Origin of the sequence: Nitrobacter vulgaris (assembly GCF_002028545.1) — a bacterium.
GTDB classification, from domain to species: Bacteria; Pseudomonadota; Alphaproteobacteria; order Rhizobiales; family Xanthobacteraceae; genus Nitrobacter; species Nitrobacter vulgaris.
The window spans coordinates 1-57,024 of record NZ_MWPQ01000006.1 but is presented as its reverse complement, the minus strand read 5'-3'; the positions used below and the strand labels follow the sequence as shown (position 1 = coordinate 57,024).

Genomic DNA, 57,024 nt, shown 5'->3' with positions numbered 1-57,024 from the left:
GTTCATCCATTTTTCCACCGCGTCCCAGCTCGAAGGCACGGCCCGCAAGCACTTCATTGGCCAAACCGATCTGCTCCTGATCGCGATCGATGCCGATGCGCTGGGCGCTGCGCTGCGCTGGGAAATCTCGCGCGGCGGCGAACCGTTTCCGCATCTCTATGGCGAGCTCGATCTGCGCCATGTCACAACAGTGTTGGACATGCCCGCGCGACCGGACGGATATCACGATATTCCGGAGCTCGCGCCGTGATACGCGCCTTCGACAACTTCTCGCTGCCGCTGTTGCGCTGGTTCGATCCCGAAGACGCGCATCGCATGGCGATACAGGGATTGCGGCTCCTGCCGCCGATCCGCCAGCGCGCCGACGACCCGAAGCTCGCGGTTCGCGCCTTCGGCCTGAATTTTCCTAACCCGATCGGCCTGGCCGCCGGCTTTGACAAGAGCGCCGAGGTTCCGGACGCACTGCTGAAACTCGGATTCGGCTTCGTGGAGATCGGTTCGGTGACGCCGAGAGCACAGCCCGGTAATCCGCGCCCCCGCGTCTTCCGGCTTGAACGCGACGAGGGCGTCATCAACCGCATGGGATTCAACAACGACGGCGCCCACATCGTGCTTCGCCGGCTCGCGGCCCGCGCGCATTCCGGCGGCATCGTTGGAGTCAACATCGGCGCCAACAAGGACTCGGCCAACCGCATCGCCGACTATGTCAGGCTGATCGAAATCTTTGCCCCGGTGGCAAGCTACTTCACCGTGAACGTGTCGTCGCCCAACACCCCCGGCCTGCGCAACTTGCAACAGGCGGCGGCGCTCGACGAGTTGCTGGCGAAGGTGATCGACGCCCGCGAGCGTGTCCGACAAAATGCCGGCGACACGCCGGTGCTGCTCAAGATCGCGCCCGACCTGACGCTGGCGGAGCTCGACGACGTCGTTCACATCGCACGCTCACGCCGTGCCGACGGTATGATCGTCGGCAACACCACCTTGGCGCGGCCCTCGACCCTGCGCGATCAATCGCGCGCGAAAGAACAGGGCGGGTTGTCGGGGCGGCCGCTGTTCCGGCTGTCGACCCGAATGGTGGCGGAAACCTATGTGCGGGCGGAAGGCGCATTTCCGCTTGTCGGCGTCGGCGGCATTGACTCAGGCGGCGCCGCACTGACCAAGATTCGCGCCGGCGCCACCTTGATCCAGCTTTATTCATCCCTGGTCTACAAGGGTCTCGGACTGATCGACGATATCAAGAACGATCTGACCTCGACGTTGCTGCGGACCGGGCGCGACTCGCTATCGGACGTCATCGGCACTGACGCCGCGGACATTACGGCGGAAGACTGGCCGACCTAGACTAACCGGCCGTTTGATCGAGACGATCTGAGCCGGAAACTTTTGGGATCATGCTCTAACGCCCGCGCGGCGTGCCGAACACGCGCGACAGCAGCCAGACCGGAATCACGATGACAGCACCCAGCAGGAAGTAGCGCCACAATCCATTGATCGCATCAAAGCCGAGGTCCCAGACGCGTTCAACCAGCAGGCGAATGCTTTGCACGATATTCCAGGGATCGAAGCCGATCGCCGCGAGCATGACGCCGACCAGCGTCGATAGCAAAATCAGACGAAACGCAACCGCCAGCGGCGAGCCGCCCAGGAAACGCGACAGGCTGTCGGGGCTGGCCCGCAAGTTCCGGGTGTCGTCGTTCGGCATTGAGGCTCTCCCGCGGGGACAAGGACCCGCGCAACATAATCAGTGTGAGGCAGATGGGGAACCACCGCTTTGCCGTCAATGGCCGTTAGAGTCTGGTTCAACGGCGTTGAATCAGACTCTAACCTTAACTTTTTGATCGAGCATGATCTTATCCGAAAACCGGTTTTCCACTTTTCGGGATCATGCTCTAGCGCCGGTTGATGCGGCGGCCTCGGAAACCAGCATCCGCTCCAGCGTCTCCAACCGATCCGCCTCGCGCGGCGGCTTGTCCCAGCGCAGTCGGTTAATCCGCGGAAAGCGCATCGCCACTCCTGATTTGTGCCGGGCCGAACGCTGCAAGCCCTCAAAGGCGATTTCCAGCACCAGTCCCTGATCGGGCTCATGCAAGACATGGCGCACCGGGCCGAAACTCTCGGTGGTGTTGCGGCGGACGAAACGGTCGATCTGAAGCAATTCCTCATCGGTGAAGCCGAAATAGGCCTTGCCGACGGGTACCAGCTGCTCGCCCTCCTCCCCCTCGGTCCAGACCCCAAAGGTGTAATCGGAGTAATAGGACGATCGCTTGCCGTGGCCGCGCTGCGCATACATCAGGACGGCATCGATGATATGCGGATCGCGCTTCCACTTCCACCAAAGGCCCTTGGGACGCCCCGGCAGATATGGCGCGTCACGACGTTTCAGCATGATACCTTCGATGGCGTCGGCATCCGCGCCGGCGCCGGCGGGGTCGGCGCGGGCTGCCGCCAATTCGCCCCAGATCGTAAAGGGGACCCGCGGCGACAGGTCGATGCGCGGGTCGCCGAGGGCAGCGATGAAATCAACAAGCCGCCGCCGCCGATCTTCGAACGGCAACTCACGCAGATCGTTGTCGCCGTCGTCGAGCAGGTCGTAAGCTCGCAGATGGACCGGAAATTCCTTCATCAGCCTGGGCGTCACCGCTTTGCGGTTCAGCCTCTGTTGCAGAACGTTGAACGATTGCACCCGTCCATCGCGCACCACCAGTAACTCGCCGTCGATGGCGAACGCTTGATGCCGAAAAGTGCGAAGCGGTTCTCGGGAATCGTCAAGCGTCACTCCAGAAGAATCCACCAGCCGCAGCGACGGCAGCAAATCGGGAAAACTGTGGGTGATGTCCTCGCCCGTGCGCGAATAGAGCCGCGCCGCGACATTGCCATGCTCGTCGCAACCGCTCACCGCCTGCACCCGGATGCCGTCCCATTTCCACTCGGCAATGAAATCGGCCGCATCCAGACGCACAAAATCGGCATCCTCGATCGCGTGCGCCAGCATTACCGGTCGAAACGGCGCGGGGTCGCGATTGACCGGTTTGTCGCCGCAACCCTCGAGCCATGCGAATAGATCGAGGTAAGGCGGCGCGAGACCGGGCCAGATCAATTCGACATCGTGAACGTCTTTGCTGCCAAGCGCAGCCGCTGCGGTCTTGGCGAGCCTGGCGGAGATACCGATACGCATGGCGCCGGTGACAAGTTTCAAGAGCGCCCAGCGCCCGGTTTCGTCCAGTTCGTCGAGCCAGCGTGCAAGTTGCGCTGGCAGTTCGGCCTTGCCGAGCGTGCGCAGCGTGGTGACGACCTCGGTGAGTGTCGGGGAAGGTGATTTACGAATGTGACCTTCGCCACTCGCCGGCTCGTTCCATCTCCCGCCAGCAGAAGAGAGAGCGGACTGAGCATCGAGAGCTTGTTGTTGTGGCCACATGAGCGCCACGGTCTCGGAAAGATCACCGACGTAATCATAGGACAGCGCGAACAGCACCGGATCGGCGCGCGCGGCAATCAGGTCGCGGACCAGACCCGCCTTGGCGTGCTTGAACGACAATGCGCCGGTGAGTGCGGCCAGCGCGTAGCCGCGATCAGGGTCCGACGTTTCGCGAAAATACGCGGTGATCAGCCGCAGCTTGTTGTTGCGGCCGGGCTCGTAGGCGAGGCGGTCGAGAAGTTCGGCGAAGCGATTCATAAGCCGTATTCTCCGCCGGAGAAGCTCACCACCACCTCCTCCTCGAGGTCCTCGTCACCATAGCCGACCAGCGCGAGCGGACGCGCAACGAGTCCCTGCGTCGTGCACCAATGCACGAGCGCATCTTCCTGGCCATGCGTCACCCAGATCTCACCCGCACCTGTCGCGGCGATGGTGCGGGTCAATCCCGTCCAGTCGGCATGATCCGAAATGACCAGCGGCAATTCGGCACCACGTTGCCGCGCCCGCGCACGAACTCGCATCCAGCCTGACGCAAACGCCGTCACCGGATCTGGAAATCGCCGGGTCCAGAGATCGGCCGTAGCCGAGGGCGGCGCCAGCGTGATAGTGCCGGCAAGATCGGCTTTCTTCATCCCCTTGACCGGCCTCAGATCACCAAGCCCGATGCCGCGACTTTGATAGTAGTGCGTAACTTTGTTCATCGCGCCGTGCAGATAGATCGGTGCGCCGTAACCAGCATCGCGGACCAGCGCGATCACGCGCTGCGCCTTGCCAAGTGAATAGGCGCCAACCAGATGCGCACGCTCCGGAAACAGCGCGACCGAAGCCAGCAGCTTGCCTACTTCCGAAGCAGGATCGCCATGACGAAACACCGGCAGCCCGAACGTGGCCTCGGTGATAAAGACATCACACTGAACTACCTCGAACGGCGTGCAGGTCGGGTCATGCACATCCTTGTAGTCGCCGGAGGCGACGATCCGGACGCCACCATGCGTGACCGCGATCTGCGCCGAGCCCAGCACGTGCCCCGCGGGATGAAACGTGATCGAGACATCGCCCAGCCTGATCTCTTGCCCATAGGAAATCGCCTGCGTAGAGCCCGCGAAATCATCGCCGTAACGCAGCCGCATGATGTCGAGCGTTTCCTGCGTCGCCAGCACCGCCCTGTGGCCCGGACGGGCATGATCGGAATGACCGTGAGTGATGACCGCGCGATCCACCGGCCGTACCGGATCGATATGGAAGCCGCCAGGTTTGCAATACAATCCGGCGGCATCAAGCATCAGGATGTCCTGCGGGCGCATGAGGGGCATATAAGCGGACGCGGATATCGTTCGAGTCCAACGCCTGAAGATATCTTAAAGCACAAAGAAAAAGCCCCGGCCTTGGCCGGGGCTTCGCGTATCAGATTATCGGGGCCGTTCAATTTTGGCATGATCTGATCCGAAAACCGGAAGACCACTTTTCGGGATCATGACCGTGAGGCATGATCTGATCCAAAATCGAACGACCGCTTTTCGGAATCATGCCTACTCGCGCTGTCCGAGCAACTGCAAGAGCAGCGTGAACAGGTTGATGAAGTTCAGATAGAGCGACAGCGCGCCGGTTATCGCCGCGCGTTCCGCGATTTCTCCGCCCTGCGACGCATAGCCGTAGATGTAGTCATTCTTCAGCCGCTGGGTATCGTAAGCGGTCAGACCCGCGAACACCAGCACGCCGACGACAGACACCACAAACTGCAACGCCGAGCTTGCGATGAAGAGATTCACCAGACTGGCGATGATGATGCCGAACAGGCCCATGAGCAGGAATGAGCCCATGCCGCTCATGTCACGCTTGGTGGTATAGCCGAACAAGCTCAGCGCGCCGAACGAGGCCGCAGTGATGAAGAACACCCGCACGATCGAGGTGTGAGTATACACCAGAAAAATCGAGGACAGCGACAGGCCCATCAACGCCGAGAACGCCCAGAACAACAGCTGCGCGGTCGCAGGCTTAAGCCGGTTGATGCCAAAGGAGATGACGAAAACCATCGCCAGCGGCGCGAGGATGAAAACCCACTTCAACGGGCTCACAAACATCGCGTAGCCGAACGGCGTCAGGTAAGCGTTTCCGATCTGAGCAGCTGCGCCCGATGGATCGTTGGTGACGGCCGCCATGTAGACGCCAAGCGCGGCCAGGCCAGTGATGGCGAGGCCGATCGACATGTAGTTGTAGATCTTGAGCATATAGGACCGCAGACCGGCATCGACGGCCGCGGTATCAACGCGCCCGGCGGTCCGGCCAAACGGAGTGGCATGGTTGCGGTCTAAGTCCGACATGGTCGAATTCCCGTGGTTAGCTGGCATCGCAAGATACCAGTACAAATCTGTCTCGGATACATGGCCTGCTGATATTGGTTTTTGGTCATCAGGACCAGCGTCCTACCGAACCCATATGTGGGAAACTAACACATTCGCCGCAAGCTTCCATGCGCGGCTGAATGTCGCCCTCCGATAATAGAGGCTCGGGGCCTCACCCAGGGGAGCGATACGCAAAAAACTCGCAAGGACCCCAACCACCTGCTCCCGGTAGGAGATCGCCATGAAAATCGCTACATCTTGTTACAAATTCCTCAATACCGAGGCCGGCTTCTGATTGAGTGCCATCAGCGTGCCGGCCAGTCCTAACGCGACTGTGACAATCAGTGCGGCACCTACCACGATAGCCGCACTGCCGGCCTGCCATTCGAAACCGAGCGTCATCAACCGCGTCACGATCAGCCACGCGGCAAGCGAACCAGCCGCCATGCCGAACACCGCGGTGGCGGCACCGATCATGAGGTATTCGAGCGTGTAGGCGCCAAGCAGCCGCGACCTCGTGGCGCCGAGGGTTTTCAGAATCACGGCGTCATAGACGCGGTGGCGATGGCCGGCCGCCAGCGCACCGCCAAGGACGAGGATCGCCGAGACCAGGGTGACGGCGCTGGCGCCACGGATCGCCATGACCAGGTTGGTAACGACCGCCCCGATGGTTTCGAGGGCCTCGCGAACCCGCACGCTCGTCACCATCGGGAACGCGTCGGCCACAGCCTTGATGATCGCGGCATCTTCCGCGGCGCCGTGATGCATCTCGGTCAGGGTCGCGATATGGGTATGCGGCGCGCCGCGAAAGGCATTGGGCGAGAACACCAACACGAAATTGATGCCAAGGCTCTGCCAGTCAACGCTGCGCATGTTGCTGATGGTGGCCGTGATGTCGCGACCGAGCACATTCACGACGACGGTGTCGCCGATCTTGAGCCCGAGCCCGTCGGCGAGCTTCTTCTCAAACGACACCAGCGGCGGCCCATCATAGTCCGGCCCCCACCACTCGCCCTCTACGACCTTCGATCCCTTTGGCACGTCGCCAGTGTAGGTCAGGCCGCGATCACTATGCAGCACCCATTGAGCATCGCGGGAGGGTTTCAGGTCTTCCGCTTTGACGCCGCGCGCCGCGACGATGCGCCCGCGCAGCATCGGCACGTCCTCCACGATCGCCTGCGGAGTCAGCCGCTTGAGAAAATCGTCGAACCGATCCGATACCGACGACGGGATATCGATGAAGTACAATGAAGGGGCACGCTCTGGCAACGACGCCAAGAACTGCCGCCGCAGATTGCCGTCGATCTGGGTGATCGTGACCAGAACGGCGAGACCAAGGCCGAGCGAAAGCACCACGGACGGCGTCAACGTTCCCGGACGATGGATGTTTGAAACCGCAAGCCGCAGCATGGTGATCCGGGATCGCGGCAGCCGCCGCGCCAGCGCCATCAACCCGGAGGCGATGCCGCGCAACAACACAAACACGATCGCCGACGCCGCCACGAACACCAGAGCCACCCGCTTGTCGTAGGCTAGACCAATAGCGATCCCGGCCAACGTTGCGATCAGAAGCATCATCAAGACAAGGTAGCGGGTCTTCGGCCGAAGGACTTCGTGAGCAATGGTATCGCGAAACAAGGCCGCAACCGGAATGTCATGAACCCGTGCTAGCGGCCACATGCCGAACGCCAACGCCGTCAACAGGCCATATACCGCCGACAACGCCAATTCATCGGGGTGCAACGCCGGAACGACCGGCAGCGGGAGCAGATCGCCGAACGCGCCGACAATGATAAAAGGCAGCGTCGCACCGATTACAAGACCGGCAAGTGAGCCGAGAGCGGCCAGCACCATGATTTGAGTTAGATAGATCGCAAACACGTCGCGTCCGGTCGCACCCACTGCCTTGAACGTCGCAATGATGTCGCGCCGCCGGTCGATGTGGCTCTTGACGGCATTGCCGACGCCGACGCCTCCCACCAGCAAGGCGGCAAGCCCGACCAGGGTCAGATACTGCGTAAACCGCAAGATGCTCCGCTCAAGTTGCGGCGAGGCGTTGTTGCGGCTGCGGATGTCCCAGCCTGCCTCCGGCAGCGCCGCCCGCGCGGCATCGGCCAGTGCCGTCGCCGCCCTGTCATCCGCACTATTGCCCGCAAGCCGGACCCGGTAAATCCAGCGCACCAAACTGCCGGGCTGAAGCAATGCCGCGGCGCGCAAACCATCAATGCTGACCAGGAAGCGCGGTCCGAGCCCAAGACCGCCAGCTAGTTTGTCGGGCTCGGCGTCAACCGCGCTGCGGATCTCGAAGGTGGCGCTGCCGACCGTGAGACGATCGCCAATCTTAAGATCCAGTCGCGCCAGGAGAGCCTGGTCGACGGCCGCGCCGAATACCCCCTCACGTTCGGCGAACAGATCGGACATCGGGATGTCCGGCTCCAGCGCCAGCGCGCCGAGCATGGGATAGGCCCGATCGACCGCCTTCAGTTCGATCAGCGCCAGCCTGCCGTCCGTCGCGCGCGCCATCGCGCGCAGCGTCGCCGCCACCGAGACCGTTCCTCGCGCACGCAGGAAGGCGATCTCGTCCGGCTTCGCCTCGCGCTGGATCAACGAAAACGAAACATCGCCGCCAAGCAGCGTGCGGCCCTCGCGCGCCAACCCATCCGACAGACTGGATGCCACGGAACCGACGCCGGCAATCGTCATGACGCCGAGCGCGATGCAGGCGATGAAGACATAGAAGCCACGCAGCCCGCTGCGCAGTTCGCGCAACGCCAAACGCAGTGGAAGAAGCAGCCCGCGGGTCCTGTTTGTCGTCATGCGCGAAGCGCCATTGTGCATTCACGAGTGCGAAAGAAGCGCGCGGTTCTGGAGTCCATGAACACGGACCGGGCGCACCGATGACGTGTTTTTAACCTACCGCAGATCCCCAATGATGGCTGATGAGTCATCGACCTGCCTCGTCGATACGTCCCGAGCGTAGCTTCACCACGCGGTCGCAGCGTTGCGCGAGTGCGCTATCATGAGTCACCAGCACCAGCGTCATACCGCGCTCGGCATGCTTGGCGAACAGGAGATCGACGATCTGCTGGCCGGTCACCTCATCCAGATTGCCGGTCGGCTCGTCGGCGACGAGAATTGCCGGATCAGGCGCGAACGCCCGTGCCAGCGCCACGCGTTGCTGCTCGCCACCCGAGAGCTGCGTCGGATAATGATGCAGCCGCGCGCCGAGACCGACCGCATCCAGCTCGCTCGCTGCGCGCGCCGATGCGTTCGGCGCGCCAGCGAGTTCGAGCGGCACGGCGACATTCTCCAGCGCCGTCATGGTCGGGATCAGATGAAAGGACTGAAACACGATGCCGACGTGACGTCCGCGAAATCGCGCCAGACCGTCTTCGTCGAGAGCATTGAAATGAGTGCCATCGACAACCACTTCTCCGCGGTCGGGACGTTCCAGCCCCGCCATGACCATGAGCAGGGTGGATTTCCCCGACCCGGACGGCCCAATCAAACCGATCGCTTCGGCACGGCCAATGCGGAGACTGATGTCTTTCAGAATATGGACACGCGCGGCGCCGCTGCCGAGTGTGAGATTGACATTGGAAATGGCGATGGCGTCCGGCTTGAGATTTTGGGAATGACTGGCCGGTAACGAGGGTTCAATGAGACTGTCCATGCCTAGTGTCCTGAATCCCAAGTTCGCCTGCCCCGCCGGACCGTTCCGAGCGAACTTCGGATTCAGAAGGACACTAGAAACTTATTATTCCAAAGTGGTTTGGTTCAGAAGGTCTCTAGAGGACTCGCAGCAAAATGGGAGAGACCGTCTGAACCACCATGCTGGCTCATATGGCATTTCTTTTACGGCGGTCGAGAGGGTGATGCGCACCTTTGCGTGGATTCTACTTGGCGCTGGCATCGCCATGGCAGTGCCTGCCCAGGCGGCCGATGAAACGGCCAATGGCCCCGCCAAGATCGTGGTGCTCGGCGACTCCTTAAGCTCCGGCCTCGGACTCCCGGCTGCCGCCGCATTTCCAGCACAATTGGAAAAATCGTTGAAAGACAAGGGCCTGAACGTCACGATCGGCAATGCCGGCGTCTCCGGCGATACCGCGTCCGGCGGTCTCGACAGGCTCGACTGGTCAGTGCCTACCGGCACGCAGGGCGTGATCCTTGAACTCGGCGCAAACGATGCCCTGCGCGGCATTGATCCCAAAGTGACGCGCGCCGCACTGGAGGACATCCTGAAGCGCCTCAAGGCGCGCCATGTCGCGGTCCTGCTATGCGGCATGGTCGCGCCGCCGAATTACGGCGCCGAGTACGCCGCGCAATTCAATGCAATATTTCCCGATCTCGCCAAGAAATACGACGTGCCGCTTTATCCGTTCTTCCTCGACAAAGTCGCGGCGAACACAAGGCTCAATCAGGCCGACGGCATGCACCCGACCGCCGCGGGCGTGGCAATTATCGTCGAACATATCCTGCCCACGGTTGAGGCCTTTGTCCGCGCTATCCGTGAGCAGAAAGGCTGACAACCAAGTGAGCGCCCGCTCTCGCAAGGAATTACCCGCCATGCGGCCGCGCGCTTCGCACGGTCACAGAACTACGGTAAAAATAGCTACTGGTGATTCGTCGCCAGATTGATTTCGAGACTTGCATCGAGGGTTTTGCGATGCCGCGTTTGTTCACCGGGCTGGAAATACCGTCCGATATCAGCCGCACGCTGTCCGATTTGCGCGGCGGTCTGCCGGGCGCCCGCTGGATCGACCCCGAAAACTACCATCTCACGCTCCGCTTCATCGGCGATATCGACGGCGCCTCCGCCAACGAGATCGCGTCGGTGCTGCCCCGGATCAACCGCAAACCGTTCGACGTGACGCTGCGGGGATTGTCGAGTTTCGGCGGCAAGAAACCACGTGCCGTCGTCGCCTCGGTGGAGCCGAGCGCGCCGCTGGTCGAATTGCAAGCCGAACTTGAACGGCTGATGCGGCGCTGCGGGCTGGATCCCGAGGGCCGCAAGTTCACGCCCCACGTCACGCTGGCCCGCTTGCGCGACGCATCCAACCACGACGTCGCGAACTATCTGTCGGTGCGCGGCTATTTCCCGTCCAAGGTATTCACCGCCGAGCGCTTCGTGCTGTTCTCCTCGCGTGCCTCGGTCGGCGGCGGCCCTTACGTTGTCGAGGACTCCTACGCGCTCAGCGCGTGACCGCCGATTCACAAGATCTTCACCACGACTTGTATTTCCGTCCCTCAGGAGTCGAAAACCGACCGATGCTTTCGGTGTCACCCACATCGTTCCGGAATCACTATCAGGCCCTCGTCACGTCAGGCGCGATCGAGGCGGACTCCGCGCAGGCGCGGGCGGTGGAAGCACTTGCCGCGCTGGACGAGCGGCTCATGACCTACAAGCCCGCGGGCAAATCGGGCTTCCTCGACAAATTGTTCCATTCCGACGACGAACCTCCGCCGAAGGGACTTTATATCCATGGTGACGTCGGACGCGGCAAAACCATGCTGATGGACCTGTTTTTCCAGGAGAGCCGGGTCGCCCACAAACGCCGGGTCCATTTTCATGAGTTCATGACAGACGTGCATGAGCGCATCTTTGCTTTTCGCCAAAGCATCGCGCGAGGTGAGATGGCCGACGCCGACGCCGTTCAGCTCACCGCGACATCTATCTTCGAGCAGGCATGGCTTTTGTGCTTCGACGAATTTCATGTCACCGATATCGCCGACGCCATGATCCTGGCCCGTCTGTTCGCGCGGCTGTTCGAACTCGGTACCGTCGTGGTGGCGACATCAAACGTCCCTCCTGAGAACCTCTACGAAGGGGGTCTCAATCGCGTGCTGTTCCTGCCGTTCATTGCGCAGATCGAGGAGCGTATGGACGTTCTGCGTCTCGACGCCCGCACTGATTTCCGCATGGAGAAACTCGCCAGCGTCAAGATGTGGCTGACACCCGCCAACGCCGAGGCTGAGGCGGCGCTCGACAGAGCCTGGACGCTCATGACCGGCGGCGCGCCCTGCGAGCCGCGTGACATCGCGATCAAGGGCCGCCTTCTGCACGTGCCATGCTCGGCCCACGGCGTGGCCCGGTTTTCGTTTGCCGATCTCTGCGAGCAGCCACTTGCGGCGCCCGACTATCTACGGCTCGCGCGCGACTATCACACTCTTATGATCGACCACATCCCGGTGATGGACTATGACGACCGCGACGCCGCCAAGCGGTTCATCGCCCTGATCGACACGCTGTATGACAACGGCGTGAAACTGATGGCGTCGAGCGATAGCGATCAGCTTTCGCTCTATCGCGCCAACGACGGCTTCGAGGCGAATGAATTCAAACGCACCTCCTCGCGTCTGATCGAGATGAACTCGGACTCCTATCTGGCGAGGGCCCATGGTCGCAGCGATTCCCTCGCCAGCGGAACAGCCACCGGCCTGGTGGAGACTTGACGTTGCACGTTGCGACGCTTGAACAGGTCCCACGAAAGGTCTAACCACGATCCTGTCGATATTCTCCCTTCCCTGCTCTTTGTCATCAAAGGACAAAATTTCCATGGCGCGCGACAAGATTGGCTTGATCGGCTCTGGTCAGATCGGAGGGACGCTCGCTCATCTCATCGGACTGAAAGAACTTGGCGACGTCGTGATGTTCGATATCGCGGAGGGCGTTCCGCAGGGCAAATCGCTCGATATCGCCCAGTCCTCTCCGGTGGATGGCTTCGACGCCAGGCTGACCGGCACCAATTCCTATGAAGCGCTCGAAGGCGCCAGCGTCTGCATCGTCACCGCCGGTGTCCCGCGCAAGCCGGGCATGAGCCGCGACGATCTGCTCGGTATCAATCTTAAAGTGATGGAGCAGGTCGGCGCCGGCATCAAGAAATACGCGCCCGACGCCTTCGTCATCTGCATCACCAATCCGCTCGACGCCATGGTGTGGGCACTTCAGAAGGCATCTAACCTGCCCGCGAAGAAGGTAGTCGGCATGGCCGGCGTGCTGGACTCCTCACGCTTCCGCTATTTTCTCGCAGACGAATTCGACGTCTCGGTCGAAGACGTCACAGCCTTCGTGCTTGGCGGTCACGGCGACAGCATGGTGCCGTTGGTGAAGTACTCGACAGTGGCGGGCATTCCGCTGCCGGACCTCGTCAAAATGGGTTGGACCTCACAGGCCCGCATCGATGAGATCGTGGATCGCACCCGCAACGGCGGCGCCGAGATCGTCAATCTGCTCAAGACCGGCTCGGCGTTCTATGCCCCAGCCGCCTCCGCAATCGCGATGGCGGAAAGTTTCCTGCGGGACAAGAAACGTGTGCTGCCTTGCGCCGCCTATCTCAACGGCGAATTCGGCGTGGATGACATGTATGTCGGAGTACCCGTGGTGATCGGCGCCAAGGGTGTCGAGCGCATTGTCGAGATTGAACTGGCGGGCAAGGACCGGGAAGCCTTCGACAAATCGGTCGCTGCGGTTCGGGGACTCGTCGATGCCTGCAAAAAGATCGCGCCCGATCTGCTTGACGGCTGATCGGGCACTGCCATTCGGTATCGTTCGGAACGGATACGCGTGCGGCCAGTATTGCGAAATTCAGATGCGGCAACCCACTGCTGGCAAGGACATCTCGAGGTGACTGCCCACCTCGACCCTCCGGCGGGCATATCTTGGCCGGCGGAAATGGTCGAAATTGTTCCTGCCAAAATTGTCCTTCCCGCGGGTCGGAGACCATCCAGATGAACATCCACGAATATCAGGCCAAGGCGTTGCTGCGGGAGTTTGGCGTGCCGGTCTCGCGAGGGGTTGCGGTGCTGAAGGCATCGGAAGCGGAGGCGGCGGCTAAAACGCTCGATGGTCCGGTTTGGGTGGTCAAAAGCCAGATTCACGCGGGTGGCCGCGGCAAGGGCAGGTTCAAGGAAGCCTCCGCCGGCGACAAAGGTGGCGTCCGTCTCGCCAGATCGATCGACGAGGTGAAGCAGTTTGCCGGCCAGATGCTCGGCGCGACGCTGGTGACTGTGCAGACCGGTCCTGTCGGCAAGCAGGTCAACCGTCTTTACATCGAGGAAGGCTTCGACATCGACAAGGAGTTCTATCTCTCGGCACTGGTCGACCGCGAAACGTCCAGAGTTTCGTTCGTGGTCTCCACCGAAGGCGGGGTGAACATCGAGGACGTCGCACACAAAACCCCGGAAAAAATCGTGACCCTCTCGGTCGATCCCGTCACAGGGGTGATGGGCCATCACGGCCGTACCGTCGCCAAGGCGCTGGGACTGCGCGGCGATCTCGGCAAGCAGGCGGAGAAGCTGGTGGCGCAGCTTTATAATGCCTTCATCGCCAAAGACATGGCGATGCTGGAGATCAATCCGCTCGTCGTCACGAGGCAAGGCGAACTGCGCGTGCTCGATGCCAAGGTATCGTTCGACAGCAACGCGCTATACCGCCATTCCGATGTGGTGGCGCTGCGCGACGAGAGCGAGGAAGACGCCAAGGAGATCGAGGCGTCGAGGTTTGATCTGAGCTACGTCGCGCTCGACGGCCAGATCGGCTGCATGGTCAATGGCGCGGGCCTTGCGATGGCGACCATGGACATCATCAAACTCTACGGCATGTCGCCCGCAAACTTTCTCGACGTTGGCGGCGGCGCCTCCAAGGACAAGGTCGCAGCCGCGTTCAAGATCATCACCGCAGATCCGAATGTGAAAGGCATCCTGGTCAATATCTTCGGCGGCATCATGAAATGCGACGTCATCGCCGATGGCGTTGTCGCCGCGGTAAAGCAGGTCGGCCTCAATGTCCCGCTGGTGGTTCGCCTCGAAGGCACCAACGTCGACGCCGGCAAGACCATCATCCGCGAGTCCGGCCTCAACGTTCTGCCCGCCGACGATCTCGACGACGCCGCGCAGAAGATCGTCAAGGCCGTGAAAGGGGTCGCGTAAATGTCCGTTCTGATCGACAAGAACACCCGCGTCATTACGCAGGGCTTCACCGGCAAGAACGGCACGTTTCACTCCGAGGCCGCGATCGCCTACGGCACGAAAATGGTCGGCGGCACCTCGCCGGGCAAAGGCGGACAGACCCATCTCGGCCTGCCGGTGTTCGACACCGTCCGCGAAGCGCGCGAGGCGACCGGCGCCGACGCCAGCGTGATCTACGTGCCGCCGGCCGGCGCAGCAGACGCGATCTGCGAGGCGATCGACAGCGAAATCCCGCTGATCGTCTGCATCACCGAGGGCATTCCGGTGCTGGATATGGTGCGGGTCAGGCGTTCGCTATCGGGATCGAAGTCCCGGCTCATAGGGCCGAATTGCCCGGGCGTTGTGACGGCGGGCGAATGCAAGATCGGCATCATGCCCGCGAACATTTTCAAGCCGGGCCATGTCGGCATCGTCTCCCGCTCCGGCACGCTGACCTACGAAGCGGTATTCCAGACCAGCCAGGAAGGCCTCGGCCAAACCACCGCGGTTGGTATCGGCGGCGACCCGGTCAAGGGCACCGAGTTCATCGACGTGCTGGAAATGTTCCTGGCCGATCCCAAGACCACTTCGATCGTGATGATCGGCGAGATCGGCGGTTCGGCCGAGGAAGACGCCGCCCAGTTCCTGATCGATGAGGCCAAACGCGGCCGCAAGAAGCCTGTGGTCGGCTTTATCGCCGGCGTCACCGCGCCTCCCGGCCGCCGCATGGGCCATGCCGGCGCGATCATTTCCGGCGGCAAGGGCGACGCCGCATCCAAGACCGCAGCCATGGAGGCGGCCGGCATCTTCGTCTCCCCGTCTCCGGCGCGACTGGGAAAAACTCTTGTCGAAAAGTTGAAGTCTTGATTCAGGTCTTGGTCTTTTCGGCGGGAAGTTCCCTCATAAATAGGATAACGTTCAAATTCGCGCTGATCTTGCCGGAGAAAGGCTGTTCTCACTGGCAAAAACGCGTGCGCCGTCTGTTACGCCCATGACCGAAATCGTCAGGACGCGATATGTCTCGCCAGGATGCGAATGCCGCATTTGCCCTTTCCTCGTTCTTGCAGGGCGCGAATGCCAGCTACATCGACGGACTCTACGCCCGCTATGAAAAAGACCCCGGTTCGGTCGATCCCGAGTGGCAGGAATTCTTCAAAAGTCTGAAGGATCCTCCGCAGGACGTCGAAAAGAACGCGGAAGGCCCATCCTGGGCGAGGGCCAACTGGCCGCCAGCTCCCCAGGACGACCTCACCTCAGCGCTCGACGGCAACTGGGCTCGGCTCGAAAAGACCGTGGACGCCAGGGTGCAGGAGAGGACGACAGCGAAACCTTCGGCGCTCGCCGGCGCCGACGTCACTCAGGCTACGCGCGATTCGGTGCGCGCGCTGATGCTGATCCGCGCTTACCGCATGCGAGGGCACTTTCATGCCAGGCTCGACCCGCTAGGTCTCGAACCTGCGCGCGATCACGAAGAACTCGATCCACGTGCCTACGGCTTCACCGAAGCCGACATGGATCGCAAGATCTTCCTCGACCACGTTCTTGGGCTCGAATACGGCACCCTGCGCGAGATCGTGGCGATCTGCCGGCGCACTTACTGCCAGACGCTGGGCGTCGAGTTCATGCACATTTCGAACGCCGAGCAGAAAGGCTGGATTCAAGAGCGCATCGAGGGGCCGGACAAGGAGATCAGCTTCACGCCGGAAGGCCGGCGCGCCATCCTGACCAAGCTCATCGAGGCCGAGGGTTTTGAGAAGTTCTGCGATGTCAAGTTCACGGGAACCAAGCGCTTCGGTCTCGACGGCGGCGAATCGCTGATCCCAGCGCTTGAGCAGATCATCAAGCGCGGCGGCAATCTCGGCGTGAAGGAAATCGTGATCGGCATGCCGCACCGCGGACGGCTGAACGTGCTGACGCAGGTGATGGGCAAACCTCATCGCGCCCTGTTCCATGAGTTTAAAGGCGGCTCGGTGAATCCGGAGGCGGTCGAAGGCTCCGGCGACGTCAAGTATCACCTCGGCGCCTCGAGCGACCGCGAGTTCGACAGCAACCGGATACACCTGTCGCTGACCGCCAATCCCTCGCACCTGGAAATCGTGGACCCGGTGGTGCTCGGCAAGGTGCGCGCCAAGCAGGACCAGCACGGCGATCCTCCCGAACAGCGCAACTCCGTGCTGCCGCTATTGATGCACGGCGACGCCGCATTCGCGGGACAGGGCGTGGTGGCGGAATGCTTCGCCCTGTCGGACCTCAAGGGCTACCGCACCGGGGGCTCGATCCACTTCATTGTCAACAACCAGATCGGCTTCACCACCTATCCGCGCTACTCGCGCTCATCCCCTTATCCGTCCGACGTCGCGAAGATGATCGACGCGCCGATCTTCCACGTCAATGGCGACGATCCGGAAGCCGTGGTGTTCGCTGCGAAGGTCGCGGTCGAATTCCGGCAGAAATTCCACAAGCCGGTCGTAATCGACATGTTCTGCTATCGCCGCCACGGTCACAACGAAGGCGACGAGCCCTCGTTTACCAATCCGACGATGTACAAGAAGATCGCAGCGCACTCCTCGACGCTCGAACTTTACGCCAAGCGGCTGACCACTGAAGGCGTCATAACCGATGGCGAGATCGAAAAGCTGAAAGCCGACTGGCGCGCACGGCTGGACGCTGAATTCGAGGCCGGCACCGGCTACAAGCCGAACAAGGCCGACTGGCTCGACGGCAAGTGGGCCGGCTTCAAGCTCGCCGATCAGAACGAGGAGCCGCGCCGTGGCGTCACCGGCGCGGCCATCGAGACGCTGAAGGAGATCGGCCGCGACATCACGCAGGTGCCGGACGGTTTCCGGGTGCATCGCACGGTGCAGCGCTTTCTCGATAATCGCGCCAAGGCGATCGAGAGCGGCGTCGACCTCGACTGGGCGACGGCCGAGGCGCTGGCCTTATGCACGCTGATGCTGGAGGGCCACAACGTCCGCCTGTCCGGCCAGGACAGCGAGCGTGGCACCTTCTCGCAGCGGCATTCGGTGCTGTTCGATCAGGAAGACGAGAGTCGCTACACGCCGTTCAATCATCTCGGCAAGAACCAGGGCAGCTACGAGGTCATCAACTCGCTGCTGTCGGAAGAAGCTGTGCTCGGTTTCGAGTATGGCTATTCGCTCGCGGAGCCGAACACGCTTACGATGTGGGAAGCACAGTTCGGCGACTTCGCCAACGGAGCGCAGGTGGTGTTCGACCAGTTCATCTCCTCTGGTGAACGCAAGTGGCTGCGCATGTCAGGTCTCGTTTGCATGCTGCCCCACGGCTATGAGGGCCAGGGACCGGAGCATTCGTCGGCGCGGCTGGAGCGGTTCCTGCAGATGTGCGCGGAAGACAACATGCAGGTCGTCAATATCACTACGCCGGCCAACCATTTTCATGCGCTGCGCCGCCAATTGAAACGCCAGATCCGCAAGCCTCTGATCATGATGACGCCGAAGTCGCTGCTGCGTCACAAGCGGGCGGTATCGCGTCTCGACGAACTCGGCGCCGACACCGGATTCCATCGTATCCTTTACGACGACGCGGCAATGCCGCCGGAGCAAAGGATCAGGCTGGTGAACGACGACAAAATTCGTCGCGTGGTGCTGTGCTCCGGCAAGGTCTACTACGATCTCTACGAGGAACGCGAGAAGCGCAACATCAACGATGTGTACCTGATGCGGATCGAACAATTGTATCCCGTTCCGCTGAAGGCGCTGGTGCACGTCCTCGGCAGTTTCAAGAACGCAGAGATCGTCTGGTGCCAGGAAGAACCGCGCAATATGGGCGCATGGCACTTCATCCAGCCTTACCTCGAATGGGTTCTCAACCAGATCGGCGCATCCAACAAACGCCTGCGTTATGCCGGCCGCGCCGCAGCTGCAGCCACCGCGACCGGATTGATGTCGAAGCACCTTGCGCAACTCAAGGCGTTCATCGACGAGGCGCTGAACTGACACGAACAGTCATGTCGGACTGAAACGCGAAGCCCACTTGTTGCGGATGTTTTCTGGCATCCATACTGCTGTCTTTTCGGGACACGTCGGCTATGACGAAAGGAAGAGAACCATGACCGAGATACGCGTTCCGACGCTCGGCGAATCGGTGACCGAGGCAACCATCGGAAAATGGTTCAAGAAGCCCGGCGACGCCGTATCCGTCGACGAGCCGCTCGTCGAGCTCGAGACCGACAAGGTGACTATCGAAGTGCCCGCGCCCTCCGCCGGCACGCTCGCCGAGCTCGTCGCCAAGGAGGGCGAGACGGTTGCCGTCGGCGCGCTGCTTGGACAGATAACCGATGGCAGCGCGTCGGCAAAACCAGCGGCGGCCAAGGCGCAAGGCATCGCCGCCGAAAGAACAACCGGGCGGCCGGACCTTAAGTCCGACACCACGAAACCGATCAACGCAGGCCCGGAGGAGCCGCAACCCAGGCCGGGCACCGCAGCGCCGGCTGATGCCCCGCTCGCCCCCTCGGTGCGTAAACTCTCCGCCGAGAGCGGCATCGACGCCTCGACCGTTCCGGGCTCCGGCAAGGACGGCCGCATCACCAAAAGCGATATGCTGGCGGCGATCGAAAAGGCGGCCTCCGCCCCGACCTCGGTCCACCAGCCGGCTGCCACCATGCAGGCGCGCGCGCCCTCTCCTCCGAATGACGCCTCGCGCGAGGAACGCGTGAAGATGACGCGGCTACGCCAGACCATCGCGCGCCGCCTCAAGGAGGTGCAGAACACCGCCGCGATACTGACGACCTTCAACGAGGTCGACATGACCGGCGTCATGGCGCTGCGTACGCACTACAAGGACGCGTTCGAGAAAAAGCACGGCGCGAAGCTCGGCTTCATGGGCTTCTTTACCAAAGCCATCGTCCAGGCGTTGAAGGACATTCCGGCCGTCAACGCCGAAATCGACGGTAGCGACCTGATCTACAAGAGCTACTATCACATTGGAGTCGCCGTCGGCACCGACAAGGGCCTGGTGGTGCCTGTCGTGCGCGACTGCGATCACAAATCGATCGCCGACATCGAGAAAAGCATCGCTGACTACGGTCGCCGCGCCCGCGACGGCCAGCTCAAAATCGAGGAGATGCAGGGCGGCACCTTCACCATCACCAACGGCGGCATCTACGGCTCGCTGATGTCGACGCCGATCCTGAACGCGCCGCAGGCCGGCATCCTTGGCATGCACAAAATTCAGGAGCGGCCGGTGGCGATCGACGGCAAGGTGGACATCCGCCCGATGATGTATCTGGCGCTCTCCTACGACCACCGCGTCATCGACGGCAAGGAGGCCGTGACCTTCCTCGTGCGCGTCAAGGAATCGCTGGAAGACCCGGCGCGATTGGTGCTGGATCTGTAGTTCAAGCTAAGGGAACCACATGACGCAAGTCTTGCTGAAGTCCAATACCAAAACCACCGAGTTTGGTCATTTGACCTCAATCGATCTGGAGTTGAATGCAGTCATTCTAGAGTTGTTTTATCTGGCTTGTTTGAGTTTTGAGCACGGGCCATCCGCCGCACATATGTACGTCTCCGAATACAGCGGGGAAGTTAAAAGCATCGCCCATGAAAATCTCTTCGATGTCCTCGGATCTTTCGAAAACATCTCGAAAAAATCCGCAGACTGGGTCTTGTCGCGAGCGTTGTTCTACCATGACAATCAGAGACGACGAGCGATGGCCGATCAGGAAAAAACAAAAGCTGAAGACAAGCAACAATCGGTAATTGAGAAAAAGCTTGGCAACCTCGACAAAGCCCACGCCTTGAGACGAAAGCTGATCAAGGACGGAGCGGATCCTGACGAGGTCAACCGGCTCATCGGGGGAATGCTCTTCGACCAGCGTGCAAAATTGCTCCCCGGGCCGGACAACGGCTGAGACGCACTCTTGAAGCCAGGTAGTTTCGAACTTCGTATTGGCGGACGAAATCGCCAGCGCCATCGTCTGGCACAAGGATTGAAACGACAGGATCTGAGACCATGGCGACTTACGACCTCATCGTTATCGGCACCGGTCCCGGCGGCTATGTCTGCGCCATTCGCGCGGCGCAGCTCGGCATGAAGGTCGCCGTGGTCGAGAAGAACCCGACGCTTGGCGGCACCTGCCTCAATGTCGGCTGCATGCCGTCGAAAGCCTTGTTGCACGCCTCTGAAATGTTCGAGGAAGCCGGACATTCGTTCGCAAAAATGGGCATCGGCGTATCTGCTCCCAAACTCGATTTGCCCGCGATGATGAATTTCAAACAGCAGGGCATCGACGGCAACGTCAAGGGCGTCGAGTACCTGATGAAGAAGAACAAAATCGACGTCATCAGCGGCACCGGCAGAATTCTCGGTGCCGGCAGGGTCGAAGTGACGGTCGCCGACGGCAAGACCCAAACTGTTGAGACGAAAAACATCGTGATCGCCACCGGCTCCGATGTCGCGAAGCTCAAGGGCCTTGAGATCGACGAAAAGCGCATCGTGTCGTCCACCGGCGCTCTATCGCTCGACAAGGTGCCGGGCAAGCTTCTGATCGTCGGCGCCGGCGTGATCGGCCTCGAACTCGGCTCGGCGTGGCGCCGCCTCGGCGCTCAGGTCACGGTGGTGGAATTTCTCGATCGCATCCTGCCCGGTATGGACGGCGAAATCGCAAAGCAGTTTCAGCGCCTTCTCGAAAAGCAAGGCTTTGCATTCAAGCTCGGCACCAAGGTCACGGGCGTCGATACATCTGGCAAGACGCTGATGGCGCAGGTCGAACCCGCCGCAGGCGGTGCGGCAGAGACAATCGAAGCCGACGTGGTTCTGGTCGCGATCGGCCGCACGCCCTACACCGACGGCCTCGGCCTGAAGGAGGCAGGCGTCGCGCTCGACGAGCGCGGCCGCGTGGAGATCGACGCGCATTTTGCGACCAGCGTGAAAGGCATCTGCGCCATCGGCGACGTCGTCAAGGGACCGATGCTGGCGCACAAGGCCGAGGACGAAGGCGTGGCGTGCGCGGAAATCCTCGCAGGCCAGGCCGGCCATGTGAACTACGACGTGATCCCCAGCGTGATCTACACAACGCCCGAGGTTTCATCGGTCGGCAAGACCGAGGAGGAGCTGAAGCAGGCCGGCATAGCCTATGCCGTTGGCAAGTTTCCGTTCACGGCAAATGGCCGCTCCAAGGTCAACCAGACCACCGACGGCTTTGTGAAGATCCTCGCGGACGCGAAAACCGATCGCGTGCTCGGCGTTCACATCATCGGCCGAGAGGCTGGCGAACTGATCCACGAGGCTTGCGTGCTGATGGAGTTCGGCGGATCGGCGGAAGACCTCGCGCGCACCTGCCACGCGCACCCGACGCGATCGGAAGCGATCAAGGAAGCCGCCCTCGCAGTCGGCAAACGAGCCATTCATATGTGAGGATGGCGAGCTGCCTGCACCGCGATCGTCGGTCAGGCGCGGGGATGCGCCGTCCTGTAGACTTCCAGCAGCCGCTCGCTGTCGATGCCGGTGTAGATCTGCGTGGTCGAGAGCGACGCGTGGCCAAGCAGTTCCTGAATCGCGCGCAAATCGCCGCCGCGGCTTAAGAGATGCGTCGCGAATGAATGGCGCAGCGCATGGGGCGTTGCGCTGTCGGGCAGACCGAGCGCGCCGCGCATCCGCGCCATCACAAGCTGGATGATGCGGGCCTTGAGCGGGCCGCCCCGCGCGCCGACGAAGATCGGTCCTTCCGGCGGCAGCGAATGCGGGCACATCGCCACATACTCATGAACCAGCGCCAGCACGTTCTGCAGCACCGGCACCATCCGCGTCTTGTTGCCCTTCCCGGTAACCACCAGAACGTCGCCCGCGCCAGGCTGCGGCACATCGTGGCGCTTCAACCCGAGCGCCTCGGAAATCCGCAGGCCCGAGCCGTACAATAGCGCCATGACGGCTGCATCGCGTGCCCAGATCCATGGCTCGCGATCTTCGCCGGCCCGCTCGGAGGCGTCGGCGAAACGCTTCGCCGCACTCATATGGATCGGCTTCGGGAGACTCTTGCCAACCTTCGGCGCGCGGATCGCGCCGAGCGCACCGATCTTGCCGAGCCCTTCCCGTTCCAGAAATCGCGCGAACGAACGCAGCCCCGCCAGCGAACGCATCAACGAGCGGCCACCAATGTCCTCCGCGCGTCGCGCGGCCATGAAGGCTCTGATATCGCCTGGCTCGAGCGCGGCGAAACGCTTCAACGTCACCAACTCGCCCCAGTGCTGGCCGAGAAACATCAGGCATTGCCGAACATCGCGCGCATAGGCTTCAAGCGTCTTTGGCGACAGCCGACGCTCGGCACGCAGATGCGCCAGCCATCGCACGATTTGCTGCCCGACATCCGACGCCGTGCAGGCGAGATCTGGTAGCGGATCTGCGACTTTCGCCATCTTCGCACCTTGCCTATAAGTCCGGAGATCATATCGCGCCGCTTTCGTTTATCCTTCGCTAACTTTCCCGCCGGCTGGCCATGGCGCCGTGCCTCCCATAGCGTTTTCGAGCGAAGCATGTCCTCGGGCTTGACTCGAGGATGGATACCGGTTCGCGTGAAGAAAACGCGTTAGATCAAAATGATAGCGCTCCGCTTCTGATTCCGTCAGGAGCGGAAAGGCTCTAAGCTGTCCGCCACTCCCGACAGAGGCCGATTCTCCGGATGGACCGTTCTTCGCGCAATGGCACATTCCCGGCATCGTCATCGACGACGCGCATCGTCGATGTGCAGGTTCCCGTTGCGATCGATCATGCCTATTCCTATCGCGTGCCGAGCGGCATGGAGGTGCGGCCCGGCGACGTGGTGACGGTGCCGCTCGGCCCCCGCGAGGTGGTCGCCGTGGTCTGGGCCGAGAATCCCGCACCCGATCCGCGCCTGCACAACCGCTTGAAGGACATCTCCGACAAGCTCGATGTACCTCCGCTCAGGGACGAACTCCGCGCGCTGATCGACTGGGTCGCCAACTACACATTGTCGCCGCGCGGCATGGTCATGCGCATGAGCCTGCGGATGGGCGAACAGCTCGGGCCGGAGCGGGCGCGACCAGGCGTGCGGCTGAGCGGCGAGCCGCCCCGACGCATGACCCCGGCACGACGGCGGCTGCTGGAAGTCCTGTCGGATGGGTTGCTGCGTGCAAAATCCGATGCGGCCAAGGAAGCGGGCGTCAGCACCGGCGTCGTCGATGGTCTTGTCGACGAAGGCACGCTGACAATCCAGCCAATGCCGCGTGCGCCGCCGCCCCCGCCGCCCGATCCCGACTTCGCCGTCCCCGACTTTTCCCGCTCGCAGCGAGCGGCCGTGGACGCCATGCGCACGCTGGCGTCAAACGGCACGTTCCACGTTGCGCTGCTGGATGGCGTGACCGGCTCCGGAAAGACCGAAGTCTATTTCGAAGCGGTCGCCGAAACCGTCCGCCGCGGCAAGCAGGCTTTGATCTTGATGCCCGAGATTGCGTTGACCGGACAATTCCGCGACCGTTTCGCCACCCGCTTCGGCGAGCGGCCGCTGGAATGGCATTCCGAATTGACGCCGCGCACCCGCGCGCGCAACTGGGCAGCCATTGCGGCGGGCGAGGCGCAGGTTGTGGTCGGCGCCCGCTCCGCGCTGTTTCTTCCCTACGCTAACCTCGGATTGATCATCGTCGACGAGGAACACGATCAAGCCTACAAGCAGGACGAAGGGGTGCGCTATCACGCCCGCGACATGGCCGTGGTTCGCGCACATGTCGCGAAGATTCCGATCATACTGGCCTCGGCGACGCCGTCCGTCGAAAGCGAGGTCAATGCGCGCAAGGGACGCTACCAGCGCATCGCGCTGACATCCCGGTTCGGCGGTCAGCATTTGCCACAGATCGAACTGATCGATCTTCGGCGCGAGGGACCGTCGCGCGGCCGCTTCATTTCTCCGCGTCTGGCCGAAGAGATTCGGACCGCCATCGAGCGGCGCGAGCAGGCGCTGCTGTTTCTCAATCGCCGCGGCTATGCGCCGCTGACCTTGTGCCGCGCCTGCGGCCACCGCTTCGCCTGCACCATCTGCGATGCCTGGCTCGTGGATCACCGCTTCCGTCGGCGGCTCGTATGTCATCACTGCGGCTTCTCAATGCCGCGCCCGAATCAATGCCCGCATTGCGCGGCGGAGGAATCGCTGATCGCGGTCGGCCCCGGAGTCGAACGCTTGCAGGAAGAGGCCGCCGCACTATTCCCCGACGCGCGCACCATGGTGCTGTCGAGCGACCTGATCACCTCGATCGAGACCATGCGCTCGGAGTTGAATGACATCGCGGAGGGCCGCGTCGACATCATCATCGGCACCCAACTTGTGGCGAAGGGACACCATTTTCCGCGCCTGAACCTCGTCGGAGTGGTTGACGCCGATCTCGGTCTCGGCAACGGCGATCCCCGCGCCGCGGAGCGAACCTTTCAACTGCTCAATCAGGTGATCGGTCGCACCGGCCGCGAGCAGGGTCACGGCATCGGCTATCTGCAAACCCACCAGCCCGAACATCCCGTGATGAAGGCGCTGGTCGCGAGCGACCGCGAGGCGTTCTATTCCAGCGAAATCGCGGCGCGGGAGCGGACCGGCTACCCGCCGTTTGGCCGGCTGGCCAGCCTGATCATATCCGCAGGCGACCGCCCGAGCGCAGAGAGCTTCGCCCGCCGGCTCGTCGCAATCGCGCCGATCGACAAGGACATTCAGGTACTCGGACCGGCGGAAGCGCCGCTTGCCCTGATCAAGGGACGCTATCGATTTCGCCTGCTGGTGAAGTCGGCGCGCAGCGTGGACCTCTCCGGCTATTTGCGCGGCTGGCTCGCGTCTGCGCCGAAGACAAGGGGCAATCTCAAGCTCGAAGTGGATATTGATCCCCAGAGCTTTCTCTAGCAGCCCTTTCGAGCACTCCGGTTCACCGACGCGCCCCGTCCCCGCGAACGACTCAGCCGATCTGTCAGACGATCGGGACATCGCGAGGCGCTCATGTGGAATCGGACCGAGGCCAACTCCGACCCCGGCAAGCCATGAGCCTGCGCGAAGGGCCGAACAGGTGACCACAGCTTTCCTATTCGGCCTTATCAAAGAAATTTCCGGACGCCGCTTGCCCGGAAAATGCCTTTGGCGCGGGACTTACATGACCTCGGCGACCACCCGGCCAACGCCGCTGCCGGTCAAACCGATCACGCGGGCGGCACCTTTGGAAAGATCCAGCACACGACCGCGGATGAACGGACCGCGATCATTGACGGTGACGACCACGCTGCGGCTGCCATGGGTGACCCGCAGCCTGGTTCCGAACGGCAGATGGCGATGGGCGGCGGTCATGGCGTTCTGATTGAAACGCTGGCCGGATGCGGTGCGGCTACCGGCTTCATTGCCGTAATAGGAGGCCATGCCAGAGAACGATCGGCTCGAATGGGCCGAGCTTCCAAAAGAAGCATTGGCGTTCAACCAGGACGATCCGCTGATGCCGTGGCTCTTCGCATAATGCCCCTGATGGTGGTGGTGGTGATGCCGATGATGGTTGCTCGACCGGGCCGATGCCCCGGTGACGCTGCCTGCAATCAAAACGCTTGCGGCGATCACGGCGGCCAACGTACGCGGCCGGATGAGAAACCCTAAGGTCGTCTTTTGCGAGTACAACATTGAAGGACCCTTGAAAGTATTGCCGCCCCTGCGGCAAGTGAAACCCCTGACTTTTTCGTCGCGGCAGGGTTGATCCTCAAACTAAGGCGTAAAATGGGCAAGGAATTGCTTCGTGACTCGGATGAAATATCTTTTGATCGGGATGGATTCGTCCACTAATCGTGACAATACATATATTAATAAAATATACATGATAATATACATCAATATACTGTAAAAGAAAGTTATAGCGTTGGATCAGTGACCATTCATTAAGTACTGCGGAGCGCGCCTAGGCACTAAGCTTGGCTCAGCCGTGTAGAGAAACCGCCATGGCAAGGGTCTGATTGCTTTTGTCCTGACGCAGCATTTGCCAACCGAATGACTGTACGCAGGAATGCGCCTTGTGCTTCGCGCGATTGACCGACCGAACTTCCAACACCGGTTGAATCCGACGCCATGCGACAAGGCATCGCCGCACGCCGCCGTCATATTGCACCTGCGCGCGCGCTATGTTAGCAAAGCCGCGATTTTAACGCTGCCGGTACGCTCGTGTCGGCCGGAAATCGAAGTCCCTCTTGAATTCCAAGGGCTTGGGCCGCTTTGGCGCCGCTTGTTCGGCGACGGCTTTTCCCCTGCGAGTTTGACAGCTTGAAGAGCGCTCTGGTGGCTGCTGTAGATCCCTCGGTTTCTGGTGTGTCCGGCCGTTATGCGACGGCCTTGTTCGAACTGGCGCGCGAAGACAAATCGATCGACGCCGTCAAGGCCGACCTCGACAAGTTCGATGCCATGTTGGCGGACAGCGCTGAACTTGTGCGCCTCGTGCGCAGTCCGGTTTTCAGCGCCGATACGCAAAGCAAGGCACTCGCCGCCGTGCTGAGCAAGGCCGGGATCGGCGGTACGACCGCAAACTTCCTGAAAGTCCTGGCCGCCAACCGCCGGCTGTTCGCGGTTGCCGACGTGATCCGGGCGTTTCGCGCGCTGGTCGCGAAGTTCAAGGGCGAGGCCACGGCGGAGGTTACCGTCGCCGAGAAGCTCAACGACAAGAATCTGGACGCGCTGAAAACCGCGCTGAAATCAGTGACGGGCAAGGACATCACGCTCAACGTGAAAGTCGATCCGTCCATCATCGGCGGACTTGTCGTCAAGCTCGGCAGCCGCATGGTGGATACTTCGCTCCGGACCAAACTCAATTCGATTAAGCACGCGATGAAAGAGGCAGGCTGATGGACATCCGCGCCGCGGAAATTTCCGCGATCCTGAAGGATCAGATCAAGAATTTCGGCAAAGAAGCCGAAGTTTCGGAGGTCGGACAGGTGCTGTCCGTCGGCGACGGTATTGCCCGCGTCTACGGCCTCGACAACATCCAGGCCGGCGAGATGGTCGAGTTCGAAAACGGCACGCGCGGCATGGCGCTGAACCTCGAAACCGACAATGTCGGTATCGTGATTTTTGGCGCCGACCGCGAGATCAAAGAGGGTCAGACCGTCAAGCGCACCCGCGCCATCGTCGACACGCCGGTCGGCAAAGGCCTGCTCGGCCGCGTGGTCGATGCGCTGGGCAATCCGATCGACGGCAAGGGTCCGATCCAGGGCACCGAGCGCAAGCGCGTTGACGTCAAGGCTCCCGGCATCATTCCGCGCAAGTCGGTGCACGAGCCGATGGCGACCGGCCTCAAGGCCATCGACGCCTTGATCCCGATCGGCCGCGGACAGCGCGAGTTGATCATCGGCGACCGCCAGACTGGCAAAACCGCGATTGCGCTGGACACCATTCTCAATCAGAAGCCGCTGAACGTCGCTGGCGCCCCGGAGAGCCAGAAGCTCTACTGCGTCTACGTCGCGGTCGGCCAGAAGCGTTCCACCGTGGCGCAGTTCGTCAAGGTGCTCGAAGAGCAGGGTGCGCTGGAATATTCGATCGTCGTCGCCGCGACCGCGTCCGATCCGGCCCCGATGCAGTACCTCGCGCCGTTCACCGGCTGCACCATGGGCGAATACTTCCGCGACAACGCCATGCACGCCGTCATTATTTATGACGACCTCTCCAAGCAGGCCGTCGCCTATCGTCAAATGTCGCTTTTGCTGCGCCGCCCGCCGGGCCGCGAAGCCTATCCGGGCGACGTGTTCTACCTGCATTCCCGCCTTCTGGAACGCGCCGCCAAGCTGAACGACAGCCAGGGCAACGGCTCGCTGACCGCGCTACCGGTGATCGAGACTCAGGCCAACGACGTGTCGGCCTACATTCCAACCAACGTGATTTCAATCACCGACGGCCAGATCTTCCTCGAAACCGACCTGTTCTTCCAGGGCATCCGCCCGGCGGTGAACGTCGGTCTTTCGGTGTCGCGTGTCGGCTCGTCGGCGCAGACCAAGGCGATGAAGAAGGTCGCCGGCAAGATCAAGGGCGAACTCGCGCAGTACCGCGAAATGGCGGCCTTCGCGCAGTTCGGTTCCGACCTCGACGCCTCGACCCAGCGACTGCTCAACCGCGGCTCGCGCCTGACCGAACTCCTGAAGCAGCCGCAGTTCTCGCCGCTGAAGATGGAGGAGCAGGTCGTTGTGATCTGGGCCGGCACCAACGGCTATCTTGATCCGCTGCCGCTCAACAAGGTGCGCGCGTTTGAGGATGGGCTCTTGTCGTTGCTGCGCGGCAAGAACGCCGACATTCTCAATGCCATCCGTGAAAGCCGTGACCTGAGTGACGATACCGCCGCCAAGCTCAAGGCTGCCGTCGAGGGTTACGCTAAGACCTTTGCTTGATCCTTTCACATCTCCCGCTTTTGGGAGATCAACCGGCGCAGCCGGTGGAATGGAACAAGTGATACACATCGCGTCGGACCCCTCCCTCGCCCTCCCCGCAAGCGAGAGAGGCGAAAGGCCGAGCAGGAGATAGACAGGGTTATCGATGGCCAGCCTTAAAGACATGCGGGTCCGCATCGCCTCTACCAAGGCGACACAAAAGATTACCAAAGCCATGCAGATGGTGGCGGCCTCCAAACTCCGCCGCGCGCAGAACGCCGCGGAAGCAGCGCGGCCCTACGCCGAAAAAATGGACACGGTGATTTCAAACATCGCCAGCGCCGCGGCCGGTTCGCCCAACGCGTCGCCGCTTCTGGTCGGCACCGGTAAGGATCAAGTTCACTTGCTTCTGGTCTGCACCGGAGAGCGCGGCCTGTCCGGCGCGTTCAACTCGGCCATCGTCCGCCTGGCCCGTGAAAGGGCCTTCGCCTTGATGAACCAGGGCAAGGAGGTCAAGTTCTTCTGCGTCGGGCGAAAGGGTTACGAGCAGCTTCGCCGCAACTTCGACAAGCAGATCGTCGAGACCGTCGAACTGCGCTCGGTGCGCCAGCTCGGCTTCGTCAATGCCGAAGCGATTGCAGAGAAAGTGCTGGCTCGTTTCGACGCCGGCGAGTTCGACGTCTGCACCCTGTTCTATTCGCGCTTCCAGTCCGTCATTGCACAGATTCCGACCGCCCAACAGGTCATTCCGCTTGCGGTCGAGGCCGCGGCCGGAAATGGCGATGCGGCGCCATCCTACGAATACGAGCCGGAAGAGGATGAGATTCTCGACCGGCTGCTTCCGCGCAATCTCGCGGTGCAGATTTTCCGCGCGCTTCTGGAGAACAACGCCTCGTTCTACGGCGCACAGATGACGGCGATGGACAACGCGACGCGTAACGCAGGCGACATGATTCGCAAGCAAACGCTGGTTTACAACCGGACCCGCCAGGCGATGATCACCAAGGAGCTGATCGAAATCATCTCCGGCGCCGAGGCTATCTAGCAGCAGGAGCGTTCATGGCTTACGTCACGAAGGCGACAACGAGCGGCGGCCGCAATGGCCGCGCCGTCCTCGACGGCGGTGCGCTGGCATTGGCGATGGCGCTTCCGAAGGATCTCGGCGGTGCCGGCGATGGCCACAATCCGGAACAGCTGTTCGCGCTTGGCTGGTCCTCCTGCTTTGGACAGGCCATTCTCGTTCTGGCGAAGAAGCATGGTCTCGACGGGCAGGCCGCCAGGGTGACCTGCGAAGTCACGCTTAATATCGATGACGGCGCATTCTCGCTCGCTGCCGAATTGAAGGTCGCTCTGCCCGGTGCCGACAAGGCGAAGCTGCAAGCGCTGATCGAAGACGCTCACACCATCTGTCCTTATTCCAAGGCGACCAAGGGTAATGTGCCCGTCAAATTGACCGCCGTCTAAAGCGCTTGATCCTGAAAAGTGGAAACCGGTTTTCAGAATGGATCACGCGCAAACTAATAACGAGTTCTAAGGAGATATTTCTAATGGCATCCCCCGCCAATCAGACCGGACGCATCACGCAGGTCATCGGCGCCGTCGTCGACGTACAGTTCGAAGGCCACCTGCCGGCTATTCTCAACGCCATCGAAACCAAGAACGGCGACAACCGCCTGGTTCTGGAAGTAGCGCAACATCTTGGCGAATCCACGGTGCGCACCATCGCGATGGATACCACCGAGGGTCTGGTGCGCGGCCAGGACGTTACCGACACCGGCGCGCCGATCCGGGTGCCGGTCGGCGCAGGCACGCTGGGTCGCATTATGAACGTGATCGGCGAGCCCGTGGACGAGCAGGGTCCGGTCAAGGCCGACGACCTGCGTCCGATTCACCAAGAGGCGCCGTCCTATACCGACCAGTCAACCGAGGCGGAAATTCTCGTCACCGGCATCAAGGTCGTGGACCTGCTGGCGCCTTATGCCAAGGGCGGCAAGATCGGGTTGTTCGGCGGCGCCGGCGTGGGCAAGACGGTGCTGATTCAGGAACTGATCAACAACGTCGCCAAGGCGCACGGCGGTTATTCGGTGTTCGCCGGCGTCGGCGAGCGGACCCGCGAAGGCAACGATCTCTATCACGAATTCATCGAATCCGGTGTCAACAAGAAGGGCGGCGGCGAAGGCTCAAAGTGCGCGCTGGTCTACGGCCAGATGAACGAGCCGCCCGGGGCGCGTGCGCGCGTTGCGCTGTCCGGCCTCACGGTCGCCGAATACTTCCGCGACCAGGGCCAGGACGTGCTGTTCTTCGTCGACAACATCTTCCGCTTCACGCAGGCGGGCTCTGAAGTGTCGGCGCTGCTCGGCCGCATCCCCAGCGCCGTTGGATATCAGCCGACGCTCGCCACCGACATGGGCGCGCTGCAGGAGCGCATCACCACTACCAACAAGGGCTCGATCACCTCGGTGCAGGCGATTTACGTTCCTGCCGACGACCTGACCGACCCGGCGCCGGCCGCCTCGTTCGCGCATCTCGACGCGACCACGGTGCTCAACCGCGCCATTTCGGAAAAAGGCATCTACCCGGCGGTGGACCCGCTCGACTCGACCTCGCGCATGCTGTCGCCGCTGATCGTCGGCGAGGAACACTACCAGACGGCGCGCCTCGTGCAGCAGGTTCTACAACGTTACAAGTCGCTGCAGGACATCATCGCCATTCTCGGCATGGACGAACTGTCGGAAGAGGACAAACTCACGGTGGCCCGCGCCCGCAAGGTCGAACGTTTCCTGTCGCAGCCGTTCTTCGTAGCCGAGGTGTTCACCGGCTCGCCGGGCAAGTTCGTCGATCTCGCCGACACCATCAAGGGCTTCCGCGACCTTTGCCAAGGCAAATACGACCATCTGCCGGAATCGGCGTTCTATATGGTCGGCACCATCGAGGAAGCCGTCGAGAAGGGCAAGAAGCTCGCGGCCGAAGCGGCTTAAACAACTGCGTCATTGCCGGGGATAGCCGTTCGAAGAACGGCGTTCTAAAAAACGCCTATGACCCGGCAATCCATCGATAGACAGACTATCTTGACTGATGGACCCGTGGGTCAAGCCCGCGGGTGACAACAGAGAGACTGAGTACCATGGCGACTTTCCATTTCGATCTCGTCTCCCCTGAAAAGCTCGCTTTCTCCGGCGAAGTCGATCAGGTCGACATCCCCGGCGTCGAGGGTGACTTCGGCGTCCTTGCCGGCCACGCGCCCGTCGTTGCGGCGATCCGTCCCGGAATCCTGACCGTCACCGCTGGCGGCACACGACAGAAGATCATCGTGCTCGGCGGCCTCGCCGAAGTCTCGGAGAAGGGCCTGACCGTCCTTGCCGACGTAGCAACCTCCATCGAGGAGCTTGATCGTACGCAGTTCGCTGACACGGTCGCGAGCATGGAAGCCCAGTTGGCGGAAAAGGAGGGCTCCGAACTCGACAGGGCCATCGAGCGGCTGGACCATTTCAAGAGCATTCAGAGTCAGCTCAATACGACGGCAATGCACTGAGCCGCGTAACCGGCGATCGGGTTCCGGATGCGCCGCGCATATGCCCTAACCACCGGAGAGGCTCGTGAATTCCTTGACCACGCGCTCATAGACCGGGCGCTTGAAAGGCACGATTAACCGGGTCAGGTTCTGCATCGGCTCCCAGCGCCAGGCAATAAATTCTGGCTTGTGGCCATCGCCCGGATTAGCGACGTCGATCTCGTTGTCCTTGCCGGTGAAGCGCATCGCGTACCACTTCTGGCGCTGTCCGCGATAGCGGCCCTTCCAGGCCCGTCCGGCCACGGTGCGTGGAATGTCATAGATCAGCCAGTCAGATACCTCGGCGAGCTTCTCGACCGAGCGAATGCTGGTCTCCTCATAGAGCTCGCGTTTCGCCGCGAGCCATGTGTCCTCACCGGGATCGACGCCGCCTTGCGGCATCTGCCAGACATGCTGGTCATCGACCTGCTCAATGCCTGCGCGGCGACCAATGAAAACGAGTCCCCTCTCGTTGAACAGCATTATGCCGACGCACGTGCGGTAGGGTAGATCGTCGTAACGCGCCATTCCATCAATGCCCTGCACGCCTCCTCCGCCCTGAGAACGGAAAGGACTCGGATTAAAGCGTTTTCGAGCGAAGTGGATACCGGTTCGCGTGAAGAAAACGCGTCAGCCAAAATCATAGAGCCACGCTTCTGATTCTATCAAATGCGGAGGGCTAGTTCGATTTTGATTTCAGCATCGCGGTTGTCAATGGCACAAGCATCACGCCACGGCTTTCGAGGCCCTTGATCCAAGCGCCAATTCGGTCGATGGAAACCGGAAGCGCCGAAGTCATGCCCACGGCGGTCCCCCGCTTCATTGCCAGTTCCTCAAGTCTTGCGAGCGCCTTGTCGATCTCTACCGAGGTCGGAACGGCATCAATGGTCAGGTCGGCCTTGGCGAAAGGCATAGCCTGCCTTTCCGCAAGTTGACCCGCAACGCTCGTCGGCGCAGTTCCGTCGTCCAGGTAGCCGAGACCCCGCCCTGCTGCCTCGCGAATGAATGGCTGCATGACAGTAGCGGCAGTGACAAAACGCGCTCCCATGAAATTGGTCAGGCCGACATAGCCTTGAAAGCGGCTTAGCTGCCAATGAAGGCGATCGATATTCTGCTCGGCGCCAAGTGTCGTGAGCAGTGTTTGCGGTCCGGGGTCGTTGTCGGGATAATCATAGGGCTCCATAGGGACTTGCAGCAGCACCTCGTGACGTTGCGCGTGCGCCTGTTCCACCATCTTACCCGGATCAGAGCCATAGGGTGTGAACGCCAGCGTTACGGCTGACGGCAGTTTCATGATTGCATCGGTGGTTTTCGTCGCACCGACGCCGAGACCGCTGACCACGATGGCAACCACCGGTGTCTTTGCAGCCTTCGCGCGATCCGCCTCGGTGCCCATGGCATAAGCCTTGAAAGGCTTCAGCCCGTCGGCAGCGACAACCGGAATCATTCCATAACGCGACTTCTCCAACAGATGCTGACCAACTCCCGTTGCCGCCGCCGGTGAGCCGGCGTCCGCCGTATTGGACTCAGGACCGGAGACGACGACGTCCTGACGAGATCCGCTGGACCCGTCGATGATGGTGATGGTCTTCTGTCCGGTTGCGGATTGAGCGGCAACGGCGGCGGCGCTGTCCGGCTGCTTCGGCGCGGATCGGACGGCTGCAGGCTTGTCATCGCTGACTGAGGTCTGCTGGATCGCAACCCGCGCCACAGGTTCGCCGCCGAGAGGATCGTGATTGAAGAAAACGAAGCCCAGGAAGACGACAAGGATCGATCCCAGCAAAAATCCCGCCGCCTGTGGCAGCGTGACAGGAAGCCGTAAGCGGCGCTTGGGCGCGGAGTTCTGTCCAAGCGGCGTGCTGAGATCGTCGGTGGTATCGGCCATGGCCCCCTCGAATCATCCGAATCGAGAATACCATGGGCGCTCGCAAAGGCGGCAACGCGAGATCCGGCAGCGACGCCTGAAGTGACCCCACCCGCAAACGAATTCGGGCGACCCAGAGGCCGCCCGAATCCGGAAAACCTGATTACTTCAAAGGATCAGTTCGCTGCCTTGTTTGCAGGCTTTTCAATCGCCGCCTTGTTGCTGGGGGACGGTGACGAGGCGTTGATCTTGACCCCGTGCAGAAGGTCATCGGCCATCTTGAGGGCCTTGTCGTTTTTCGTGTCCGGCGGGACGTAGGATTGCGAGCCTGTCTTCTCGTCGGTGCCGTTTCGGAGGTGCCCCCGCAGCGAGGCCTCGCCCTTGGTATCGGTCCTCGACTTCAGTTCATCAGGCACATCCTGAAGCACCTCGATATCCGGAACGATGCCCTTGGCCTGAATCGAACGGCCCGATGGCGTGTAATAGCGCGCGGTCGTCAGCCGGAGCGCGCCATTGCCCGACCCGAGCGGAATGATGGTCTGCACCGAGCCCTTGCCGAACGAACGGGTCCCGATCAATGTTGCCCGCTTGTGGTCCTGCAATGCGCCGGCGACAATTTCGGAAGCCGATGCCGACCCGCCGTTGGTCAGAACGATCACGGGCTTGCCCTTGGTGAGGTCGCCGGGATGTGCGCTGCGCCGCTGGGTTTCCTCGGCATTGCGGCCGCGCGTCGACACGATCTCGCCGCGATCGAGGAAGGCATCCGAAACGGTCACCGCTTCCTCGAGCAGCCCGCCCGGGTTGTTGCGCAGGTCGATGATGTAACCCTTGAGCTTGTCGCCAAGCTGGCTTTGCAGGTCGGAAATCGACTTCTTGAGCCCCTCGGTGGTCTGCTCGTTGAACGTCGTGATGCGGATATAGGCGACGTCGTCGGATTCGATCCGCGAACGGACCGAACGGACGCGAATGTTGTCGCGCACCAGCGTCACGTCGATCGGATTGTCCTGTCCCTTGCGGATGATCTTTAGCCTGATCTTGGTGCCGATCGGACCGCGCATCTTGTCGACGGCCTGGTTGAGGGTCAGTCCCTGCACCGCCTCGTCGTCGAGATTGGTGATGATGTCGTTTGCCAGGATACCCGCCTTGGATGCCGGCGTGTCGTCGATCGGCGAGACCACCTTGACCAGGCCATCCTCCATCGTGACCTCGATGCCGAGACCTCCAAACTCACCGCGTGTCTGCACCTGCATGTCGCGGAAGCTCTTCGCATCCATATAGCTCGAATGCGGATCAAGACCCGTGAGCATGCCGCTGATCGCCGATTCGACCAGCTTGCTGTCGTCAGGCTTTTCGACGTAGTCGGTACGGACACGTTCGAACACATCGCCGAACAGATTGAGCTGGCGATAGGTATCCGAGGTTGCGGCTCGCGCGCTTGATCCCATCGTCATAGACCGCGGCTGTGTCACGAACAGCGTCAACGCGGCACCCGCTGCGGCGCTGAGAACAATAAGGGAAACCTTGCGCATCATCCGCGAACCTTTTGACCTTTGTTTACGACCCACCACGGGGCTGGATCAATGGGAGTGCCGTCCTTACGGAACTCAATGTAGAGGACGGGCTGACTAGCGTTTGCCGCGAGAATCGAGGCGACACGGGAAGTCGATCCCATCGTCGCTACCGGCTCCCCGGTCAACACGAACTGGCCGATGTTAACCGAAATACGCTCCATGCCGGCGATCAGCACATGATACCCGCCCCCGGCATTGAGGATCAAGAGTTGTCCATAACTACGGAACGGTCCCGCATACACCACCCAGCCGTCACAGGGTGTCGTGACCTGAGCGCCAGGACGGGCGGCTAACGAAATGCCTTTTTCCGCGCCACCGGCACCATCGGAGCCGCCGAAATCACGAATCTTCGTGCCGTTAACCGGCAGCGCCAACAAGCCCTTGGCCGACGCAAAGGCAATAGCCGGACTGAGCCGGCCGGGATCCTTGAGGGCACCCAGATTCGGCTTGCCGTTGAGCGCTCCCGGAACACCTTGCCGGCTGGCTGTCGCCGCCGCCTTGGCCGCGCTCTTGAGATCCTGCTCCATCTTCGCGATCAGGCCTTGCAGCGTGTCGACCTGGTGCGACAGTTCGACCGCACGCGCCGCCTCCACGGCCATATTTTTTTCGATACCGCTTTGCTGCCGTTGTCGTTCGTCCACCAGCGTCGCCAAACGGGTTTGATCGTCCTTGAGGCTATCGCGATTGGCCGCCATTCGATCTCGCTCGGCAGCGATTGATTTCCGAAGGCCGACAAGTTCATCGAGATCAGCCACGAGCTTTTCCGCGCGCACGCGCATCTCCGGCACAACGGAGCCGAGCAGAATCGCGGTGCGCAAAGACTGCAAAGCATTCTCCGGCCGCACCAGCAAAGCGGGCGGTGTGCGGCGGCCGGCGCGCTGGAGGGCGGCGAGCACTTCCACGATCTCCGACCGCCGCGAATCCAGCGAGGCTCGGATTTCCTGCTCGCGGGCATCGAGCGGCAGCAGGCGCGCTTCGGCCTCTGCAATTTTGGTCTCGATGTCACGGACACTGGCGGCGACATCGATCAACTGTTGATTGAGCTTGGCGCGATTTTGACCAATCGCCGCAATGTCGGCCTTCAGTCGCTCCTGTAATTCAACCGCGCTCTTTTGCTGCGCCCGTACCGCGTCCAGATCCCGCTCGCGCTGTTTGATGTCGTCCGACGACGGGTTTGCCGGCGAGGGTGTTCCGGTCTGCGCCATCACGGACGACGAAAACGCGGACGAAAAACCCGCAAGCAGACAGGCTGAGATCACAAGCATGGAAGCAGGTGACGACTGTCCGAATCGCACCTCCTGGGACCGTGAACAGAGGTCCTGGATCAGTCCCAAGTCAGGTGATCGGCGCTCGTTTGCTCGCACTATGTTAATCCGATCGCGCCGGCGCGTTCAGCCGAGCGCGCTAACTGCGGTGATAAGGATGGCCGGCCAGGATGGTCGCGGCCCGGTAGATCTGCTCCAGCAACATGACGCGTACCATCTGATGCGGCCAAGTGGCAGCACCGAACGCAACGCTCAATCTAGCCCTGCGCCGCAATTCGGGCGAAAGTCCGTCCGCGCCGCCGATGACAAAAACAGTGCTCGCCACCGACTCATCCCGCCAGCGGCCAAGATGTTCCGCAAACGCGGCGCTGTCGATATTTTTACCTTTTTCGTCCAGCGCCACCAGGACCATCTCTTCGGGAGCCAAAGCAAGAACTGCGTCCGCCTCTTCGCGAATGCGCTGCTCAACATCGCGGGCGCGACTTTCCGCAATTTCATGAATATCCAAGCCGCGAAAGCCAAGCTTGCGCCCGATATCCTCGAAGCGTCCGCGATAGCGATTGGCGAGCTCCCGCTCAGGACCCTGCTTAAGACGACCAACGGCAACGACGACGAGTCGCATCTGCGCACGCTGACATGCGATAATTGAATTACAGCGGCGAACGGTTCAGACCGTCTTCGCCGTTGCCGTGTTTTGTATCCACAATCTCTCGAGATTGTAGAATTCACGAACCTCAGGCCTGAACACATGCACGATCACACCGCCGGAATCGATCAGTACCCAGTCGCAATTGGGCATGCCCTCGATATGGATTTTCTTGACTCCGGCATCCTTGAGGCCCTTGGCCACATTTTCGGCGACAGCCCCGACATGACGGTTGGACCGACCGGTAGCGATGACCATGTAGTCCGAAAAAGCCGACCTGCCGCGTAGGTCGATGGTGACCGCATCTTCCGCCTTCATATCCTCGAGGCGGGAAAGGATCAGCTCAAGGGTCTGTTCCACATCCGGCTGCGCCTCCGCAATGACGGCGTCTGCCGAAGTCCTTCGTGTTCTAGGCCCGTCGGTCTTGGCTTTCGTTCTCTTCAGCGCCGACGATCCCGGCGAGGAGGATGAAGCAGACCTGGACAATACAGGTGCGGTCAGGGACCATTTCCTTTCGCTGTACCGACGCCGACTCCCGGCACCGATGGGTTATAATACGCATGTAGGGGCGGAAGTTTCAATATTCCAGTGAGGCCGCGCCTTCATGTTTTAAGGCTTCCGTCCATCCATGTTCCGTCCCGGTTCCGCAGCCCGGTCGAGGACAACCGCGATTTCATTCCCGTGAGGAAAACCCAGGCAGGCAGGCGGTGCGTGGCCAACCGGCCGGCCCTGGCTTCGGGCAAACGCCATCGCGCAAGCGCCTGCGCGGCTGGCGCCGCAAGAGCGCGGAAACTGTGCGGCGGACGATCGACCACTGCGATCGGCACCGCGGCAGCGATCCGCTGCCAGTTTTCCCAGCGATGAAACTGCTCCAGATTATCGGCGCCCATGATCCAGACAAAGTGCACCTTCGCGCACCTGCTTCGCAGATAGGTTATGGTGTCAATGGTGTAGCGCGTTCCGATGACAGCCTCGAGACAACTGATATCGATCCGCGGATCACTCGCCATTGCCGACGCCGCAGCAGCACGTTCGCTGAGAGCGCGCAGCGCCCGCGCATCCTTGAGCGGATTGGCGGGTGAAACGAGCCACCAGACCCGGTCGAGATCCAGCCGCTTCAAGGCATACAGGCTGACGGCACGATGGGCGGCGTGAGGCGGGTTGAACGACCCGCCAAGCAGACCTATGCGCATGCCATCGGAATGAAGCGGGATGGCGTCTGAAGCGACGGAACACGACCCCAAAATCAATCCCCGCGCAACCCGCAGGATGATCCAATTGCGCTCACGGACGGACCTGCCCGCTACCATGTATGCGATATTTGAAACTGGTCAGTTGCTCGGCGCCAACCGGCCCGCGCGCATGGAATTTGCCCGTGGCGATGCCGATTTCGGCGCCGAAGCCAAATTCGCCGCCGTCGGCAAATTGCGTCGAAGCATTATGCAGCACGATCGCTGAATCAACCTCGTTAAGAAACCGGGCAGCCGTTTCGGGATCCTCGGTCACGATTGCGTCTGTGTGGTGCGAGCCGTGGCGCTGGATATGGTCAATGGCACCACCGCAACCATCGACCACGCGCGCAGCAATGATCGCTTCGCCATATTCGGTGTCCCAGTCATTATCGGTCGCGGGCCTGACCCGCGGATCAATACCCTGCACGACGGAATCGCCGCGCACCTCACAGCCGGCATCGATCAGCATTTCGATCAGCGGCTTCAGGGTGTCCCGCGCACCGGCGCGATCGACCAGCAGCGTCTCGGCTGCACCGCAAACGCCTGGGCGACGCATCTTGGCATTGAGCACGATCGCCTTCGCCATCGCAAGATCGGCAGCGCCATCGACATAGACGTGATTGACGCCCTCAAGATGCGCAAACACCGGCACGCGCGCCTCGGCCTCGACACGCGCGACAAGGCTTTTGCCGCCGCGCGGCACGATCACGTCGATGCCACCGTTCAACCCGCTCAAGAGCAGCCCAACCGCAGCACGGTCCCGCGTCGGCACCAGCGTGATCGCCGCTTCCGGCAATTGCGCCTCGCGTAATCCCTGCACCAGACAATCATGAATCGCTCGGCATGAGCGAAAGCTTTCCGAGCCGCCGCGCAGGATTACAGCGTTGCCGGATTTGAGACAGAGCACGCCGGCGTCGGCGCAAACGTTGGGACGACTCTCGAAGATCACGGCGACCACCCCGAGCGGCACACGCACACGCTCAATGGTCATGCCGTTGGGTCGCTGCCAGCGCTCGATGACGCGCCCCACCGGATCGTCGATCTCGCGGACGACCTTCACGCCGTCAGCCATCGCCTCCACGCGCGCTTGCGTCAGCGTGAGACGATCGATGAACGCCGCCGTCGCACCGCCGTCGCATGCATCAGTGACATCTTCCGCATTGGCCTCGAGAATCGCAGCCGCATGTTTCCGGATCGCGCGCTCCATCGCATCAAGCGCCTGATTCTTCTGCGCCGTTGAAGCAAGACCGAGCGCTCGCGCGGCTACACGCGCCTGTGTTGCAAGGTCGCTCATCAAGACCGGAAGATCGGCCAAGGCGCCGACCGCCTTCAGGGAGGCAGTCATATCAAATAATAATCCCCGCTGTTTGTTCTCTCTTGAGGTCACGTCCTAGCATAGAAATCCGTGTCCGGCGAGGCGCGAGGCAAAAGCGTACAGCCTCTGAAAGGAGCATGGGTCACCGTCGAGTGAAGCGATGCGTTCGAACGGCTGTGCTCGCGCATAACGCGTCATATCAAATATTGAAACATCAGCTAATGCCGAGCAGGATTCGATGCTGGCGTTGCCGATGTACTTTCCGGCAGCACGAACGGAAATCCAGGGCGAACAAAACCACACCGAGTATCAGCTTAGCAACAGCACACAACTCTCCGTGACCCTGAAACCTGCCGTGATCGACGCTGTTTTCTTTCTGTACGGCTGGCTAGCTCAATGCGGTCGCGCCAGTCCCCTTGCCGCGGTTATGGCGTCTCGCCACTCCACCTCAAAACCGTCAAGCCCGCATTGCGCATCAAAGAAAGGTAATGTCCCATGATCAGAGAACCAATCGCTCATAACCACCCGGCAAACGAGACTTATACTCAGCTTCACTCTACCATCCCAAAGATTGCAGCCGGCCTAGTTGCCTGGTTTGTACTAATGGCATGGGTCTTTTTTGACAGGCAGAGCTTCGTCGCACTTCCGCTGGCCTTCATCACCGTTCTGTTTCTGGTGGCCGGCCTGTGTTTCAGCGGGTCGTTTCTGGTGTGGTACAGGCATCAGCCGGACTACGACAAGCATCCGAACGAGGTCCCGTTCCGAGATTGGATTACGGGCAAATTTGCGGTTTGGGGCAGTCAGCAGAGCTCCAAGCAGGCGGCCACCGAGATATTGCTCCCGATGGCGGCGGCTGCCTTTGGAATCACGGCCATGGGAACCATCTACGCGATCCTCAGCAGTATGATTGGCTCCAGCATAGTCAGCTAACGTTTCCACTCAGCCAGAAAACGCTCTAGGATTCATCATAGCCCGGCATAAAGCCGGGCTTGACGATTCAATCAAGCCTGTCCTTTCTAAACAGCCACTCTAATCAGCCTCGCCGCGCAACCCGCCAACCACGAGATCGTCGCGATGGATCATTTCGGAGCGGCCGCTGACCCCCAGAAGCTGCGCGGCGTCGGAAGACGAGCGTCCTTTGATCTTGTCGGCATCGACTGCATCGTAGGCAACGAGACCGCGACCGACTTCATGCGTATTTGGGCCACGCACGATGACGGCATCGCCCCGCGCGAAATGCCCATCGATCCGGGTCACGCCCGCCGGAAGCAAACTCTTGCCGGCGCGTAGCGCCGTGACCGCGCCGGCATCGATCGTCAGCGTACCCTTGGGCTCCAGCGAACCGGCGATCCAACGCTTGCGCGCCGTGACCGGATTCGCCCGCGTCAGAAACCAGGTGCAGGGACCAGCATCCATGATGGCCTGCAATGGATGTTCGATCTTGCCGGAAGCGATCAGCATGTGCGTGCCGGCGGTTGTTGCGATCTTTGCTGCCTCGATCTTGGTCCGCATTCCGCCGCGTGACAATTCGGACGCAGCGCTGCCTGCCATCGCCTCGATGTCTGCGGTGACCCTCTTCACCACCGGAATCAGTTTTGCCTCCGGATTGAGATGAGGCGGCGCGTCATAGAGACCGTCGATATCCGACAACAGGATCAGCAAATCGGCGCTCGCCATGGTGGCGACCCGCGCGGCAAGGCGATCATTGTCGCCGTAGCGGATTTCGTTGGTAGCCACCGTGTCGTTCTCATTGATGACCGGCACCGCGCGCCACTCGAGCAGCTTTGCGATGGTCGAACGCGCATTGAGATAGCGACGGCGTTCTTCGGTGTCCTGCAATGTCACCAGAATCTGCCCCGCACCGATGCCGTGATCGCCCAACACTTTCGACCAGATCCGGGCCAGTGCGATCTGCCCAACGGCGGCTGCGGCCTGACTCTCCTCCAGCTTCAATGGGCCGCGCGGCAACTTCAGCTTGCTGCGGCCGAGTGCGACCGCGCCGGACGAGACGATCAACACGTCGCAGCCGTCGCCATGAAGCGCCGCGATATCGGCAGCCAGCGCCGACAGCCACGTCGCGCGCACCTTGCCCGCCGCGGAATCGATCAGAAGGGACGAGCCGACCTTGACGACGATGCGACGAAATTTCTTGAGATGCGGGCGGGTCATGGCAATCGACGGTCAATCGAAACGACAGCGCAGCTTTCATCACATGAAAGCGGCGGCTAGGAAAGCGGAATACCGATGGGATCGTTCCTGCTTACGCGGGTATCGCCTAGAGTGACCACGGCTTGGCCCGGGCCACCGGTGTTTTTATCGCCTGCGCAACCGAAGCATCCGCGCCTTTGGCCTTGTCCGAGACGGGCGCTTGCTCGATGACCTCGACAAGCGCGCGCAATGCTTCCGGCACGCCATCGCCCGTGACACCTGATACCAGCAGCGGTGTCTTTTTCGCGGCGCGCTTGAGGCGGTCGCGCTGCTTCTTCAAATCCTCAGCCGATACCGCGTCGATCTTGTTGAGCGCCACGATCTCGATCTTCTCGGCAAGCGTTCCGGCGTAGGCCTCCATTTCCCCGCGCACGATCTTGTAGGCTCGACCCGCATGATCGCCGCTGGCATCCACCAGATGCAGCAACACGCGGCAGCGCTCGACATGTCCGAGGAAACGATCGCCGAGTCCCGCGCCCTCATGCGCGCCTTCGATCAGGCCGGGAATATCCGCCAGCACGAATTCGCGGCCATCCGCATTCACCACGCCGAGTTGCGGATGCAGCGTCGTGAACGGATAGTCCGCGATCTTCGGCTTCGCTGCGCTGACCTTGGAGAGAAACGTCGACTTGCCGGCATTGGGCAGCCCGACGAGGCCGGCATCCGCAATCAGTTTCAGCCGCAGCCAGATCCAGCGCTCCTCCCCTAGCTGGCCGGGATTGGCGTTGCGCGGGGCGCGATTAGTGGACGACTTGAAATGCGCATTGCCGAATCCGCCATTGCCGCCTTCCGCTAGCACGAAACGCTCGCCGAGCTGGGTAAAATCGTGAATCAGCGTCTCGCGATCCTCGTCGATGATCTGGGTCCCGAGCGGCACCTTGAGCACGATGTCTTTGCCGTTGGCGCCGTGGCGGTCGGAGCCCATGCCGTTAGCACCCTTCGGGGCCTTGAAGTGCTGCTGGTAGCGGTAGTCGATCAGCGTGTTGAGACCGTCGGCGACCTCGACGATGACGTCGCCGCCGCGTCCGCCATTGCCGCCCGAAGGACCTCCGAACTCGATGAACTTCTCGCGGCGGAAAGCCACGCAGCCGTTACCGCCATCGCCGGAACGGATATAGACCTTGGCTTCATCGAGGAATTTCATAACCGATTAGGTAGGATAGGTGGACTGGCGAGGCAACGGCCGTACATCGTGATCGGATCACGGCCGTTGCCTGAAATCGTCAGATGAAGCGGTTTCGGGCGAAGCATGTCCTCGGGCTTGCCCCGGGGATGGATGCCGGCTCGGGTGAAGAAAAACGCGTCGGCATGCCGCTCCCCAAGATTTTCAGATGTCACCGTTCGCGACGAGCGGCACTATTCCAATGCTTCAGCGACGACCATACGCTGCGGGACAGGCGGAAACGATCGATCGGTGTGGACGAGCCGAGCGCCCTGATTCGGTGCAGTTCGACGCCGGTCCACTGGAAGCCGCACTTCTCTAGCACGTTGCGCGAGGCCGGATTGACCACGCGCGCGCCGGAGACCATGCGATCGACGTTATACTCCTCAAAGGCGTAGTCGATCACCGCGCGCGCGGCCTCGGTGGCGAAGCCCCGGCCCCAATAATCCACGCCGAACCAATAGCCGAGTTCAGGCGCATCTGGTTCACTCCAATCAACGCCAGCTACTCCGACCGGCACATGATGGTGCTCGACCAGAAACACCATCTCGCGGCTATCACACGCGACGGCTTCGACGAAGCGAACCGCGTCATCCAGCGTATAAGGATGTGGCAGACGGCGCGCCATCTCCGCGATGCGACGGTCGTTAGCGAGCGCCGCAATGACCCTGGCGTCCGCATGGGCCGGCTTGCGCAGCGTCAACCGCTCGGTCTCAAGCGCGAACGACCGCCGATCGCGCAGCAAGGGCGTCGGGATGGGCATGTCCTGCAGCATGGTCGGGCTCCGTGATGCGAACGCAAGCCTTCATGCGAGCGCAAAATAAAAAAGGAGGCCGGTTTCCCGCCTCCCCCTTGGAGCCATCAATGCCCCACCGGTTCAACAGGTACCGGCGGACGTGATGTCATCCACCGTCTATTCGGCTGCGACTTCCGTCATCGGGAGGACCGATACGAAAGTGCGGCCGCCGGCTTTTACGCGAAACGCGACGCGACCTTCGACCTTGGCGAACAGGGTATGGTCAGTGCCCATGCCAACATTAAGGCCGGGATGCCAGGTGGTCCCCCTCTGGCGGGCGATGATGTTACCGGGAATCACGCGCTCGCCGCCGAACGCCTTGATTCCAAGGCGTTTGCCGTGCGAATCGCGTCCATTCCGCGAAGAACCGCCTGCCTTTTTGTGAGCCATCGCCCGTCTCCAACTTCGTCCGTATCTCTAGATCATTTCCGTGACAGAATCATTCATTTTCTCTCACGGAGATTTTTAATTGCTCTTAATCGTCGGATTTCGCCTTCTTGGCAGCGGGCTTCTTAGCCGGAGCCTTTTTTGCTGGAGCCTCCTTTGCCGGAGCCTCGGCAGCAGCTTTCTTGGCGGATGTCTTTTTAGAATCGGCTTTTTTCGTCGCGGCCTTCGGCGCCTCGTCGCTACCCTCGCCTTCGGCAGGCTTGACGACCTTTTCCTTCTTCGGGCGCGGCCCGATTGTCGGAGCCTTGCCGTCAGCCAGAATCTCGGTGATGCGCAGCATCGTGATTTCGTCGCGATAACCACGCTTGCGCTTCGAATGCTTCCGACGACGCTTCTTGAATGCGATCACCTTGGGACCGCGCTTGTGCTGCAGCACCTCCGCCGCAACCGAGGCGCCTGCCACGGTGGGCGCGCCAAGCACCGGCGTGTCGCCGCCCAGCACCAGAACCTCGCCAAGCTGCACGATCGTCCCGACCTCGCCGGCGATCTTGCCAATCTCAAGTACATCATCCGGAACGACACGATACTGCCGGCCGCCGGTTTTGATGACTGCGAACATCGTTTTATTCCTTCGTGTTCGATCCCGGCCTCGGACAGGTCCGGGCCGGCTTTTTGTTCAGTCGCATGGGCTAATATCGTTTCCGCGCGCTCGGGGCGAAGGCCTGCCGGCCGCGCAAAAACAAGCGGCGCGGGAAACACCCTGCGCCGGTTGGCGGCTTTATAGTGGCCCAGCGAAGGGAGTCAAGGCAACCGCCCGGCAAATGCCGGCGAAAATGCCGGATTTGGCGGATTTTCGGCCATTCTGGCCTGCTAGAGCGGCGGCGCGCTGGCCTGACGGCCGCCTATTTGATGAGCCCGCGAATATCGTTATCGCGCCAAGGGCTTGGAAGACTGGATTGGACGCAATAGCGGGCGTTATAGTCGGCGCCGTCTGCGCGTCGGGTCGTGAAGCTGCGGTCGTTTGCGATCTCGTAGCTGACAGTCTCCGTGGCGGCGGTCGTGCTGCCGAGTTCGCTGCAGGATTCCCGCACGCGGTAGCTGGTCGGGCCGGTCTGCTCGATCGCCTTGAATTCGCAGAGCGTACGGGCCGCGCCGATGGCGCCGCGGCGAAGCAATTGCAGCGTGGCATTGGATGCCTGATCGCAGGAGGTGCCGCTGGCGACATAATATCCGCGCTGCAAGGGCAGGCTGGCGACGGCAATCGACTTGGCCGGCGGGGCGTTCGCGGGCGACGACGCGCCGCTGCCGGACGGCGCCGTACTATTGCCGGCCGCGACGCACTGCTGATAAGCGAAAATGTACGGGTGCTTGCTGTTCGGTGAGGCGACCAGCAACATGGACTGCTCGTTGATCTTTTGCAGTTGCCAGATTTCGGTCGCCGACCACGTCTCGCCTTCGCCGCGACAGGCGAGAGTCAGCCGGATCGCACCGCTGCCGCTATCAGCCTTCGAGGCCGGGATCGACGTGTAACGGCACTGCGTTTCGTGATAATCGACGGATTCCGGACTGATGCGGATATGCGTATCGGTCTGCGCGGCGGTGCCCCAATCGGCCTGTTTGCAGACGCCGGTCTTGCCTTCCATGTTCTGCCAGACACCCTGAAATTGCGCCGGCACGAGCTGTTTCGCGACTCCGTGCGAGGGGGCGGCAAGCAAGATTGCCAAGGTCAGGCTCGCCATGGTGCCGACGTGAGTTCGCATCGTCACTGACTGCTTCATTGTCGGCCGCTTCATTGTTACGTTCTGGCGCGACCGGATCGGTGCGATCCGACGCGCGGCGCTATTGCTGCACCAAGTTTCGCTCATCGGGAACCGCGGCCTCCGCTGACCATTGTCCAGCCGTCGGTGTTGCGGATGAAGAGACTGTCTTGTACGCCGGGCGCCGAGAAAAGCTGCCCCATCCGCCCGGTGATCGCCGGACTGTTGCTGGTATGAGAGACCGAGAACAGGCAGCGATAGCGGCCCTGACCGGCATCCTTGGCGCAACTGATTTTCTTGAAGGCAGTCAGGCGCACCCGCATGCCGCCCTTGCCGCCGGTCAGCGCCAGGATTTGCAGGCACTCGATGCCGAGGACCGGATCGTTGCGGTAGCCGCCGGAGAGGCATTGCCGCTCAAGATCGCGAATTGCTTGATTGGCCTTGGTCAGCCGTTGGTTGACCAGCAGGAAGATGTCTTCCGCGGTCGGCTCGCCAGGCTCGGCCAGGGCGCTGCCCTCGCTGAAATCGATCAGCCGCATTTCCGCGCGCGCGACGCCGTCGTTGACGGCGGTCTGATAAGCCCCGATCGCGCCCGGTCCGTCGTCGATGGTCCGGGCGTCGACATATTTCAACGCTTCGTTCCGCACGCTGGTCTCCGGATCGCCCGCCGGTTTGACCGCCAGCATCGCTGTCCGGAACGCCTGCTGGATCGCGGTGTCGTCCAACAGAGTGCGCTCGCGCGCCGACACGGCGCGCAACGAGCCGTCACGGTCCGGCGTGAAATGCGCCGCCATCATGCGCGACACCGGCGCAAGTTCGGCCCAGATGCGCCGGATGGCGGCGAGTCCATCGAGCGATTGCGGTGCTGCCTCGGCCTGAGCGACCGCCCTGACGTAAAGCGGCTGCGCAATCGCATTCGCCTTCGGCGCCGCTTGCTGCACAAGAACTTGCCGTCGTTCTTGCGGCAGCGACGACTTCTCGATGGTGCCGAGCAAGTCCGACAGCTTGCTCAATGTTGCGAGACTATCGTCGGCGGCGATCAGCGACTTCAGATCCTGATTGAAAACGCTCTCAAGCACCTGATTGGTTTTGGTCTTGAGGCTGTCCTCGAACGCAGCTTTCCTCGCCGGTGCGACGTCGTTGTAGCGGCTCACCGCCTCCTTGCCGATCGCGGCAATCCGTTCCAGCGCCGGACGCTCCAGCGGCAGCTGGCCGACGGTCTGGACCATTTCGTCGAACCACTTGTCCGCCTCGGCGCGGTTGGACAACAGCGACGCGATGTCGACGAAGTGGCGCTCATTCAAGAACGGGTTAGTAATCACCAGATTGTTGAGCGCCTGGATTTTCATGGCGCGGATGCAATGGGTTTGCATCAACTCCCAGATCGAACGCCGTTGCGCCTCCTGCATGTCCGCAAACGGCAGGCCGAACACCGGCACGAATGCTTTATTGGCGAAGGCATCCATGATCACGCGTGTGCCGGCATCGAGACTCATGCGATTGAGGTCGGTGCTGGCGGCAAATGGCGCGATCCAGTTTCGCAACACCGTGCATTGATCTTGGCGCGAGGGCGCGGCGGCAAGCAGCCCACCGATGCCATCCGCCAGCTTGACCGGTGGCGTTCGCCCCGCGTCGAGTTGTTTCTGCAAGGTTGGGTCGGCACGCGTCAGCAGCATTTCATTGGGCGGCTTGCGCAGCGAGGTCCGTGCATCGCCCCCAGGCGCTTCCCAGATATCCCGCGTGCTCAACACCGGCACGAGAGACAGGTTGTCACCGACGGTCGATATAATGAAAGCGCGCGCCCGCGACAGCACATTATACTGCGGACCGCTACCTTCGGGCCTAAATATTCCGGTGGCCTCACGAGTTCCGGCCACCATGAGAATGGTCCGATGATCGTTGACGTAAAGCGGCACCAGCACGCGCCGCAGCCGGTCGCGCGCGGCGGGCGGTTGATCGTCGGGCATGGAGGCGAACAATTCGGCGAAGTCATCGTTGCTAAACGACATCGTCAGGTCGGTATGGCTGCGGCCGGCGTAGGTCCAGACACCAGCCACGTTGGCGTTGAACGCGATGGGCTTGCTCTCGCCGTGTCGTTCAAGCTTGATCTGTTGACAGTCGGACGCCGTCACGTTGCCGGCCAGCTGTTTGCCCGATGGATCGAGCAGCGCGTCGTCAATCTTGAAAGAAAACCGCGGATTTCCCTCGACTACCAAACCGGCGTCAAATTTCACCTGGCTGCCGTCTGCGTGACCGGTGGTAACGACGATCTGTTCGGCGGTCTCGGCAACGCCGGGGCGTGCCTTGTTCAGTGTTTTAAATCGAAATATCGCAGCCAGTTGGTCGCCGTCCTGAACGATGTCGGCCTGCGCGTCGTGCGTCTCGGGTTCGCGCCGCTTCGCGGTGCACGTTATGGTGCCTCGCCATTGTCCCTGAAGCTTGCCGCCGCTGGGCGGTTGAGGTTTGGTGACGGGCGTATTCGCGGCCGCGGCATTACCCGATGGCGCCGCGGGGGTGTTGCGCGTGGCGGTAAAATTGTCGCCAATGCCGCCGCAGCCCGGCATAGTGCCTTCGATCATCAGGCCATTGTCACGCAGGCGTCCGACCAGTCCGACCGCGGTGTAGCCGCTAGGGCGTTCGATCCAGTCGCGCGGCACGAAAGTAAACCCGCCCTTGGCATCGATGCTGCCGCTGACTTTGTAAGCGCCGCCTTTGTCGCGCGCTTCCGGCGCAGCGAAACGGAAAATGCCTTCGAATTTGGTGTCCGACCGTTGCAGGTCGAGCGTGAAGGCAATGTTGCGGTTTGCGCCGCATGAATAATTGCCTTGCCAGGTGCCGGCGAGATCGGCTGCAAGAGCTGAACCGGCGAATCCGAATGTGCAGGCGGCTACGAGCAAGCAGCTCCGGTAAGAAAATCCCACAATGAATTGCCCTGATAGGTCGGAAACGACGCGGCGTGAAAAACTGGGTCTGAATAATGGCTTGCAGTCTGCGCCGAACGTAAGCATCAAACCTTTCGCGGCGCCAGACAGCGGTATCGCGGGTGTTAACTGGAAGGTCAATGCTCCGATTGTCCGGCCGGGCGGCGCGCTGCGTTGGGGGTGCATAGCCCGCTGATTCCAGTGGGATTCGATCGATGTACCCGTGGAATCGGCCGCGCCGAGCGGACGGCGCTGCGACGATTTGACCGGGCCGTTGCAACCATCCGGTTCCCACGCCGTTGTGTTCCGGGAATACCAACAACAGCAGGGGCGCAATGGCCGAAGGCAATGCAAGCACCGCAGGCATCGGCAAGCACGGTGTTCTGCGGCTGCCATCCGTGGACGTCGACAGCTACAACATCGAGTTAAAGGACGAGGAGGGTTTTCTCGGTGACCGCGCCTGTAGGGGGGCTTTCCGGAAAATTCTCGACGACCTGCGCAAACCGCTGAAGAAAAACGGCGACGATCCTCTCGGCAAGACCCCCTCCGCCGAGATCGGCAAAGGATCGCTCGATCAGACGCTGGTCGGCGATGACATCGAGGCTGCGGCGCTGGTGCACGGCGCGATCGAGGAATTCGCGCAGGAACTGGCCTATGTGACCGGGCGCTTCCTCAAGACCAAGGCTTGGACTGACACCGAATGCATCGTGGTCGGCGGCGGCTTTCGCAAAAGCCGTGTCGGCGAGATCGCGATCGCTCGCGCCGACCTGTTGCTGAAAAGCGAGGGTCACAAAATCCACCTGATTCCGATTCGCTTCGATCCCGACGAAGCCGGGCTGATCGGCTGCCTGCATCTGGCGCCCTCCTGGATCTTCGAGGCGTTCGACAGCATTCTGGCGGTTGATATCGGCGGGACAAACATCCGCTGCGGAGTGGTTGAAACGAAATGGAAGAAGGCTGCCGACCTGTCCAAGGCCGGGGTGTGGAAGTCCGAGCTGTGGCGCCATGCCGACGACGAGCCGACCCGCGAGAGCGCGGTGAAGAGACTTGCGAAGATGCTGAAGGACCTCATTTCGCAGGCGGAAAAACAGGGGCTAAAGCTCGCGCCTTTCATCGGCATTTCCTGTCCGGGCGTAATCGAGGAGGACGGATCGATCGAGAAAGGCGCGCAGAATCTTCCGGGGAACTGGGAGAGCAGCAGGTTCAACCTGCCGGGTTTGCTGATCGAGGCCATTCCGGAGATCGGCGGTCACGACACTACCGTGCTCATGCATAACGACGGCGTGGTGCAAGGTCTGAGCGAAACGCCCTACATGCAGGATGTCAAACGCTGGGGCGTATTGACCATCGGTACCGGCCTTGGCAACGCGCGCTACACCAATCGCAGGAAAGAGAACAAGAAAGAAAAGAATCTCGAGGACGGAAAGGACAAAGATAAGAAAGACAGGAAAGCCAAGGACTGATCTCCTTTCACAACACTGATCTCCTTTCACAACAAAGTAACCTTGATTGGTGAGGTTAAAATCCGGATCGCGTTGCCGGTTGCGCAAAGACCGCTACGGTCGGATGGTCGCGCAGGTGGTCCGCGAAGCCGCACTTCCGGCCACGATTTAATGACGCGGCACGGGACCGCCGGTTATTATCGCGTCCGGCGGTCCCACCACTCGGCCACAACGAGGCACCGATGGCCTCAGTTTTTCCGCGGCTTCCATGGCGAACCTCGCCGCCGGTTCGATTTTGCATTTGATCCCGCGGCAATGTATCAATGCGCGCGTTCTTCGCGCGAACCCGTTTCCACTTCGCCTGAAAACGCGCTAAACGCGGCCCCGTCCGCCCGGGCGGCCCCTGGAGAGGTGGCAGAGTGGTCGAATGCACCGCACTCGAAATGCGGCATAGGTGCAAGCCTATCGGGGGTTCGAATCCCTCCCTCTCCGCCATATCGCATTGAAAAATAACGATATTTTTGGATTTTTCAGATATGACCCCCGGATATACCCCCATCGCCTGCAATCGATCTGGTAGGTTCTTCATCCTGAACCTCGCCGCCCCACCTCACCACGATGCAAATTATTTGACCATACTACGGTTGAGAACTACGGTCCCGACCCGGTATCAACGCAACCGCGATCCGAGGCACATGCTGCATTGTTCTCGCGAGCTTCACTCCGGGTTAACCAGGTCATCCCCAGCCCGGCGGCGCGCGGCACGAGATGTCATCGAGATGATCGAACGACTCACCACGCTTCCAGCGCGGCGAACTCCTCAAGCGGCGCATCTTCGGCGACATCGCTTACCTCGTTACCGCCTTTAGCCTTACCTATTCGAGGACCCGATCCAGCGGACCTCTTATAAAGCGCAAGAGCGCGATGGAACCAAGTTACCGCCGCTCAAGCACCACACCCACAGCGCACTTGGCTTAGCCTTGCCTTCACAGCTGTGAATCGCCAAGAGCTTACTGCCCTCAGACCGTGCCATCTTCAACACTCGGATCGAAGCGGCGCAGGCAGCCAAGGGGCCAGCCTATGCCTGCCCAGGCTGCGGCGAGCCGGTGACCCTAGCGAAGGGACGCATTTGGCGGCCGTATTTCGGGCATCGGCCGGGCGGTCTGCAGCTATGCCGCGCATGAAACATCACGGGCCAAGGAACTTGGCCACCGCCTATCGCGCGCAGCCTATCGTGCGACGTCGAGGCGGAGGTTTTGTCGATCGCCGGCGATCCCCGCTCAGACGTGCTGCTGCCGTCGGGTAGGCCAATCGTGTGGCTTTCGAGGGGCAGCATAGTACGCTCGACTATACTTCTCCCATAGCAGCTGTCTCCTCAGGGATATACCGCTTACGAAGCTGGCTCCTCATCGCTCGGGTCATCACTACCAAGCAAACTATTGTACATGGCGTCCGTGAATGGCCGCATAAACTCATAGATCTGGCTGTACTGGTCTGCTTTCAGGAGATGATAGGCCTCATCGAGTTCGATCACTTTATCGAAACGGAACGTCGTCGGCGCTTCCACGGCCAGTATGACCTGCATGTCAGCCGGTAATTCGTGGCGATGTACTCGATCATGACCGGTAGGTTAGTGGTGTCCTGTCCTTGTTGCTGGGGTGAGTCTATGACTGCAGGCATGGAAAACGAACGTATTCACTTCGCGAAGTCTGCCAGAGAGCCGCGTAGTACGCCAAAATCGACCTCGGCCCGCCGCTCCCGGAAAGCTTTGGGCGGCTGGTGAGCTTCGTTCCCTTGGACTCAACGGGCGGCATATTGAGCGCCTGCAACGCAGCCGCATAAGACGTCCGGAAAATAGCGAGGATAAGCGCCGCGACACCCAATGAACAAGGCCCCGAGTTTTTTCGGGGCCTTTTCTTGTCGCTTCAAGCGGCAATCGCCGTCGTTACTGTCTGCCGTTCGACGAGCCCCCAGATATGGCCATCCGGATCGAAAAGGGCCGCCACCCGCCGACCGGCGGTGTCAGTCTCGATTCCATTTCGGACCGTTGCACCGGCGGCAATCGCAGAACGAACTGCTGCATCCAAATCCGGAACGGTTAGGTTCACGATTGCATTCACCGCGCCGGCGGCCTTCGGAAAGAAGGGACCGCCGCGCTGCGGTTCCTGTTCTCGCTTCGGGTTTGCCCCACACACGTTAAATGTCGAGCCGCCAAGGCGCATCTCCACGGCCGAGAGACGGCCATCCTCGTTATGCGTGGCCACCTGCTCGGCGCCGAATGCGGCCCTATAGAAATCCGCCGCGTCCCGCAGCCGTTCCAACTCAACAAATAGGGTCAATCCCAAGTCCATGTCGTGCCTCCATCGTCAGAATCCTGTCGGTCAGGATACGCCTGATTCGACGTCCTCAGTCCCTCATTGTTGACACGACGTTGCGGTTTTCAGCCCCTTCGTGACCGCTTGTCGTGTCATTGCTCGACGAATTCGCCAACATGGCTTGTGCAGTCGTTTTGAGTGAGCGGAATCTGAGAAAGCCAGCCATGGTGTCATACGCTTCGCTCCTGACCCCAAGCTGGTGAGGCGGGAGGAAACCTCCCCCTTAACCCCCACCAAACGGCTTCCCGCAGCCGTTTGCGTTGCCGCCGTATGACAACATGGGTTGTGCGTTATTCAAGCCGACGTCACACACCATGGCTTGTCCGGCTCGCGCACATCGTAAGATAGCATGGCTTGTTCAAAGCCGCCGGTGGACTCATCCTCAGTGACATCGTTTCACTGAGTTGGTGCCATGCCTTCAATCCTGTCCGTCCGTCTCGATCCCGCGACATCCGCAGCACTCACCGCTGCGGCCGCATCGGCCGAGACGTCGGTTTCAGGTTTCGCCCGCACCGCGATCATCAAAGCCCTTCCGGATCGTGCAGGACTTCCTGCGGTACGTCCGTCGCCGCCGTGGCCCGCCTTGTCGGTGAAGTCGGCAAGCTCACCGGTGCAACGGTTCAGATCGCGAAGGCTCTTCGCGAGATCGGGCGCGCTCCGGGACATGCCGCTGCCGAATCCGTTCTCCAGGATATCCGCGCCACGCAAGCCGACCTTGTTCGCATCGTTGACCGCCTTCGAGCGGTGGATGTCGCCGCATGATCGCAGGCGCCACACGCGGCACCGGCGGACCCGCCTTGACTGATGAAGCGATCGCGGCCACGGTCGTTAAAGCGCGTGATGCATGGGACGGCAAAGTCTATCTCGACGGCGACTGGACCCAGCATGAGCAGGACCGTCTATGGATCGCCGCGCAGCGCGCAGGCGTCGAGATTCAGAATTGCGAACCGTCCGCTTCCGCACAAGCTGCTTGAAAACGCGAACACGAAGCCGTCGCGACGACCACGCGAACGATTACGTCGGCACGGTCTGCCGTCGCCGCCGACGTCAAGACCGCTGCGGGTGGCGATCTTGAAGCTTTGAACCGCCTTCCGAAGCCGCTCCAGGCTTTCGTGATTTCGCACCTTGACGACGACCAACGGAAACATCTGTCGGCGCAGGGCGTGGCGTACATCATCCCGGAGCTGGATCGATTCCGCAGCCTCGGCAATGACGAGCCTGCCGAATTCGAGCGCCGTGGAGAGCGTTTCTCGCCACCTCGGCCGCGCCATCCCGACCGCGATGCTAATGGATTCGACATTCGATGACGGTCGCTCCGCACATCCTCCGGCGCTACGTGATCGACCGTGCCAGCGGCCGGACGCCGCGCCATGAGTGGGCTTACTACGCGCCAGACCTCGCGGCCTGGATTCGCACAGACGAGACGGCGGCCCGGCGCCATGAGCATTGGCGCCGTATCCGGAAAGCCGGACAGCCGTGGTGCGACGTCATGGGCCACCAGACCGCAGTTGCCGACGACCTCGCCTTGCGGATGTTTTTCCTGACTGTCTCCGGAGACGACTGGCCGTCCCTTGCCGCCGCCGTCCGGGAGCACTCCAAGCGTTGCCTCCGCGACTGGACTGCTGCGGGGCAACACCTCATGGCAGCAGTCACGGGCGCGACGGCTGCCGTCATTCCGGATACGCCGGGACCGCTCGACGGATGGCCCGCAGCACGCGGAGACGGCCCCCGCAGCCTCCTGCCGCGTTGAACGACGGGGGTCTTTCTCCCGTGGGCAATCATCCCAGCCGCCCCGCCGACCCCATCCAATGCGCGTTTAAACCTGTCTATTTTTGGAACACCTTCATTGGAAACTCGAAAAACGGTATCAAAACAGCGAAATGACGTTCCGGGAAACGGCAGAGGCTTGCCACAATCTTAGAAAACGGTGCTAAATTACCGAAATCTTCATTCCGCGGAATGGCTGCGGGCGGTTGCGGCGTAGCGGATTTGTCAGTTATCGGACGTCGGCCTCCCGGAACGGCAGGAAACATTCTCTCCGGTAGTCGCCGACGAGATTTGATTCCTAGGCGTCCGGAATAATGTTCCCTGTGAGAATAAGTTTCGGCCGGGGTTCCCCGCACTCACCCCAGTTCGATGCTTCGGACGGCACGACGCGGGCCACGGGTCCCGCGCCTGGACGCTGCGCGTCCACCGTCCTCCCGCATAGAACCGGGGGCCCCGTCGCGCGGTGACGTCGGAAACGCGCGCAAGGCCCCTCCGCTCGACGTCCCGCCCTACGGGGCCGGACGGTGAACAAGCGTAGGCGCGCGTTTCCGTCGTCAACCCTCGGCCTGATTCCGCAATTGTTGACAAGGTTTCGGAAGGCCGTTTACATCGCATTGGTACACAAAGCCAATGTCGCGGTCGAAGAAGTCATTACTTTTCAGGCGCTTACGAGGATGACGGTTCGAATCCCACTCTCTCCGCCATATCAGATTGAAAACATTAAAGAATATTGATTAAAATATAACCCCCCGGATTAACCCCCGCGTCGTATGCCGATAGAATTGAGCGTTTGAGATAGGGATATGTGGCCCCACTTCACAGTACCAATCGCCACTTGTCGAACTCCTGCTGGCATGAATCGAAGCGAACCTCCCGCTAAGCTGCGCGGGTGAGATCAGGCGGTAATTTGCCGCCGTTAGCTGCCAGCTGTGCCATCATTTGCTTATGCAGCCAAATGTTCATTGTCCCGGAGTCATTCATGTCGCCGGGAAAGCCCAGATCCTTCGCCAGCTCCTTGCGAGATTCTAGGCTGGAGTCGACGTCGAGAGCCTTCATGAGATCAACGATCGAAGTTCGCCAGGCCAGCTGTTCGTTTTTCTTCGCTACAGCCTTGTCGAGAATGGCTGCAACGTCAACAGTGCTGCCGGCGGCCGTTCCATTTGAGGTAGAGGTGGCCGGGGTCGCAGCAGACCCGCCGCCTGTCTCGGGTTTTGATGTCGGTGTCGCAGCTTCGGCGTGGCTGCCGAAGATAGCACCCATGATCTTTCCAAATATGCTCATTGTGAGGCTCCGTTCGGCCGCGAGGAACAATTCAACCTCGAGATAACGCGCCCGATCAGGTTCGTTCCATCCCATTCCGCCGCCCTGAGATTGGCTTCAATCAGTGTAGGGCTTTCCATCCTTATGCAGGAATTGCCAAGCTCCCGTCGAATCCAGCACTGCCTCAAGATCGTCGTTTGGATAGGTAGCGGAATCCCCAGGTGAGCGGTCACCGATCTCCAGATACACGACATCGGATCCCGTACGATTGATCAGATGATGCGCAAGACCCTTAGCCGGAAAGCCAGCGCACATGCCTGACTGGAGTGTCAATCGGCTCGCAAATTTGACCCCGTATTGGAGTGGGCCCCTGGTGCTGGACGGGTAAGCAGAGTTGGATTGACCGGGTGGCCGGGCTTTTGGAGAAAAGCCCATGCCGAGACACCGATCCCACAGC

At 61.3% G+C, this 57,024-nt stretch carries 53 protein-coding genes and 1 tRNA gene (1 of these 54 only partly in view); 26 read left to right on the top strand and 28 right to left on the bottom strand.

Annotated features, from left to right (window positions below; translation table 11 throughout):
• Together B2M20_RS02865 and B2M20_RS02860 are read left to right on the top strand one after the other, a co-directional pair.
• A protein-coding gene (locus B2M20_RS02865) for a DUF952 domain-containing protein (protein ID WP_079445591.1) crosses the window boundary here: on the top strand, nt 1-250 show its 3' portion. It extends 95 nt beyond the left edge of the window; the window shows 250 of its 345 coding nt (coding positions 96-345); its start codon lies off the left edge, out of view; its stop codon occupies nt 248-250.
• Nucleotides 247-1,341, top strand: coding sequence for a quinone-dependent dihydroorotate dehydrogenase (locus tag B2M20_RS02860; protein ID WP_079445590.1), 1,095 nt, complete (start codon nt 247-249; stop codon nt 1,339-1,341). Before B2M20_RS02865 ends, B2M20_RS02860 begins: the two co-directional genes overlap by 4 nt.
• A 55-nt stretch (nt 1,342-1,396) precedes the next feature.
• On the opposite strand, the gene B2M20_RS02855 is transcribed toward B2M20_RS02860, so the two are convergent.
• The 6 genes from B2M20_RS02855 to B2M20_RS02830 form a co-directional block, all read right to left on the bottom strand.
• Nucleotides 1,397-1,702: a DUF6460 domain-containing protein gene (locus B2M20_RS02855; RefSeq protein ID WP_079445589.1), complete on the bottom strand. Its 306-nt coding sequence runs from the start codon at nt 1,700-1,702 to the stop codon at nt 1,397-1,399.
• Between the two features lie 180 nt (nt 1,703-1,882).
• Complete coding sequence (locus B2M20_RS02850; RefSeq protein ID WP_079445588.1) at nt 1,883-3,673, bottom strand: ATP-dependent DNA ligase; 1,791 nt, start codon at nt 3,671-3,673, stop codon at nt 1,883-1,885.
• The gene (locus tag B2M20_RS02845) at nt 3,670-4,728 is read right to left on the bottom strand and encodes a ligase-associated DNA damage response exonuclease (RefSeq protein ID WP_079445587.1); all 1,059 of its coding nucleotides are present in this window, start codon (nt 4,726-4,728) and stop codon (nt 3,670-3,672) included. The genes B2M20_RS02850 and B2M20_RS02845 overlap by 4 nt, the downstream gene beginning before the upstream one ends.
• A 216-nt stretch (nt 4,729-4,944) precedes the next feature.
• Entirely contained in the window at nt 4,945-5,736 is a 792-nt protein-coding gene (locus B2M20_RS02840; RefSeq protein ID WP_079445586.1) for a Bax inhibitor-1/YccA family protein, read from the bottom strand.
• Nucleotides 5,737-6,018: 282 nt separating this feature from the next.
• Nucleotides 6,019-8,574 carry an ABC transporter permease gene (locus B2M20_RS02835; RefSeq protein ID WP_079445622.1) on the bottom strand — a complete coding sequence of 852 codons (2,556 nt, stop codon included), beginning with the start codon at nt 8,572-8,574 and terminating at the stop codon, nt 6,019-6,021.
• Nucleotides 8,575-8,701: 127 nt separating this feature from the next.
• Complete coding sequence (locus tag B2M20_RS02830; RefSeq protein ID WP_079445585.1) at nt 8,702-9,430, bottom strand: ABC transporter ATP-binding protein; 729 nt, start codon at nt 9,428-9,430, stop codon at nt 8,702-8,704.
• 202 nt (nt 9,431-9,632) lie between these two features.
• Here B2M20_RS02830 and B2M20_RS02825 point away from each other — a divergent pair, with 202 nt between their 5' ends.
• The 10 genes from B2M20_RS02825 (at nt 9,633) to lpdA (ending at nt 22,098) form a co-directional block, all read left to right on the top strand.
• Nucleotides 9,633-10,283 carry an arylesterase gene (locus B2M20_RS02825; RefSeq protein ID WP_079445584.1) on the top strand — a complete coding sequence of 217 codons (651 nt, stop codon included), beginning with the start codon at nt 9,633-9,635 and terminating at the stop codon, nt 10,281-10,283.
• A 140-nt stretch (nt 10,284-10,423) separates the two neighbouring features.
• Nucleotides 10,424-10,960: an RNA 2',3'-cyclic phosphodiesterase gene (thpR, locus tag B2M20_RS02820; protein WP_079445621.1), complete on the top strand. Its 537-nt coding sequence runs from the start codon at nt 10,424-10,426 to the stop codon at nt 10,958-10,960.
• Nucleotides 10,961-11,025: 65 nt separating this feature from the next.
• Nucleotides 11,026-12,210, top strand: a complete 1,185-nt coding sequence (gene zapE / locus B2M20_RS02815; RefSeq protein WP_079445583.1) for a cell division protein ZapE — start codon at nt 11,026-11,028, stop codon at nt 12,208-12,210.
• Nucleotides 12,211-12,313: 103 nt separating this feature from the next.
• Entirely contained in the window at nt 12,314-13,282 is a 969-nt protein-coding gene (gene mdh, locus B2M20_RS02810; protein WP_079445582.1) for a malate dehydrogenase, read from the top strand.
• Nucleotides 13,283-13,485: 203 nt separating this feature from the next.
• Entirely contained in the window at nt 13,486-14,685 is a 1,200-nt protein-coding gene (gene sucC, locus B2M20_RS02805) for an ADP-forming succinate--CoA ligase subunit beta (RefSeq protein ID WP_079445581.1), read from the top strand.
• Nucleotides 14,686-15,570 carry a succinate--CoA ligase subunit alpha gene (gene sucD / locus B2M20_RS02800; protein WP_079445580.1) on the top strand — a complete coding sequence of 295 codons (885 nt, stop codon included), beginning with the start codon at nt 14,686-14,688 and terminating at the stop codon, nt 15,568-15,570.
• A 149-nt stretch (nt 15,571-15,719) separates the two neighbouring features.
• Nucleotides 15,720-18,677, top strand: coding sequence for a 2-oxoglutarate dehydrogenase E1 component (locus B2M20_RS02795; protein ID WP_079445579.1), 2,958 nt, complete (start codon nt 15,720-15,722; stop codon nt 18,675-18,677).
• A gap of 112 nt (nt 18,678-18,789) precedes the next feature.
• Complete coding sequence (gene odhB, locus B2M20_RS02790) at nt 18,790-20,076, top strand: 2-oxoglutarate dehydrogenase complex dihydrolipoyllysine-residue succinyltransferase (protein WP_079445620.1); 1,287 nt, start codon at nt 18,790-18,792, stop codon at nt 20,074-20,076.
• A 19-nt stretch (nt 20,077-20,095) separates the two neighbouring features.
• A complete protein-coding gene (locus B2M20_RS02785; protein ID WP_079445578.1) occupies nt 20,096-20,593 on the top strand; it encodes a hypothetical protein in 498 nt (165 codons plus the stop codon).
• A gap of 101 nt (nt 20,594-20,694) precedes the next feature.
• A complete protein-coding gene (gene lpdA / locus B2M20_RS02780; protein WP_079445577.1) occupies nt 20,695-22,098 on the top strand; it encodes a dihydrolipoyl dehydrogenase in 1,404 nt (467 codons plus the stop codon).
• Nucleotides 22,099-22,130: 32 nt separating this feature from the next.
• Here lpdA and B2M20_RS02775 read toward each other — a convergent pair whose 3' ends face one another.
• Nucleotides 22,131-23,096: a tyrosine recombinase XerC gene (locus tag B2M20_RS02775; RefSeq protein WP_079445576.1), complete on the bottom strand. Its 966-nt coding sequence runs from the start codon at nt 23,094-23,096 to the stop codon at nt 22,131-22,133.
• 263 nt (nt 23,097-23,359) lie between these two features.
• Here B2M20_RS02775 and B2M20_RS02770 point away from each other — a divergent pair, with 263 nt between their 5' ends.
• Entirely contained in the window at nt 23,360-25,576 is a 2,217-nt protein-coding gene (locus B2M20_RS02770; RefSeq protein ID WP_079445575.1) for a primosomal protein N', read from the top strand.
• 240 nt (nt 25,577-25,816) lie between these two features.
• On the opposite strand, the gene B2M20_RS02765 is transcribed toward B2M20_RS02770, so the two are convergent.
• A complete protein-coding gene (locus B2M20_RS02765) occupies nt 25,817-26,332 on the bottom strand; it encodes a septal ring lytic transglycosylase RlpA family protein (protein ID WP_079445574.1) in 516 nt (171 codons plus the stop codon).
• Between the two features lie 645 nt (nt 26,333-26,977).
• Between B2M20_RS02765 and B2M20_RS02755 the strand changes: the two genes are divergently transcribed.
• The 6 genes from B2M20_RS02755 (at nt 26,978) to B2M20_RS02730 (ending at nt 32,581) form a co-directional block, all read left to right on the top strand.
• A complete protein-coding gene (locus B2M20_RS02755) occupies nt 26,978-27,538 on the top strand; it encodes a F0F1 ATP synthase subunit delta (protein ID WP_079445619.1) in 561 nt (186 codons plus the stop codon).
• Entirely contained in the window at nt 27,538-29,070 is a 1,533-nt protein-coding gene (gene atpA / locus B2M20_RS02750; protein WP_079445572.1) for a F0F1 ATP synthase subunit alpha, read from the top strand. The genes B2M20_RS02755 and atpA overlap by 1 nt, the downstream gene beginning before the upstream one ends.
• 145 nt (nt 29,071-29,215) lie before the next feature.
• Nucleotides 29,216-30,094, top strand: coding sequence for a F0F1 ATP synthase subunit gamma (locus B2M20_RS02745; RefSeq protein WP_079445571.1), 879 nt, complete (start codon nt 29,216-29,218; stop codon nt 30,092-30,094).
• A 14-nt stretch (nt 30,095-30,108) separates the two neighbouring features.
• Nucleotides 30,109-30,513 (top strand): organic hydroperoxide resistance protein, encoded by a 405-nt coding sequence (locus B2M20_RS02740; protein ID WP_079445570.1) that lies wholly within the window; start codon nt 30,109-30,111, stop codon nt 30,511-30,513.
• An 83-nt stretch (nt 30,514-30,596) separates the two neighbouring features.
• On the top strand, nt 30,597-32,027 hold the full coding sequence (gene atpD / locus B2M20_RS02735) for a F0F1 ATP synthase subunit beta (RefSeq protein WP_079445569.1): 1,431 nt from the start codon (nt 30,597-30,599) through the stop codon (nt 32,025-32,027).
• Nucleotides 32,028-32,173: 146 nt separating this feature from the next.
• Complete coding sequence (locus B2M20_RS02730; RefSeq protein WP_079445568.1) at nt 32,174-32,581, top strand: F0F1 ATP synthase subunit epsilon; 408 nt, start codon at nt 32,174-32,176, stop codon at nt 32,579-32,581.
• A 45-nt stretch (nt 32,582-32,626) separates the two neighbouring features.
• Here the strand turns inward: B2M20_RS02730 and B2M20_RS02725 are convergent, their stop codons facing one another.
• The 8 genes from B2M20_RS02725 to B2M20_RS02690 form a co-directional block, all read right to left on the bottom strand.
• Nucleotides 32,627-33,127 (bottom strand): RNA pyrophosphohydrolase, encoded by a 501-nt coding sequence (locus B2M20_RS02725; RefSeq protein ID WP_079445567.1) that lies wholly within the window; start codon nt 33,125-33,127, stop codon nt 32,627-32,629.
• A gap of 151 nt (nt 33,128-33,278) precedes the next feature.
• Nucleotides 33,279-34,484 (bottom strand): divergent polysaccharide deacetylase family protein, encoded by a 1,206-nt coding sequence (locus B2M20_RS02720; protein ID WP_079445566.1) that lies wholly within the window; start codon nt 34,482-34,484, stop codon nt 33,279-33,281.
• A 155-nt stretch (nt 34,485-34,639) separates the two neighbouring features.
• Nucleotides 34,640-35,995 carry a S41 family peptidase gene (locus B2M20_RS02715; RefSeq protein ID WP_079445565.1) on the bottom strand — a complete coding sequence of 452 codons (1,356 nt, stop codon included), beginning with the start codon at nt 35,993-35,995 and terminating at the stop codon, nt 34,640-34,642.
• Nucleotides 35,992-37,299: a murein hydrolase activator EnvC family protein gene (locus tag B2M20_RS02710; RefSeq protein WP_244553396.1), complete on the bottom strand. Its 1,308-nt coding sequence runs from the start codon at nt 37,297-37,299 to the stop codon at nt 35,992-35,994. The genes B2M20_RS02715 and B2M20_RS02710 overlap by 4 nt, the downstream gene beginning before the upstream one ends.
• Before the next feature lie 139 nt (nt 37,300-37,438).
• The gene (gene rlmH, locus B2M20_RS02705) at nt 37,439-37,921 is read right to left on the bottom strand and encodes a 23S rRNA (pseudouridine(1915)-N(3))-methyltransferase RlmH (protein ID WP_079445564.1); all 483 of its coding nucleotides are present in this window, start codon (nt 37,919-37,921) and stop codon (nt 37,439-37,441) included.
• Nucleotides 37,922-37,966: 45 nt separating this feature from the next.
• Entirely contained in the window at nt 37,967-38,305 is a 339-nt protein-coding gene (rsfS, locus tag B2M20_RS02700; protein ID WP_420799260.1) for a ribosome silencing factor, read from the bottom strand.
• Nucleotides 38,306-38,547: 242 nt separating this feature from the next.
• Complete coding sequence (locus tag B2M20_RS02695) at nt 38,548-39,138, bottom strand: nicotinate-nucleotide adenylyltransferase (RefSeq protein ID WP_244553395.1); 591 nt, start codon at nt 39,136-39,138, stop codon at nt 38,548-38,550.
• A gap of 91 nt (nt 39,139-39,229) precedes the next feature.
• On the bottom strand, nt 39,230-40,522 hold the full coding sequence (locus B2M20_RS02690) for a glutamate-5-semialdehyde dehydrogenase (protein ID WP_079445563.1): 1,293 nt from the start codon (nt 40,520-40,522) through the stop codon (nt 39,230-39,232).
• Between the two features lie 208 nt (nt 40,523-40,730).
• Here B2M20_RS02690 and B2M20_RS19940 point away from each other — a divergent pair, with 208 nt between their 5' ends.
• Together B2M20_RS19940 and B2M20_RS02685 are read left to right on the top strand one after the other, a co-directional pair.
• Nucleotides 40,731-40,991, top strand: coding sequence for a hypothetical protein (locus tag B2M20_RS19940; protein ID WP_139372818.1), 261 nt, complete (start codon nt 40,731-40,733; stop codon nt 40,989-40,991).
• Entirely contained in the window at nt 40,988-41,422 is a 435-nt protein-coding gene (locus tag B2M20_RS02685; RefSeq protein ID WP_079445562.1) for a hypothetical protein, read from the top strand. The genes B2M20_RS19940 and B2M20_RS02685 overlap by 4 nt, the downstream gene beginning before the upstream one ends.
• A 99-nt stretch (nt 41,423-41,521) precedes the next feature.
• Here B2M20_RS02685 and proB read toward each other — a convergent pair whose 3' ends face one another.
• The 7 genes from proB to B2M20_RS02650 form a co-directional block, all read right to left on the bottom strand.
• Nucleotides 41,522-42,661 (bottom strand): glutamate 5-kinase, encoded by a 1,140-nt coding sequence (gene proB / locus B2M20_RS02680; protein ID WP_079445561.1) that lies wholly within the window; start codon nt 42,659-42,661, stop codon nt 41,522-41,524.
• Nucleotides 42,662-42,767: 106 nt separating this feature from the next.
• The gene (obgE, locus tag B2M20_RS02675; protein WP_079445560.1) at nt 42,768-43,844 is read right to left on the bottom strand and encodes a GTPase ObgE; all 1,077 of its coding nucleotides are present in this window, start codon (nt 43,842-43,844) and stop codon (nt 42,768-42,770) included.
• Between the two features lie 190 nt (nt 43,845-44,034).
• Nucleotides 44,035-44,637: a GNAT family N-acetyltransferase gene (locus tag B2M20_RS02670; RefSeq protein ID WP_079445559.1), complete on the bottom strand. Its 603-nt coding sequence runs from the start codon at nt 44,635-44,637 to the stop codon at nt 44,035-44,037.
• Between the two features lie 138 nt (nt 44,638-44,775).
• The gene (rpmA, locus tag B2M20_RS02665) at nt 44,776-45,048 is read right to left on the bottom strand and encodes a 50S ribosomal protein L27 (protein WP_079445558.1); all 273 of its coding nucleotides are present in this window, start codon (nt 45,046-45,048) and stop codon (nt 44,776-44,778) included.
• 85 nt (nt 45,049-45,133) lie between these two features.
• Nucleotides 45,134-45,664: a 50S ribosomal protein L21 gene (gene rplU / locus B2M20_RS02660; RefSeq protein WP_079445557.1), complete on the bottom strand. Its 531-nt coding sequence runs from the start codon at nt 45,662-45,664 to the stop codon at nt 45,134-45,136.
• 283 nt (nt 45,665-45,947) lie between these two features.
• Entirely contained in the window at nt 45,948-46,838 is an 891-nt protein-coding gene (locus tag B2M20_RS02655; RefSeq protein WP_210189116.1) for a hypothetical protein, read from the bottom strand.
• Nucleotides 46,839-46,906: 68 nt separating this feature from the next.
• On the bottom strand, nt 46,907-49,699 hold the full coding sequence (locus B2M20_RS02650) for a hypothetical protein (protein WP_079445555.1): 2,793 nt from the start codon (nt 49,697-49,699) through the stop codon (nt 46,907-46,909).
• A gap of 359 nt (nt 49,700-50,058) precedes the next feature.
• On the opposite strand from B2M20_RS02650, the gene B2M20_RS02645 reads away from it, so the two are divergent.
• From B2M20_RS02645 to B2M20_RS20840, 3 genes are all read left to right on the top strand, one after another.
• Nucleotides 50,059-51,186 (top strand): ROK family protein, encoded by a 1,128-nt coding sequence (locus tag B2M20_RS02645; RefSeq protein WP_079445554.1) that lies wholly within the window; start codon nt 50,059-50,061, stop codon nt 51,184-51,186.
• 384 nt (nt 51,187-51,570) lie between these two features.
• A tRNA-Ser gene (locus tag B2M20_RS02640) sits at nt 51,571-51,660 on the top strand.
• A 503-nt stretch (nt 51,661-52,163) separates the two neighbouring features.
• On the top strand, nt 52,164-52,349 hold the full coding sequence (locus B2M20_RS20840; RefSeq protein WP_445376076.1) for a competence protein CoiA family protein: 186 nt from the start codon (nt 52,164-52,166) through the stop codon (nt 52,347-52,349).
• 206 nt (nt 52,350-52,555) lie between these two features.
• Here B2M20_RS20840 and B2M20_RS02635 read toward each other — a convergent pair whose 3' ends face one another.
• The 3 genes from B2M20_RS02635 to B2M20_RS02625 form a co-directional block, all read right to left on the bottom strand.
• Entirely contained in the window at nt 52,556-52,750 is a 195-nt protein-coding gene (locus B2M20_RS02635) for a hypothetical protein (protein WP_079445553.1), read from the bottom strand.
• Nucleotides 52,751-53,090: 340 nt separating this feature from the next.
• Nucleotides 53,091-53,516, bottom strand: a complete 426-nt coding sequence (locus B2M20_RS02630) for a VOC family protein (protein WP_079445552.1) — start codon at nt 53,514-53,516, stop codon at nt 53,091-53,093.
• Between the two features lie 420 nt (nt 53,517-53,936).
• A complete protein-coding gene (locus B2M20_RS02625; RefSeq protein WP_079445551.1) occupies nt 53,937-54,317 on the bottom strand; it encodes a hypothetical protein in 381 nt (126 codons plus the stop codon).
• Here B2M20_RS02625 and B2M20_RS18890 point away from each other — a divergent pair.
• Together B2M20_RS18890 and B2M20_RS02615 are read left to right on the top strand one after the other, a co-directional pair.
• A complete protein-coding gene (locus tag B2M20_RS18890; protein WP_139372816.1) occupies nt 54,299-54,514 on the top strand; it encodes a hypothetical protein in 216 nt (71 codons plus the stop codon). The genes B2M20_RS02625 and B2M20_RS18890 overlap by 19 nt on opposite strands.
• A 329-nt stretch (nt 54,515-54,843) precedes the next feature.
• Complete coding sequence (locus B2M20_RS02615) at nt 54,844-55,290, top strand: hypothetical protein (RefSeq protein WP_079445549.1); 447 nt, start codon at nt 54,844-54,846, stop codon at nt 55,288-55,290.
• 893 nt (nt 55,291-56,183) lie between these two features.
• Here B2M20_RS02615 and B2M20_RS02605 read toward each other — a convergent pair.
• The gene (locus B2M20_RS02605) at nt 56,184-56,588 is read right to left on the bottom strand and encodes a DUF3597 domain-containing protein (protein ID WP_079445615.1); all 405 of its coding nucleotides are present in this window, start codon (nt 56,586-56,588) and stop codon (nt 56,184-56,186) included.
• Between the two features lie 96 nt (nt 56,589-56,684).
• On the bottom strand, nt 56,685-57,024 hold a 340-nt coding region (locus tag B2M20_RS20080), incomplete at its 5' end, for a cupin domain-containing protein (protein ID WP_476638867.1).

What these genes read in the sequence shown, in the direction of transcription:
- B2M20_RS02855 (WP_079445589.1), bottom strand. Translation starts at nt 1,702, where the DNA reads ATGCCGAACGACGACACCCGGAACTTGCGGGCCAGCCCCGACAGCCTG.
- B2M20_RS02850 (WP_079445588.1), bottom strand. Translation starts at nt 3,673, where the DNA reads ATGAATCGCTTCGCCGAACTTCTCGACCGCCTCGCCTACGAGCCCGGC.
- B2M20_RS02845 (WP_079445587.1), bottom strand. Translation starts at nt 4,728, where the DNA reads ATGCCCCTCATGCGCCCGCAGGACATCCTGATGCTTGATGCCGCCGGA.
- B2M20_RS02840 (WP_079445586.1), bottom strand. Translation starts at nt 5,736, where the DNA reads ATGTCGGACTTAGACCGCAACCATGCCACTCCGTTTGGCCGGACCGCC.
- B2M20_RS02835 (WP_079445622.1), bottom strand. Translation starts at nt 8,574, where the DNA reads ATGACGACAAACAGGACCCGCGGGCTGCTTCTTCCACTGCGTTTGGCG.
- B2M20_RS02830 (WP_079445585.1), bottom strand. Translation starts at nt 9,430, where the DNA reads ATGGACAGTCTCATTGAACCCTCGTTACCGGCCAGTCATTCCCAAAAT.
- B2M20_RS02825 (WP_079445584.1), top strand. Translation starts at nt 9,633, where the DNA reads ATGCGCACCTTTGCGTGGATTCTACTTGGCGCTGGCATCGCCATGGCA.
- thpR (WP_079445621.1), top strand. Translation starts at nt 10,424, where the DNA reads ATGCCGCGTTTGTTCACCGGGCTGGAAATACCGTCCGATATCAGCCGC.
- zapE (WP_079445583.1), top strand. Translation starts at nt 11,026, where the DNA reads ATGCTTTCGGTGTCACCCACATCGTTCCGGAATCACTATCAGGCCCTC.
- mdh (WP_079445582.1), top strand. Translation starts at nt 12,314, where the DNA reads ATGGCGCGCGACAAGATTGGCTTGATCGGCTCTGGTCAGATCGGAGGG.
- sucC (WP_079445581.1), top strand. Translation starts at nt 13,486, where the DNA reads ATGAACATCCACGAATATCAGGCCAAGGCGTTGCTGCGGGAGTTTGGC.
- sucD (WP_079445580.1), top strand. Translation starts at nt 14,686, where the DNA reads ATGTCCGTTCTGATCGACAAGAACACCCGCGTCATTACGCAGGGCTTC.
- B2M20_RS02795 (WP_079445579.1), top strand. Translation starts at nt 15,720, where the DNA reads ATGTCTCGCCAGGATGCGAATGCCGCATTTGCCCTTTCCTCGTTCTTG.
- odhB (WP_079445620.1), top strand. Translation starts at nt 18,790, where the DNA reads ATGACCGAGATACGCGTTCCGACGCTCGGCGAATCGGTGACCGAGGCA.
- B2M20_RS02785 (WP_079445578.1), top strand. Translation starts at nt 20,096, where the DNA reads ATGACGCAAGTCTTGCTGAAGTCCAATACCAAAACCACCGAGTTTGGT.
- lpdA (WP_079445577.1), top strand. Translation starts at nt 20,695, where the DNA reads ATGGCGACTTACGACCTCATCGTTATCGGCACCGGTCCCGGCGGCTAT.
- B2M20_RS02775 (WP_079445576.1), bottom strand. Translation starts at nt 23,096, where the DNA reads ATGGCGAAAGTCGCAGATCCGCTACCAGATCTCGCCTGCACGGCGTCG.
- B2M20_RS02770 (WP_079445575.1), top strand. Translation starts at nt 23,360, where the DNA reads ATGGACCGTTCTTCGCGCAATGGCACATTCCCGGCATCGTCATCGACG.
- B2M20_RS02765 (WP_079445574.1), bottom strand. Translation starts at nt 26,332, where the DNA reads ATGTTGTACTCGCAAAAGACGACCTTAGGGTTTCTCATCCGGCCGCGT.
- atpA (WP_079445572.1), top strand. Translation starts at nt 27,538, where the DNA reads ATGGACATCCGCGCCGCGGAAATTTCCGCGATCCTGAAGGATCAGATC.
- B2M20_RS02745 (WP_079445571.1), top strand. Translation starts at nt 29,216, where the DNA reads ATGGCCAGCCTTAAAGACATGCGGGTCCGCATCGCCTCTACCAAGGCG.
- B2M20_RS02740 (WP_079445570.1), top strand. Translation starts at nt 30,109, where the DNA reads ATGGCTTACGTCACGAAGGCGACAACGAGCGGCGGCCGCAATGGCCGC.
- atpD (WP_079445569.1), top strand. Translation starts at nt 30,597, where the DNA reads ATGGCATCCCCCGCCAATCAGACCGGACGCATCACGCAGGTCATCGGC.
- B2M20_RS02730 (WP_079445568.1), top strand. Translation starts at nt 32,174, where the DNA reads ATGGCGACTTTCCATTTCGATCTCGTCTCCCCTGAAAAGCTCGCTTTC.
- B2M20_RS02725 (WP_079445567.1), bottom strand. Translation starts at nt 33,127, where the DNA reads ATGGCGCGTTACGACGATCTACCCTACCGCACGTGCGTCGGCATAATG.
- B2M20_RS02720 (WP_079445566.1), bottom strand. Translation starts at nt 34,484, where the DNA reads ATGGCCGATACCACCGACGATCTCAGCACGCCGCTTGGACAGAACTCC.
- B2M20_RS02715 (WP_079445565.1), bottom strand. Translation starts at nt 35,995, where the DNA reads ATGATGCGCAAGGTTTCCCTTATTGTTCTCAGCGCCGCAGCGGGTGCC.
- B2M20_RS02710 (WP_244553396.1), bottom strand. Translation starts at nt 37,299, where the DNA reads ATGCTTGTGATCTCAGCCTGTCTGCTTGCGGGTTTTTCGTCCGCGTTT.
- rlmH (WP_079445564.1), bottom strand. Translation starts at nt 37,921, where the DNA reads ATGCGACTCGTCGTCGTTGCCGTTGGTCGTCTTAAGCAGGGTCCTGAG.
- B2M20_RS02695 (WP_244553395.1), bottom strand. Translation starts at nt 39,138, where the DNA reads ATGCGCATAGGTCTGCTTGGCGGGTCGTTCAACCCGCCTCACGCCGCC.
- B2M20_RS02690 (WP_079445563.1), bottom strand. Translation starts at nt 40,522, where the DNA reads ATGACTGCCTCCCTGAAGGCGGTCGGCGCCTTGGCCGATCTTCCGGTC.
- B2M20_RS19940 (WP_139372818.1), top strand. Translation starts at nt 40,731, where the DNA reads ATGCTGGCGTTGCCGATGTACTTTCCGGCAGCACGAACGGAAATCCAG.
- B2M20_RS02685 (WP_079445562.1), top strand. Translation starts at nt 40,988, where the DNA reads ATGATCAGAGAACCAATCGCTCATAACCACCCGGCAAACGAGACTTAT.
- proB (WP_079445561.1), bottom strand. Translation starts at nt 42,661, where the DNA reads ATGACCCGCCCGCATCTCAAGAAATTTCGTCGCATCGTCGTCAAGGTC.
- obgE (WP_079445560.1), bottom strand. Translation starts at nt 43,844, where the DNA reads ATGAAATTCCTCGATGAAGCCAAGGTCTATATCCGTTCCGGCGATGGC.
- B2M20_RS02670 (WP_079445559.1), bottom strand. Translation starts at nt 44,637, where the DNA reads ATGCTGCAGGACATGCCCATCCCGACGCCCTTGCTGCGCGATCGGCGG.
- rpmA (WP_079445558.1), bottom strand. Translation starts at nt 45,048, where the DNA reads ATGGCTCACAAAAAGGCAGGCGGTTCTTCGCGGAATGGACGCGATTCG.
- rplU (WP_079445557.1), bottom strand. Translation starts at nt 45,664, where the DNA reads ATGTTCGCAGTCATCAAAACCGGCGGCCGGCAGTATCGTGTCGTTCCG.
- B2M20_RS02655 (WP_210189116.1), bottom strand. Translation starts at nt 46,838, where the DNA reads ATGAAGCGGCCGACAATGAAGCAGTCAGTGACGATGCGAACTCACGTC.
- B2M20_RS02645 (WP_079445554.1), top strand. Translation starts at nt 50,059, where the DNA reads ATGGCCGAAGGCAATGCAAGCACCGCAGGCATCGGCAAGCACGGTGTT.
- B2M20_RS02635 (WP_079445553.1), bottom strand. Translation starts at nt 52,750, where the DNA reads ATGCAGGTCATACTGGCCGTGGAAGCGCCGACGACGTTCCGTTTCGAT.
- B2M20_RS02630 (WP_079445552.1), bottom strand. Translation starts at nt 53,516, where the DNA reads ATGGACTTGGGATTGACCCTATTTGTTGAGTTGGAACGGCTGCGGGAC.
- B2M20_RS18890 (WP_139372816.1), top strand. Translation starts at nt 54,299, where the DNA reads ATGATCGCAGGCGCCACACGCGGCACCGGCGGACCCGCCTTGACTGAT.
- B2M20_RS02615 (WP_079445549.1), top strand. Translation starts at nt 54,844, where the DNA reads ATGACGGTCGCTCCGCACATCCTCCGGCGCTACGTGATCGACCGTGCC.
- B2M20_RS02605 (WP_079445615.1), bottom strand. Translation starts at nt 56,588, where the DNA reads ATGAGCATATTTGGAAAGATCATGGGTGCTATCTTCGGCAGCCACGCC.